Source organism: Bacillus sp. V26 (genome assembly GCF_034296245.1).
Lineage (GTDB): Bacteria > Bacillota > Bacilli > Bacillales > Bacillaceae > Bacillus > Bacillus halotolerans.
This window is the reverse complement of record NZ_JAXKQF010000002.1, coordinates 398882-454366: the sequence shown is the minus strand read 5'-3', so window position 1 is coordinate 454366 and position 55485 is coordinate 398882. Positions and strand designations below refer to the sequence as shown.

The following is a 55485-nucleotide window of genomic DNA, read 5'->3' as shown; positions in this document are numbered from 1 at the left end:
ATATTAGATGAATGTGAACATAAAAAAACACCCTCCTGAAAAGAGAGTGTGGAATGACTAACGAAACAGTAAATGCTGGCTGTGAATACCTGCTTTCTTCAGCAGGAGGATCAGCTGGTCCTGCTCATCAGACGAAAGGCCTGAAAACGCTCTCGCTATACGGAGCGCGTGGATTGGATAAATTTTATCCAAATACTCATTCCCTTTATCCGTGAGATGCGCGTAAACGGAGCGTTTATCTTTCGGGTCCTGCTCCCTGACTAAAAACCCGTTTCTTTCTAGCTTATCAATGACATATGTGACGTTTCCGCTTACAAGCAGAAGCCGCGACCCAATTTGCTGTAATTTTTGCGGGCCTCTCGTATACAAAAGTTCCAGTACGGCAAATTCTGTGGGATTAAAGCCGTGCTCTTTGCTGTCACGGATGCTGTGTTCAGACACACTTTTGAAAGCCCTTGCAAAAACTCTGTACAAATTCATCGCACGCTCAACTTCTTCTTCGTTAAACGATAATCTCATCATATCTACCCCGTATATAGAATTTTTATAAAAAAATAATGAAAACCCTTACATATAATAAGAGTTTAATGCCCTTATTATTTTTATTCGCTATAATTCGAGAAATTCCTTTTCAGGAAACAAAAAAATCCTTATACTCGTTATTTTGTATAAGGATTTTTTTGGTGATATGGGATGCTGCGAAAGAAATATGCGTATTCCTTCCGCAGTTCAGAAAGTGTCATTTTGTTCATTACTTCTTTATTATAAACTCCGATTTGAAAGAGTTTTTCTGAATAATGGCTTCGTTCTTTTTCTAATGCTGTTTTCAATAAATTACTCATAGCGTCCTCCTTCATTTTAAGGTATCCTCTAAATAAGATACTCTTTTTAAATGAATGTGGTGTGAATCTAATGTAAAGAATTTATGTTTACGAAGATTTTCGGTAAAGTCCGTTTTGAACTGATCTTAAAAGCTGAAAAGCATGTTCTCCGGCAAGCTGCATAAACGTTTCAAGCATTTCATCCCGTTTCATATCCAACTCGATTATTTCCTTTGCCAGTGAGACCGCTTTTTCTTCCTCCATGATTATCCTTCCTCCTCATTTAATCGTTACATAAAGGATAAAACGCGCTTATAGGTTACGCATCATTCTTGTTAATTTTTCTGCCGTATTTTTTCAAAAATCTGCTATTTCATGTTAGAAAATATAACAAGCGTCAGGTTTTTTCTCTATGTTTTTTATATACTATTATCAAAAGACATCCAGGGGTGGAAAAATGACCACAGAAGATCATTCTTATAAAGACAAAAAAGTGATTTCAATCGGGATTGTCAGTGAATTGACAGGATTGTCCGTAAGACAGATCAGGTATTATGAGGAGCGTAAGCTGATTTATCCGCAGCGTTCTTCAAGGGGAACGAGAAAATATTCTTTTGCCGACGTCGAGCGGCTGATGGATATCGCCAACAAACGCGAAGACGGCGTGCAGACAGCTGAAATTTTAAAAGATATGCGCAAAAAAGAACAAATGGTAAAAAACGATCCGCAAGTCCGAAAAAAAATGCTGGAGGGGCAGCTTAATGCTCACTTTAGGTACAAAAACCGTTAAACGATAAAAGTCCGCCTCACAATCTGAGACGGACTTTTATCGTTTATAATGAGTGAATGAATGTAGTCGCAATACCAAAGTAAATTAATAATGACAAAATATCATTTAACGTCGTAATGAGCGGGCCTGACGCAATGGCCGGGTCTACATTCAGTCTATGCAGAATAATGGGGATGATTGTTCCTGACATCGTGCCGATAATTAAGGTCAGCAGCAGTGAAGAGCCGACAACAAATCCTAAAAGCACATTCCCCTGCCAAATGATGGCGATCACCGTAATTAAGACAGAACAGACGGCACCGATATAAATACTCGTTCTGAGCTCCCGAAAAATCAGTTTTACAATCGTTGTTTTATTCATTTCTTCTTTAGATAAACCTCTGATGACAACCGCAAGAGACTGTGTTCCTGTATTCCCTGTCATCCCTGACACCATCGGCATAAAGAATGCCAGTGCCACGACCTGCTTCAGCGTATCTTCAAAATAGCTCATGATGCTGCCTGAAATCAGCCCGATGAACAAAAGCAGGATCAGCCATGGAAGGCGGCGGTATGCTGCAACATATGCTTTTGTATCGAAGGTAATGGCTTTACCTGATGCGGCGAATTTTTCGTAGTCCTCATCGGCTTCCCGAATAACGACGTCGATGATATCATCGACCGTCACGATCCCGACAAGCACATTGTTTTCTTCCACAATCGGAATCGCTAAGAAATCGTAACGTTCAATCAGCCGCGCCACTTCTTCCTGATCTTGAAGCGCGTCTGCTGCAATGACACGGGTAAACATCAAGTCTTGTACCTTTTCTTCCGGTTCTCCGAGAATCAAATCGCGATATGACAGAACGCCGACAAGCTGCTTACTGTCATTTATGACATATAAGTAGTTGATAGACTCTGCGATTTCCGCGAAACTTTTTAGTTTGACGACCGCGTCTTTTACCGTGTAATGCTGAGGAATCCACACATAACGGTTGGTCATCATGCGCCCCGCTGAATCAGCCGGGTAATTCATAAGGAGCTGAACAGCTTTTGACTCTGAGGCTTCCATGCTGGATAAAAGCTGCTCCTTCAGTTCTTCATCCATTTCTTCAAGCAATTGAGCGAGGTCATCGTTGTCCATTTTGTTCATAGCGAGTGTTGCTTTTGTTTTTCCGACTTTATTTAAGACGGCTAGCTGAAATTCCCGTTCCAGTTCGCCGATCATATCAGTAATATCATCAACAGTTAAATAAGATAAATAGCGGGCGCGGTGTTTTTCCGGCATTTCTTTAAAAATAAACGCCATATCATAGGGCTGAAGCTCATCAATAACACTTCTGAAATCCCTGATTTTTCCGTCTCGCAATAAGATAATGATGCGTAAAATGAGTTCGTCATAGGTCATGTTTTGAACCATCGGGACTCGTACCTCCTCTACGGAGACGTGCCGGCCTCGCCAGAAGGTGCGGCAGATCGTCTCCTCATCGTGTAATCAATTGTCTTGCTGTCATAGTATATGGGTACTTCTTCAGATTGACTCGAATGGGGAGAATCCATACTCCGCACCTCCTTTTTGTTCAACATTTCGTTTTCTAGACATAAAAAAAGCCTTCTGGATTGAAGGTGAAAGAAGCACGGCAAAAAAAGCGTGCGGGCGCCTTCAATCGTAGAGCTTTAGCACTGTATGGCATAGGAGCAATCATCCAGCTGCATTAAAAATCACCTTATGTCGATGATTTCTGTTGACCCATTGGCGTCTTTGGACATTTTTGGGCAGCAGCGTATCTCCATACAGGAGCCTCACCTAACGAAGTTCGTAATTGAATTGACACACTGAGATTACAGAAAAAAACAAGCTATGTCAACTTAAAAAAGTTATTTATGCGTTTACATCTCATCTGATGAAATAAAATAAGGGCCTTAGCCCTTATTCTGTTGTTTGCGTCTCATCATCTTCTGAAAGCAAATGATAGGTTTCATGAAGAAATAAGGCGTATTCCCCTTCCTTCGTCGGATGTGGAACATACTCAGCCTGATTGATGTATTGTTCTTCTTTCTTTTCCAAGCGCTTCGCCTCCTTTTCTTATTAGATTGTCCAAAAAGCGGCTCGTTATCATGAAAAAAACCCCGCGGGTGCGGGGTTAGTCGTCTAATTCCTGTTTCATAATACGTCCGTCCTTTGCAGAGATGTCAAATTCTGCTTCAGTCCCTTGTTTCGTTTGGACCTCAATTTCGTAGATATAAGCACCGTCGTCTTCATCCAGCTTGCTTTCTGTGACGGTTCCAGCTGCTTGCTTTAGAGCAATCTGTTCTGCTTCTTCTTTTGTCAAAACAACTTGCTCTTTTTTCTCTTTTAACGGGTCATTGAGCGCTTGTTTGGTCTTGATATCCACATAAACATCATAGTCTTCACCGTCTTTTTCGATTTCAACTTCATAAGCTTCTTTGCCGTTATAGATGTCTCTGTCGATGTCATCCACTGTTCCGTCAACAACTGTTTTGGCAATGGACTCCGCTTCTTGTTCAGTAAATCCGCCAGTTTCAGAAACAGACTGTGTATGTTCATTATTTTCTTTCGCAAACGCGTTGTAGCTGAATCCTCCGGCCGCTAAACACCCTGCTAATAAGCCAATCATCCATCTTTTCTTCAGCATATGTGATTCCTCCCTTGTTCGTTATGAGTTCAGTTTACACACTCAACATGAAAGGAACACGAGAGAAAGATGAGAATTTGATGAGAAAACCATTAGTCTTCATAGATAATATTAGAAACTTTTCCGGTATAGGCGTTTATTTTCACCGTAGCTTCCTTGTCATTCGGGAGATCAACATCTACTTCAAACAGGAGAGTGCCTTCGCTTTCTTCCAAATCGGCGTCATCTGCTTTTCCTCCAGCCTCACGCTCTGCAATGGCTTTTGCCTCTTTTTCCGAAATTGTTGTCTTTTGTTTGTCTTTGCTGCTGATTTTATCAGCGGTCACCACCGCTTTTGTCTTCATATCTACCTTCACTTCGTATGTTTCCCCATTATTTTTTTGAATGGTATACGACGCAACTCCGTGTTTTCGCGTATGTTTTTTGACGGTGCCCGGCACCCGCACCAGAGCGAGCTGCTCAGCTTCTTTTTCTGTCATCTCAGATGTGTTCGTCTTTTTCACTCTGTTCATTGACAATATGTCGCCCGATTTAGCATCAGCTTTTAGAAAATAAATTCCTTTTGGATTTTCCAGAGTCATATCATACGTTTTTTTATCATTGGATTGCGTCACTTTTGTGATGTCGCCTTCATAGGAGGTTTCTACTTTTTTTATGACTGCCTCCTTTGACAGCACGTCCTCATGGGTTTGCTGAATGATAAGAACCGCGCAGATGACAATGGCTAAAACGGCTGCCGCCGCAGCAGCTCCTGTTTTCATTCGTTTTGTCATAGCGCTCCCCCATTCCGTTCTTTAAATTGCATCGTGACATTTGTTCCCTGTCCCGGTTTGCTTTTTACAGACAGGTCAATACCATGCTCATCGGCAATATGTTTGGCAATGGATAGACCTAAACCCGTTCCGCCTGTTTTGCGGTTACGCGCCTCATCCGCCCGGTAAAAACGTTCAAACAGGCGCGGGATATGCTCTTCAGGTATGCCGATTCCTTCATCCCTTACGGACAAAAACGGACGTCTGTTATTGGTTCCTGCGGAAATCACAATGGCCTTGTCACTATACTTTATGGCATTATCAAGCAAAATCGTCAGCAGCTGCTTTATGCGTTCTTCATCTGCCGTTACAAGCAAATTCTCCTTGTCCGTCTCGAGAAAGATGTCGCGTTTATAAACCGGCTGGAGTGTTTGTATGACGGCGCGCGACACTTCGATCAGGTCAACCGTTATCAGATCAAGCTCCAATTCTTTATGGGTCTTGGCCAGCGTAAGCAGCTGATTGGTCAGTTTTTTCATATGGACCGCTTCTGAATGAATCGCTTCAATGGATTCCTCAAGCACTTCAGGCTTTTTTGCCCCCCAGCGTTTCATCAGGTTGCTGTAGCTTTCAATAATGGTGAGCGGGGTTTTCAGCTCGTGTGAAGCGTCTTGGACGAATTGCTGCTGTTTGTCGTAGTGATCTTTCAGCATGCTCGCCATCTCATTAAAGGTCAGCCCCATTTGATACAGTTCGTCGTGCGACTGTCCTTCCAGAGAAATTGTTTTGAATGCTTTATCTCTCTGTATGTCTTTCATCGTTGACACCAATTGTCTGATTGGATTGGTGATATGGCGGGCGAGTAAGCTGCCGGCAAAGAAGGAAGCGATACAGACAGCCGCGCTGGCCGCAATTAAGATGATTCTTAGCAGAAGAAGACTCTCTTCTGTATGCTCCAGCCTTTCCACGAGCTGAAGAGATACGACTTGTCCGTCTGTCCAAATGACCGGGACAGCTGCTGCTGCAAACAGTTTGCCTTCATGCTTTGTCACGTCTGTCGTTTCCCCGCTGTGAAAAGAAAGAGGGAAGTCTTTATATGCTTTTTCCTTTGTAATGGTCATGACGGCTTTCCGATCCGCACTCATTACCCGCACCATTCCATTTGCCGGAAGATAGGCCTGCAGCATATCCTGCAAAGCCACTCCTTGTGTTTCGGCGGTATGAAGAGCTTCGGCGATATTGTCCGTTTCATCGGCAAGACGGGCCGCATCCTTTGAGGTGAGTGCCGATGAAAAAATGAGATAGACCGCAGTATGAACCAATACTAATAAAATCAACAGCCAAATGGATGTATAAAGATGAATCTTTGTCTTCAGCTTCATCATTTACCCCTTAATGGTATAGCCGACCCCGCGCACGGTATGAATCAGCTGTTTTTCGTAAGGATAGTCCAATTTTTTTCTGATATATCTTATGTACACGTCGACGACATTTGTATCACCGATGTAATCAAACCCCCATACAGAGCTGAGAATTTGCTCTCTCGTCAGCACTTGCTGCGGATGCTTCAGCATATAGACGAGCAAATCAAATTCCCGGGGCGTTAATTCAACCTCTTTGTCTCCCCGTCTGACTTCACGTGTTTTCTCGTTCACCTGCAAATCGTCATATGTCAAAAATGTGCCGATATCCTCTGTTTTGCTTCCGGTTTGGCGGAGTGCCGCTCTGATTCTGGCAAGCAATTCTTCAATTTCAAACGGCTTGGTGACATAGTCATTCGCACCGATGTCAAGCCCCGTTACCTTATCTGGAACACTGTCGCGGGCTGTTAATAAAATAACCGGTGTCTCTTGATCTGTTTTCCTCAGCCGGCGCAGCACTTCAAGCCCGCTCAAGCCTGGCAGCATGACATCGAGCAGCAATAGGGAATACGAACCTTCCGTGGCCGCGTTAAGTCCTTCAGAGCCATTATGTTTGATGGTGACGCTGTATCCTTCATATTCCAATTCAAGCTGAAGGACCCTCGCGATTTTTTCTTCATCTTCCACAATTAATATGTGCCCTTTTTCCAATTCCGATCATCCTCTCATGTTCCTATATGAAAAAAATGATTTCATTGTTTACAAAATGATTCTTATCATCTATTATGATGTCAAAATAAAAAATTGTATACGGAAAGCACTAGGGGTGCTGTTATGGCTGAGATAAAGCGCGCAAAAACGCGCTTTGATCCCTTATGACCCGATCTGGATAATACCAGCGTGGGGAAGTGCAGGTTGACCGAAAGGTGTATTTTTTCGTGCGCTTACTCGATCTATGACTGCATATTCCCTAAGGATATGCAGTTTTTTATTTTACCAAAAAAACAGGAGGTCAGAAAAATGGACAACTTATGCGGTACAAGCAGAATCGCCGGATTTCGGTTCTCTTTATACCCGATGACAGATGATTTTATCAGTGTGATCAAGTCTGCGCTGAAAAAAACGGATACGTCAAAGGTTTGGACAAAGACCGATCATATCAGTACAGTTTTGCGCGGATCGATCGCTCATGTATTCGACGCCGCTAAAGCCATCTACCTGTATGCAGCAAATAGCGAAAAGCACATTGTCATGAACGGGACGTTTTCCATCGGCTGCCCGGGCGATACACAAGGAGATACATATCTGACAGCAGATGAAAAGCGAGTCAATGAAGAATCTGTTCACGACCTGAAAGCAGAGGCTCCATGCCAATTTGCACTTTATCCGATGAATGAGCCGAATTATATGGACATTATCATGAAAGCTGTTGAAATCGCTAAGGCTGACGGCACCTTCGTACAGGGTGTTCATTACGCAAGTGAGGTAGACGGAGATGCACACGACGTGTTCCGGACACTGGAAACCGCTTTCCACATGGCAAATCAGCAAACAGCCCATGTCACAATGACCGTGAACTTCTCGGCAAACAGTCCATCAAGAAAACAGAAAGCAGGGATAAAATGAAAAGCTGGAAAGTAAAAGAAATTGTCATCATGTCTGTTATCAGTATTGTTTTTGGCATTGTTTATTTAGTATTCACCCATTTCGGAAACGTACTTGCAGGGATGTTCGGGCCCATCGCTTATGAACCGATTTACGGCATTTGGTTTATCGTGTCGGTGATTGCCGCGTACATCATTCGTAAACCGGGCGCGGCCCTTGTTTCAGAAATCATCGCAGCTCTCGTTGAATGTTTGCTGGGAAATCCTTCAGGCCCGATGGTTATCGTTATCGGCATTGTTCAAGGTCTCGGAGCAGAAGCTGTATTTCTTGCGACACGCTGGAAAGCATATTCCCTTCCTGTGCTGCTTCTGGCGGGTATGGGATCTTCGGTGTCCAGCTTTATTTATGATTTCTTTGTTTCCGGTTATGCGGCGTACTCACCGGGCTATCTTCTCATTATGCTTGTGATCCGTCTCGTTTCAGGTGCGGTCCTGGCCGGCCTTCTCGGAAAAGCTGTCAGCGATTCTCTCGCATATACGGGTGTCTTAAACGGAATGGCACTCGGAAAGGAACTGAAAAAGAAACGGAAACGGGTATCAAATCATGCAAGCCTATAACAAGTTGCTTTCGGTTGACCGGCTTAGCTTTTCATATGAAGAAAACGAGAAACCGATTTTTCAGGATATAACGTTTGAGCTTCAAAAAGGAGAGTGCGCTTTATTGTTAGGGCCGAGCGGGTGCGGAAAAAGCTCGCTGGCCCTCTGTTTAAACGGGCTTTACCCTGAAGCTTGCGACGGGATGCTGTCTGGGCATGTATTCTTATTTCAAAAACCGATCACTGACGCTGAAACCTCTGAAACAATCGCTCAGCATGTCGGAGTCGTCTTTCAGGACCCTGAGCAGCAGTTTTGTATGCTGACAGTGGAGGATGAAATCGCCTTTGGATTGGAAAATCTGCAAGTCCCCCAAGAAGAAATGGCGAAAAAAATTGATGCAGTTCTGGAAAAATTACATATCAGTCATGTAAAGGAAAAAACAATTTCTACTCTGTCAGGGGGACTGAAGCAAAAAGTCGCGCTCGCCTGTATTTTGGCAATGGAGCCTGAGCTCATTATTCTGGATGAACCGACTTCCCTTTTAGACCCTTATTCAGCACGGGAATTCGTTCAAATGATCAAAGAGCTTCAGCAGAAAAAAGGCTTCGGCCTTCTCGTGATCGAACATCAGCTTGATGAGTGGGCGCCTTGGGTTGAAAGAACAATCGTACTGGATGGAGCAGGCAAGAAAGCCTTAGACGGTCCAACTAAGGATATGTTTCAGCATCACTCAAACATGTTAAGAACAATGGGAATCGCTGTGCCGAAAATTTGTGGCTTACAAGAAAAGGTGAGCATACCGTTTACATTGTCAAAAGAAACGCTGTTCAAGGAACCCTTCCCTGCTGGGCCTGCTGAAGAAGCGGCGGTTCTTTCTGCTAAACACGCAGTGCAGGTCCAGAACTTATCGTTTTCAAGAGGACAGCAGACCATTTTCAAAGACATCAGTTTTTCATTGCGTGCAGGCTCTTTGACGGCACTTGTCGGGCCAAACGGCACAGGAAAATCTACGCTGTTGTCTGTTCTCGCCCGTTTGCTCAAACCGAAAAGCGGCAAGATTCTTCTGCATGATAAGCCGCTGGAGTCTTACAAAGAAAAAGAGCTTCGCAAACAAATGGGATTGGTTTTCCAAAATCCAGAGCACCAGTTTGTGACTGACACAGTATATGATGAGCTGCTGTTCGGCCATGCGGCAAATGCCGAAACCGAGAAAAAAGCGCAGAATCTGCTGCAGCGTTTCAGCCTTGCACATTTGACGGACCACCATCCGTTTGCGATCAGCCAAGGGCAAAAACGGCGGCTGAGTGTCGCCACCATGCTGATGCACGATGTAAAGGTTTTGCTTTTAGACGAACCGACCTTTGGCCAAGACGCCAAAACAGCCGCTGAATGCATGGAGATGATTCAGCATATCCAGACAGAAGGCACCGCTGTCCTCATGATCACACACGATATGGAGCTTGTATCTTCATATGCCGACAGCGTGCTTGTGCTTCACGGCGCACATTTGGCCTTTGACGGAACACCGGAACAATTATTTTCCAGGGAAGCCGAGCTCGTCCAAAAAGCAAAGCTCACCCTCCCCCTTCGATATGAATGGATGACATACCAGCAGGAGGTGCGTGATGAAGCAGCCGTTACATCTCATTAACCCGGCAGTAAAAGCAGCGGCGGTTTTTTGCTGTGTCGTCATGCTGTCGTTTATTTACAATCCTTACACACCTGCGTGCTTTTATATCATGATTGTTGCGGGTGTCCTGTTTGCGGCCAGAATACCGCTGAAAAAATGGCTTTTGTTCACGATTCCGTTTTTGATTTTAGCATTCGGCTGCGTATGGACAGCCGCTGTTTTCGGCAAGATTCCGACGACCGCAGATAATTTTCTGTTTCAAGCCGGCCCTTTTTCGATCAACAGTGAAAATGTGGCTGTCGGCATCTCGCTCGGGTTTCGGATTTTGTGCTTTTCTGCCTTATCAATGATGTTTGTTTTTACAACCGATCCGATTTTATTTATGCTGAGTCTTGTGCAGCAGTGCAAGCTGTCCCCGAAGCTTGCATACGGCGTCATTGCCGGATTTCGTTTTCTCCCTCTGTTAAAAGAGGAGGTCCAGCTGATCCAGCAGGCACATAAAATCCGAGGCGGAGCGGCGGAAAATGGCTTAAAAGAAAAAATAAGCGCGTTAAAGCGCTATACCATCCCGCTATTAGCAAGCGCGATCAGAAAAGCGGAACGAACAGCTCTTGCGATGGAATCAAAAGGATTTACAGGCAGCCGAAACCGGACGTATTACCGGTCGCTTACCGTCAGCCCGCGCGACTGGCTGTTCTTTTTCCTCATTCTCTTGTTATTCGCAGGATCTTTTCTTTCGTCTTTATGTTTTACCTCATAAAAAAAGCCGCTATGTTAAGGGACTGACCCCATAAGATGAGACAAATAAAAAACACCTTCAAGTTTGAAAACGGATGATTGTTAGCCGAAATTAGACTTGGAGGTGTTTTTTCTATGGGGACAAGAGTGAGTTATCCGGTTGAAGTTAAGCAGAAGGCTGTAGAAATGAGATTGGCAGGCGTGCCTATGAAAGAGATCATGGAGAAATTAAAAATTAAGAATAAGACACAGATTCAGACATGGGTTAGATGGCATAAGGCTGGGGATACACATCGATTTGAACAGCCTGTTGGTAAGCAATACACTTACGGAAAAGGTCCGGAGTATTCTTCCGAATTAGAGAAACTGCAGGCAGAGAACCGTTATCTGAGACAACAAAATGAAGTTTTAAAGAAGTACAACGAATTGGAAAGGAAGTTGATAGCCAAACGTCAGTTGAACTTGTAGAAGTATTGCACGGCACAATGACCGTACAGAATATCTGTGTTCATTTAGGTATCTCACGAGCGTCTTATTATCGTTGGAAGAAGAACCTGATGAAAGATCATCCCAAGTGCCATTTGGAAAAACAAATCGGCACGTTGTGCCGAGAGCACAAGTATCGATATGGATATCGAAAAATTACAGCTATATTAAAAAAGGAAATGCGTGTTACATAGTGACCAAGGATCTGTGTATACATCTTATGAGTATCAGAAAGCTGTTAAAACAAAAGGCATTACCATGAGCATGTCCCGCAAAGGGACGCTCGCTGATAATGCCTCCATCGAATCGTTTCATTCCTCACTAAAGTCTGAAACGTTCTATCTTAACAGCATTAATCGAACCACGACCGCCATCGTAGAACGCACTGTCAAAGAATACATTTATTATTATAACAACATTCGTATTCAAACGAAACTAAACAGCCAATCACCGATAAGCTATCGGCAATTGGCTGTATAAAAGGTGCTTTGATCCCTGTCTCAAAAACGGGGGTCAGTCCCTAAAATAGCGGCTTTTTTATTATTGATGATAGTTCAATGCTTGGGCAAGATTGGTTTTAATATTAATGTTCGTAAAATCAATTCCAAGCTGTACAGCGGTTTGCGCAATTTCTGGTCTGATTCCAGACAATGTGGATCTGACACCGATTAAAGTAAGCGCCTCAATCAATTTAAAGATTTGATGCGCCACCATTGTATCAACAACGACGACACCTGAAAGATCGATCAACAGATGCTCAACGCGTCTTTTCGCACATGCATTAAGCGTGTTCTCAAGAATAAACTTTGCCCGTTCAGTATCAATATCACCGACAAGCGGCAGCAGAGCTGTCGTTTTGCTCAGAGTAATGACAGGCGAGCTTAATTCCAGTATCATTTCTCTCTGGGCATTTAATTGCTGTTTTGCATTCGATTCAGCGTGATCGACGAATGTATAAATGGTAAAATCAAAAACTTTCACAATCAAATCGGCCCATTTTTGTTTCTCTCCCGGTCCAAATGCCGACTCGTTTTCTTCTGCGAACTTCTCATAATACTTCGTATATAATCTTCGGTTTCTCATAAACTCACGGATGACGTATTGCACCGGGGTATCAAGATGTTTTTGATCATTCGTCAGCTCAATAACCCATTGTTGAAATTCATCGAGAAATTGTTTTTCCGGTAAAACATACATGTAATTCAGATGCCGGTAGAACTCTCTGTCCTGCTCTTTCAGCTCCTCAGTTACAGTTGCATTATGTAAGGCATAAATCGAATTCGGATCGCTTTCCTCCATTGTGTCAATCCATTCCTCGGCCATTTGTTCTACATGCTCAGAAAAAAACGCAAATATTTTTTCATTCAGTTTCATCACACTGCTCCTTTCCCAACTTCTATTATAACTTGACTGACAGCTGAATCCCAGCCATACACGCTAGAGACATCCATTATTTTGAAAATTACTAATCCATTGGATTGTATCCTATTTTTTCAAAATGCTTCAAACGACTCTGTCCGAGCGGCTGCTTATTTCATATAATGTGAGATAACACCCTTGTATCCACTTGCAAGCATAAAAAAGGAGGGCTTTTTTATGAATGGTGAAATCCGCTTGATCCCGTATGTGACGAATGAGCAGATCATGGATGTGAACGAGCTTCCTGAGGGTATTAAAGTGATTAAGGCGCCAGAAGTGTGGGCAAAAGGGGTTAAAGGCAAAGACGTAAAAATTGCTGTATTGGACACCGGCTGCGATACGAGCCATCCCGATTTGAAAAACCAAATCATCGGCGGAAAGAATTTCACAGATGATGATGGCGGCAAGGAAGATGCCATTTCCGACTACAACGGACACGGCACACATGTTGCCGGAACGATTGCGGCTAACGATTCAAACGGCGGCATCGCCGGGGTTGCGCCTGAGGCAAGCCTCTTAATTGTAAAGGTGCTTGGCGGTGAAAACGGCAGCGGAAAGTACGAATGGATTATTAACGGCATTAACTATGCTGTTGAGCAAAAGGCTGATATCATCTCAATGTCCCTTGGCGGACCCAGCGATGTGCCTGAACTGGAGGAAGCGGTCAAAAACGCCGTCAAAAACGGAGTGCTAGTCGTTTGTGCTGCGGGAAATGAAGGTGACGGCGACGAACGCACAGAGGAGCTTTCCTATCCTGCTGCGTATAATGATGTAATTGCGGTTGGATCTGTTTCAGTAGCGCGAGAATCGTCAGAATTTTCAAACGCAAACAAAGAGATTGATCTTGTTGCACCTGGTGAAAACATTTTATCCACTCTTCCCAACAAGAAATACGGGAAGCTAACCGGCACTTCAATGGCTGCCCCTCATGTCAGCGGAGCGCTTGCTTTAATTAAAAGCTTTGAAGAAGAATCTTTTCAAAGAGAGCTCTCAGAATCTGAGCTTTATGCACAGCTGATCCGCAGGACACTTCCGCTCGATATCGCAAAAACATTGGCCGGGAATGGATTCCTGTATTTAACCGCTCCTGATGAGCTGTCAGAGAAAGCAGAGCAGTCACATTTACTGACCCTATAATAATATTTTTCTCATATAATATATACCGTAATTTGTAAAAAAAAATTCAAAATCTTTGTTGACAATGAATTTGAATTGCTGTTAAGATTACCAACAAATGATTCAACTTTTCAAAAAATTAATAACATTTTCTCTTATCGAGAGTTGGGCGAGGGATTGGCCTTTTGACCCCAACAGCAACCGACCGTAATTCCATTGTGAAATGGGGCGCACTGATTTTCGCGCCGAGATTTATATCTCTTAAGGCACGGTGCTAATTCCATCAGATTGTTTCTGAGAGATGAGAGAGGCTGTATGTTTTGCAAAAAAGCCTCTTTCTCTCATGGGAAAGAGGCTTTTTAGTTGTGAGAAAACCTCTTAACAGCCTGTATCCGCGGGTCAACAAGAGTGTTTTACATATAAAGGAGGAGAAACAATGACAACAATCAAAACATCAAATTTAGGATTTCCAAGAATCGGACTGAACAGAGAATGGAAAAAATCGCTTGAAGCGTATTGGAAAGGAAACAGCGATAAAGATACGTTTTTGAAGCAAATCGATGAATTATTCTTATCCGCAGTGAAAACGCAAATTGACCAGCAGATTGATGTTGTGCCTGTTTCTGATTTCACACAGTATGATCATGTTCTTGACACTGCGGTCAGTTTCAACTGGATCCCGCAACGCTTCAGACACCTGACTGACAGTACAGATACATACTTCGCCATCGCCCGCGGAATAAAAGATGCCGTATCAAGTGAAATGACAAAATGGTTTAATACAAACTACCATTACATCGTGCCTGAATATGACGAGAGCCTAGAGTTTCGCCTGACAAGAAACAAACAGCTTGAAGATTACCGCCGAATCAAACAGGAGTACGGCGTTGAAACAAAACCTGTTATCGTCGGCCCTTATACGTTCGTCACGCTCGCAAAAGGCTACGAGCCATCTGAAGCAAAAGCAATTCAAAAACGTCTCGTGCCGTTATATGTACAGCTTTTAAAAGAGCTTGAAGAAGAAGGCGTAAAATGGGTTCAAATTGATGAACCTGCGCTTGTCACCGCTTCAGCTGAGGATGTACGCGGCGTAAAAGAGTTATTCGAGAGCATCACAAATGAGCTTTCTTCCTTGAATGTGCTTTTGCAAACGTATTTCGATTCTGTTGATGCTTATGAGGAGCTCATTTCTTATCCTGTACATGGCATCGGGCTTGATTTCGTTCATGATAAAGGCAGAAACCTGGAACAGCTTAAGACCCACGGCTTTCCCAAAGATAAAGTGCTGGCAGCCGGTGTCATAGACGGACGCAACATTTGGAAAGCGGATCTTGAAGAACGCCTGGATACCGTGCTTCATATCCTCAGCATTGCACAGGTTGATGAATTGTGGATTCAGCCTTCCAGCAGCCTGCTTCATGTTCCGGTAGCGAAACACCCAGACGAGCATTTGGAACAGGATCTGCTGAACGGATTGTCCTACGCGAAAGAAAAACTGGCAGAGCTGACAGCTTTAAAAGAAGGCTTAGTATCAGGAAAAGCCGCTATCAGTGAACAAATCCAGCAAGCGAAAGCGGACATCAAAGCGCTCAAACAATTTGCAACAGGAGCCCATTCTGAACAAAAGAAAGAGCTGGAACAATTAAGCGATAAAGATTTCAAGCGCCCGATTCCGTTTGAAGAACGCTTAGCCCTGCAAAATGAATCTCTCGGACTCCCGCTTTTGCCGACAACAACAATCGGAAGCTTCCCGCAGTCTGCTGAAGTACGCAGCGCACGCCAAAAATGGCGGAAAAACGAGTGGTCTGATGAACAATACCAAAACTTTATCAATGCGGAGACGAAAAGATGGATTGATATTCAGGAGGAATTGGATCTTGATGTTCTTGTTCACGGTGAATTTGAACGGACAGACATGGTTGAATACTTTGGTGAAAAGCTGGCCGGCTTCGCCTTTACGAAGTACGCCTGGGTTCAATCATACGGTTCACGCTGTGTACGCCCGCCGGTCATTTATGGAGATGTAGAGTTCATTGAACCGATGACAGTGAAAGATACTGTATACGCTCAATCGTTAACATCCAAGCATGTAAAAGGAATGCTGACAGGTCCTGTTACGATTTTAAATTGGTCTTTCCCTCGGAACGACATCTCGAGAAAAGAAATCGCATTCCAAATCGGACTCGCCCTCCGCAAAGAAGTAAAAGCGCTTGAAGACGCGGGCATTCAAATCATTCAAGTCGATGAGCCAGCTCTGCGTGAAGGCCTTCCGTTAAAAACCCGTGATTGGGATGAGTATTTGACTTGGGCTGCCGAAGCATTCAGATTAACAACCTCTTCCGTGAAAAATGAAACACAAATTCATACACATATGTGCTACAGCAACTTCGAAGACATCGTCGATACGATCAATGATCTTGACGCTGATGTCATTACGATCGAGCACAGCAGAAGCCACGGAGGATTTTTGGATTACTTAAAAGACCATCCGTATTTGAAAGGGCTTGGGCTTGGTGTTTATGACATTCACAGTCCCCGTGTCCCGTCAACTGAGGAAATGTACAACATTATCGTTGATGCGCTTGCCGTATGTCCGACTGACCGTTTCTGGGTAAATCCTGACTGCGGTTTAAAAACAAGACAGCAGGAAGAAACAGTCGCAGCCTTAAAAAATATGGTTGAAGCGGCGAAACAGGCAAGAGCTAAGCAGACACAGCTTGTATAATACGAAAACCATCTGCAAATGCAGATGGTTTTTCTTTTAGAAAACAGAAATCGGTTTTCGATGCTCCCCATCCCCTTCTTTTAGTATTTTGGCTGTTCCGTTTTTATCAAATGCCACAAGGCTCAAAGACGTATCATGTATGTAAGCAGAATTCCATATGTCATGAATGCTTCTTCCCTTTATGATATTTAACAGCATTAATATAAAGACAGAATGGGTAACCAGAAGAATATTCCCGGAAGAATGGCTGTCTAAAATCGATTGGAGAGCCAGCCTTGCCCGGCTTTCGAGGTCAAAAAACGTTTCACATCCCGGCTGGTGATATGCTTCAGGATGATGAAAATAAGCATGAAAAAGATCAGGTTCGTCTCTTTCAATTTCCTCTTGTTTTTTCCCTTCCCATGGCCCCAGCGACATTTCTCTGAATATACGATCTTTCACCAGCGGCAGGCGGCGCGATCCCAATATAGCTTTTGCCGTCTCTTCTGTCCGCTTGCTCGGACTGATGTAAACCTGATTGAATTCAATATCCTTCAGCCGTTCTCCAAGAGCGCGGGCATTGTACAGTCCAAGTTCTGTTACACCAGAATCCAGCCAGCCCTGCATCCTTTTTTCTACGTTCCAATGTGTCTGTCCATGCCTGGCAATATACAAATGCAGCATATGCTCCCCTCCCTTTTTTTCATCTTAGCAAATCCCCCAAATATTTTGTTTATTTTTCATTTTTTTGAGAATGTTTTTTGCACTTCTTTTCGGCTATACTTATATCATTCGATCGACTGGGAGGGTATGGGATGAATCATGAAACGTTTTTAAAGCGGGCTGTCGAGCTTGCTCGTGAAGGAGTGATTGCTGGAATCGGCGGGCCTTTCGGAGCCGTTATCGTGAAGGACGGGGCCATTATAGCCGAAGGACAGAACAACGTCACTACAAGCAATGATCCGACTGCCCATGCGGAAGTAACTGCTATTCGAAACGCCTGTAAAGCGCTTGGGACATACCAGCTTGATGACTGCATGTTGTATACGAGCTGCGAGCCTTGCCCCATGTGCTTAGGCGCCATCTACTGGGCCCGGCCGAAAGCCGTTTACTATGCTGCTGAGCATACAGATGCTGCTGAAGCCGGTTTTGATGATTCATTCATTTATGAAGAAATCGATAAACCTGCTGAAGAAAGAACGATCCCCTTTTATCACGTGACTCTCGCGGAGCATTTATCTCCGTTTCAAGCATGGCGGGATGTTGACCATAAAAAAGAATATTAAAGGATCAGGCATGCACGGCCTGATCCTTTGTTAATTCACTGAGCAGCTGCTGTGCCTGAGTACACCCCGGGTTTGCTTTCAGCGCTTTTTGCAAATATAAAACTGCTGTCATATATTGATGCAATTCAGCGTGACAGACGCCCAGCCAGCAAAGGGATCGAAAATCAGCGGCTCCTTTAACCTGTACGTACTGATGGTGTTCACCTTGCGTTTGCAGACAGGATTCAAATGCTGTACTCGCTTCTCTGACTTTTTTAAGCTGATACTTCATTATCCCTTTGTAGTAGTAAAGGGTGCTGTAATCCGGATAATGCCGCAGTGCTTCATCAATATCCCGCTCAGCTTCTTCATACCGTTCAAAATCAATGAAGAGTTTAAACTTGATATAATATAAAACCGCGGGAGGCATTTGCTTTTTGCTGTTACATTCATTTATGCACTTCATTGCCAGGCGGATGGCTTTGCTTTGTTCACCGCCTCTGTCGTACTCAGCTGCTTTCTGATAAATGAGAAGCGGGTCGTCATATGACGTCAATAATTCTGTATTCAATATGCTTAAATTACGTTTATGCTTACACTTTGCCTCCTGCTCCAGATAGCCGTAATGGTGAATAACACAAGGGAGAGAGAAAGCGCCGCTTGCCTCCTCACCCACGGGCTTTTCGCAAATTCTTCCCTTAAACGCTATCTTCCGCTGATTCCGTATCAGCCTGATCTGCATTTGTTCAAATGCTTCGTTTTCATCCCATTGTTTTCCCGTATAGTTTATAACCTTTACGTAACCAAGGGACTGCCTGCAGTCATTCAGCAGTGAACGCAGCAAGCTTCCCGTATCCACGTCTAACTCTTCATCTGCATCCAAAATCAAAATCCACTCACCCTTGGCATGCTGTAAACTGATGTTTCTTGACTGCGAATAATCCTGTGTCCATTGATGATGATAGACCTGAGCATGAAAACTTCTGCAAATTTCTACTGTTTGATCGTTTGATCCGGTATCAACGACAATGATTTCATCAGCAATATGCTGCACGCTTTCTAAACAGCGGACAATATGACGTTCTTCATTTTTGACAATCATACAAACTGACAGTTTCGGTCTATTCATTCGCTCACCTTTTCTCTAGTCTGAATCCACCTATACTACATGTATTCACACTTCGAAAAGATCATAACCAATCCGTTCATATCAAAAAAACATCCTGAGAACTCTCAGGATGCTGCAAATTATTTTAATTCTAATTTCACATCAACATTTCCTCTTGTTGCTTTTGAATAAGGACAAAATTCATGAGCAGCCTCGACAAGCTCTTGGGCTTTATCCCGATCCAATCCCTTTGTATTGACGACAAGTGTGACTCCGATTTTAAAGCCGCCGTCACTTTCATCCTTCATGAGGCTGACCTGTCCTTCAATTTCTGAATCAATGTCAATATTTTGTTCTTTGGCCACGTGTTCAAGCGCGCCGCCAAAGCATGCTGCATAGCCTGCGGCAAAGAGCTGTTCCGGGTTTGTTCCGGTTTGTCCTTCTTTTTTTGCATTAGGCATGACAATGTCAAAATCGAGTACCCCGTCATCTGATTGAATATGTCCTGCACGTCCGCCGCGAGCGGTGGCTTTTGCTGTAAATAGTGCCATTTGTTTTCAGCCTCCTTATTTGTCTTTAGTTGTTATATTTCCCATACAAATCTTTTTAAACATGTTTTGTTTGCCGAGAATAGGAAAAGTGATGTTTTTCAGCTACAATAGTATGTAATGTCAGAAAGAGTTGGTGAACACAGATGGAAAATGAATTTGACCATATGAAATTGGAGAATCAGCTTTGTTTTTTGCTTTATGCGAGTTCGCGGGAGATGACAAAGCAGTACAAGCCGCTGCTTGAAAAGCTGAATGTGACATACCCTCAATATTTGGCTTTGCTTTTATTGTGGGAACACGAAACACTTTCCGTCAAAAAAATGGGCGAGCTTCTGTATTTGGATTCCGGAACGCTGACACCGATGCTGAAACGGATGGAGCAGCAGGAATTGATTATAAGAAAAAGATCTGAAGAGGATGAGCGGTCGGTGATGATCAGCCTGACAGAGAACGGAAAGCTATTAAAAGAAAAAGCGGCTGATATTCCGGGAACAATTCTGGCACTCTCAGGCCAGTCCGGCGAGGAATTGAAACACTTAAAATCGGCTCTATATACATTGCTTGAAACGCTGCACCATAAAAAATGAGGATGCCCTATGTGAGGCATCCTCATTTTTTATTCAGCGACTTCCAATGTGACATCGATATTTCCGGAGGTTGCTTTTGAATAAGGGCAGACACCGTGCGCTTTTTGGACGAGTGTTTTCAATTCTGGTGCACTAACTCCTGATCCTTTCACCTGCAACGTCACACCCAGTTTAAAGCCCTGATCTGCTTCATCTTTTAAAAGGCTCACTTGGGCTGTAACCTCAGTTTCAATTTTCAGCCGTTCTTTTCTTGCCACCAGCTGAAGCGCGCTGTCAAAACATGCTGCATAGCCTGCCGCAAACAGCTGCTCTGGATTTGTCGCTTTTTCCAGCTTTTTCGCTCTTGGAGTACCCGGCATTGCGACATCCATCTCAAGAACGCGGTCTGAGGAAATAATTTTACCTTCTCTTCCTCCTATCGCTGAAACGGATGCTGTAAATAATGGCTGACTCATATTGTATTCCTCCCCTTTTGTTTTACACAATTAAATTGTACACAATTAAATTTAGCGTGTCAATTTTTTTATTCATAAAAAAAGCTTACCTCCTTGAGAGATAAGCCTTTTAGAGAATACATCGTGCTATTTGCGAATTTGTCCTGTTCCTTTAATGATATATTTTGTAGAAGTTAATGCAGGAAGCCCCATCGGTCCTCTTGCATGAAGCTTTTGTGTACTGATGCCGATTTCTGCTCCGTAGCCAAATTCAAAGCCATCGGTAAAACGGGTCGACGCGTTATGATAGACCGCGGCGGCGTCTACAGCCGTTTGAAAGTAAGCCGCATGCTGATCGTTTTCAGTTAAAATGGCTTCAGAATGATTAGTGCCGTAATTCTGGATATGCTGCACAGCTTCCTGTACACTTTCAACCGTCTTTACACTGATGACAGGCCCTAAGTATTCCGTTCCCCAATCTTCTTCTGACGCCTGTTTGCTTGAAGAATGAAGCCCGCATACGAATTCATCGCCGCGGATTTCAACTCCCGCTTTTTCCAGCTGCGTCAGCAATTCTTTTCCGTGCTGCTCTGCCCACGCTTTGTGGATCAGCAGTGATTCAATCGCGTTGCACACGGAAGGGCGCTGCGTTTTGGCGTTTATGACAATCTTTTCAGCCATTTGCTGATTTGCCGTTTCATCTATGAAAATATGACAGTTGCCAGCTCCGGTTTCTAATACCGGGACTGTTGATTCTCTTACAACGAGATCGATCAGTTTTTTTCCTCCGCGCGGAATCAATACATCCAATCCGTCATTTAACGTAAAGAGTTCTTTTGCTGTCTCTCTGCTCGTATCCTCAATCAGCTGCACAGCGTTGATTGGAAGCGCTGATTGCTCAAGCGCTCTGTGAATAACACTGACGAGTGCTTTGTTGCTGTGAATGGCTGAGGAGCTCCCCCGCAGGACAACCGCATTTCCTGTTTTCAGGCAAAGGGTAGCCGCGTCAACTGTGACGTTTGGCCTCGCCTCGTAAATCATTCCGGCAACACCGAGCGGCACACGGATTTTTTCAATAAACAGGCCGTTCTCTTTTTTAATTGTTTCAAGAGATTCGCCGACTGGGTCAGCCAGATCAATCAATAGCTCTACCGCGTCTGCGATGTCGCGTATGCGTTTCTCATCCAGCGTGAGACGGTCAATGACATCGGGTGTTAACCCATTTGCTTTTCCGTTCTCAATGTCTTTTGCATTTTCCGATAAGAGAAAATCCAATTCTTTACGGAGTCCATTTGCAATGAGACTGAGCGCCTCATTTTTTTCAGCCGTTGTTTTCATCATCATTTCAGCTGCTGCTTCTTTCGCCAGCTTCGCTTTTACAGAAACTTCACTCATTTTTCCGCCCCCTAGTCTTTTAAGTTGACCCAGTCATTCCTGTGAATGACCTCAAACGTTTTGTCAAAATCAAGCTCATTGCTTCGTTTGCCTTTTGCCTCCATAATCTCCTCAGATGAGTAATGGGTCTGGCCTTTGCCGATCACACCGCCCGGTCCCCGGACTTCCACGACAGCCCCTTTTGGAAAGCTCCCGTTCACGCCCACTACGCCAGCCGGTAAAAGACTGCTTCCGTTATGAACCATCGCCTCTTCGGCACCCGCGTCAATGACGATTTCCCCTGATATCGGCGAGTGGAATTGAATCCATTGTCTCGTATTGTTGACTGAGGATAGCTCCTTGTCGCCGATATAAGTCCCATCTCCCCTGCCGTTTAAAATATCCGCCAGCTTTTGTTCGCCGCTGCCTGTTCCGATGAACACTTTGACCCCAAGAGACAGTGCGGTTTGTGCAGCTAACAGCTTTGATTTCATACCGCCCGTGCCGACCTTTGATCCGGCTGAACCCGCGTAACCCAGCAATTCAGGGGTGATCTCCGGCAAATAATCAAATCGTTTCGCATCAGGATTTTCATTTGGATTGGCATCATACAGCCCGTTAATGTCAGTCAGGATCATGAGCTGGTCTGCATGAATTAATCCGCTGACCAAAGCAGAGAGCATATCATTGTCGCCAAAAGTCAATTCTTCAACAGACGTAGAATCATTTTCATTAATAACCGGGATAACACCGCGCTCCAGCAATTCCATAATCGTTGCATACGCGTTTCGATACCGCTCTCTCTTCGAAAAATCATTTCTCGTCAAAAGGATTTGTCCCGGGGTAAGTGAGTATTGTTTAAATTGATTCATGTATTGCTGCATTAACAGTGTTTGTCCGACCGCGGCTGCCGCCTGCTTTCCCTTGAGGGTAACAGGACGGGACGGATAACCGAGACTGGAAAACCCCGCCGCTACTGCTCCCGAGGTAATCAAAATCATTTCATGCCCCGCTTTTTTCAAAAGAGAAATTGCCTGAACGTGTTCTCTGATTTTTACCTCATCAATGCTTCCTTTGCTATTTGTAAGCGAACTGCTTCCTATCTTCACTACTATTCTTTGTTTTTTCATTTATTCTCCTCCGCGGCTCTTCGCCAGCCAACTTACAATAAAAAAACCCATTTCATCCTCATTAATAAGGACGAAATGGGTTTCCGTGGTACCACCTTGTTTGAACGCACTTCAGCACGTTCCGCTTCCCTGTAACGCCAGGTTATGCGCCTAGGTTTTCCCCCTAAGACTCCGAGGCAGGTTCGGCAGGTTTCATGCGGCAAAATGTTTCAGCCACTCATTTTGCTCTCTGTCACAGAAAGGTCTGCTTACTAATCCTCTTCAACGCTCAATGATTTTTTTATATTATGCAAAGAAAAAAGCCTCTTGTCAAGGTTTTTTCTACATCAAAAAACCCGCATTCCGCGGGCGTCTGGCAGTCTAGTTAAAGACAATGGTTTTATTTTCGTGAACGATGACGCGGTCTTCCAGGTGCCATTTCACAGCGCGGGCAAGAACGCTGCGTTCAATCGTTCTGCCGATATTTTTCAGCGCGTCGGCATTGTCGCGGTGGTCAACACGCTCAATGTCCTGTTCAATGATCGGCCCTTCATCAAGGTCATTTGTGACATAGTGAGAAGTTGCGCCAATCAATTTGACCCCCCGCTCATAAGCACGTTTATACGGATTGGCACCGATAAAAGCAGGCAGGAAGGAATGGTGGATATTGATGATTCGATTCGGATGAGCCGACACAAAATCAGGCGTTAAGATCTGCATGTAGCGAGCAAGAACGATCACATCAATATCATATTGCTCCAGCAGTTCAAGCTGCTGTTTCTCAACTTCCGCTCTGATATCTTTGTTCGCTTTTAAATAGTGGAATGGAATGTTCAGCGGTTCAACAAGGTCTCTCGCATCTTCATGGTTGCTGATGACAACCGCGATTTCCGCCATGAGATTGCCTGTTTGCCATTCCCAAATGAGCTCATGCAGACAGTGAAGCTCCTTTGATACAAAAATAGCGACACGCTTCAGTTCGCTGGCCATCGTTAAGCTCCACGTCATGTCGAATGTATCCGCAATAGACGAAAACGCGTCCTGGAGTTTTTCTTTTTTTTCCTGAATGCCCTCACAGTCGAAGTCAATTCTCAGGAAAAAACGCCCGCCTTCAGGATCTGTCGTATATTGATTGGATTCAATAATATTGGCGCCATGTTCTAATAAAAACGCAGAAACCGCAGCAACAATTCCCGGCTGATCGGGACAGCTGACCAAGAGGCGCCCTTTATCTTCATTTCCGTCACGGTATTCATTTAACCGCTGGGTCATATATGATTTCATGAATAATCCCTCTTATCTTTGTAAGTCTAAACTAATTATCCATTATACTGAAGATTTGATAAAAATCAATTTATGACAGAATTTTTAAACCGACGGCTGAGCACAAGATTAATGCGATAAAGAAGATCCGTTTGGCGTCTTTCGGCTCATTGTAAAAGAGAATGCCGATAAGCGCCCCGCCCGCGGTGCCGATTCCTGTCCAAACGGCGTAAGCGGTGCCCATCGGAATGGTTTCCATAGCAAATGATAATAAGGAAAATGAGGCAGCAAAACCGATAATGATCAGCACCACCCATTTCGCACTTTTTTCTTTCGCAAATTGATTCATAAGTGCGACGCCTGCCATTTCCAAAAATCCAGCGCCTACTAAACTGATCCAATGAAGCATTATGCCTCGCCTCCTTTTTCATCAGCCTCATCCTGTGTCACAAGCTTCAATCCGATCACACCGATTAAGAGCACGCCGATTAACAAAAGCTTCGGCAATCCGACCGGTTCGTGAAACAGAAACATTTCACTCATCACCGTTCCTGCCGTGCCAAGGCCTGTAAAGACGGCGTATACGGTACCGACCGGCAGGCTGGCTGTCGCCTTCATTAACAAATAAAAGCTAACTATGATACCGACGGCAGTTCCGCTCCATGTTAAGACTGAGTCAGCATGCTTTAAGCCCACAACCCAAACAACCTCAAACACGGCGGCTAGCACAACCAATCCCCATTTCATATCACATCATTCCTTTCTATTTATGCAATAAAATTCTCCGAAAACAAAAAAACCCCGGACAGTCGACTCATAATGAGCTTGACTCTCCCGGGCTTTTTTCCCTCCGTGTGCATATGCGCTGTTATGATGCGCATATGTGTTTTCTCTCGGACCAGTCCATGTCAATTAACATGCGGAACCCTAGAAAACTTTATCTGGTTTTATGATACTACACCTCGACGCTGTCTTCAATTGTAAGATTTTCTTTCATACACAGCGATCGGTTTATTCCATTTTCTGATCGTCCGGCTGTAAAGCATGCCGATTTTCTCTGCCACCCGTAAAGACGCTTTGTTATCCGGGTCAATCAAAGCCGCAATTTTGCCGTACTGCCGCTCCTTGAAACCATAGTCCAGGCAGGCCTTGGCCGCTTCTTGCGCATAGCCGTTTCCCCAGTGCCGGCGGGCAAACATATAGCCGATTTCCATTGCCGTTTCATTTTCGGTTTGCTGAGGCACGATTCCGCATTGGCCTAAAAAATCCCCCGTCTGTATGTCTTCGGCGATCCAGAGACTGACCCGGTACCCTTTTTCATTTCTTTTGTTCCAAGCGATCCACTCGCGGGTTTGCCGTTTATCTTTTAAACCGGAATAATATTTCATCACCTCAGGGTCGCTGAAAAGCTCAAGTAAAGATTCTTGATCCCGGTCCTCCATACAGCGCAAACGAATCCGTTCGGTCACAAGCTTCGTTTCAGCGCCCATTTTTGATCATATCCTGCTTCCATTCTTTTTTAAGGGCTTCAATATGAGCTTGATGATAGCGATTATGATCCGCCATATGCCATATCCCCCATCTTACTGTTGCCTTGTCACCCTCGTAAGAAAGCGTTTGATGCAAATCGTTCTCGATCAAGGTCTTACATACCGATTTCAGCTCGTTTACGACATGTTGATGTCTTGTCAAAAGTTCTTCTAACCCCGGCTGATTCTTTGGTTCGGGCAATCGTCCGCTTTCATCTGTCATCGGGCCGTAAATGTCTTCAATATGTTCAGGGACCCGATTCTCCTTTATGCGCCACACCCATCTGATATCAACATTTGCAATATGCTGCAGCAGCTGTGCCGTGCTGTTTTTTGTTTGCCAGCCCTTCTTATAATATAGCTCTCTGTGAGTCATGCGGCTAACAATGGATGCCAGACGGAGGCTGTTTTCTTCCACTGCGGAATACAGCAGACTGACTGTCGGCGCCATGTCTTTTCTAATAAATAAGTCCCTCATGTTCCATTCCCTCCTTACTTATGAGTACATTTTGACGTAAGGGGGAACATTTCCTTTGCAGAAGGCACAATCTAATCTATCAAAAAAGCGCCAAAGAATGTCGGCAGCACATTTAATTGTTATTTCCAGGCTTGTACAAATACGGATCATGGTGCGCGTCGTTGGATGTATTCAAATCGAGTGAAATGTCACCGCGGTCATTTAACGTGCCGAGCGTGACCAAAGACAGCTGTTTTGGGCTGTGCCCTTTTTCCTTAAGTTTTTCAAACAGCCAGCTTCGGTCTTTTTGAAGGTACTTCAAATTGTGATCAAGGATCTCGCCGTCCAATATAAGGGGGATCGGGATAAAGTTCCGTTCAGCCTCCATATTCAAATCCCGCACCTGCACTGCTCTCGCTTCTTCTGTCGGGATCACGCTTACTTCTCCCGTTTCTTCAATGATGGCAAGATCAATATCAGCCGGATCAGCATAGCCCTTTTCTCTCAGTTTTCCGAGCAGCTCATTGACGGTCAGCCTCTCTTTTTTGAGTCCACGCTCATCGATATCCCCGTTCCGGATTAACACTGTCGGACTGACCACCAGCAGCCATCTCCACTTATTAGAAAGAGCAAGCTTGCTCATCAGAAGATAAAGCAATAAAAAGGCGCCTGCGTAATAAATAGACATCGGCAGCTTGGATGTGAGGATCGGCTCACTGATGATGGTTCCGATTGCAAAGGTCAAAAGCAAATCAAAATTGTTCATTTGTGACACGGCTTTTTTTCCGGCAAGCCGAAACAAAATATACGCAATCGAAAACACGATAACAGGCTTGAGTAAAAATGCCCATACCATCCATAACACTGATCATTGCCCTCCATCCGCTAGTCATAATGAATATATTGTTCCCTGTAACTGAAACGCTATGCATATCTTACCTCTTCATCCAGCATCCAAATAGGCGAACGTGCAGAATGCAGGCACATAACATAGTAGAAAGTCATGTTATTGGAGGGACAGCATGAAACATCAGCATAAGAGTGCCAACTGGCAATATGAAAGCATACAGTCAAAATCCGCAGCCTATCAGCCATACCATACAGCTGACAGGCTGGCCGGTTTAGAGCTTAAAATGGAGCATTTGATCAGAGCCATCGAGGTGAACAATGAATTGTTGAGAGCGATTCAAGAGCAGCAAAATCGCGTATGCACAAATGGAGGCGGATCAGTCATTGTGCGGATGTAGAAGAAGGCGCTCGTCCGCCTTCTTCTATTTTCCTAAAAAAAGCCCTTCTCATATAAGAGAAGAGCTGTGTGTATTAAGAAATGGACTGTGCGATGCTTAATTGAGGACCGAACAGTTCGTAATGAATAGACTCTGGCGCTGATCCGAGTTCCGATACAAGCTTATGCATTTGAGTGATAAATGACGGTGAACCGCAAATATAATAATCCGCATCTGTATTGGCGATCAGGCTTTTGAGGAACTGCTGGTCAATTTGGCCTTCATGAAATTGAATGTCGCCCGCGCGGTCTTCTTCTGTCGGCTCGCGATAGACAAATGCCGTTTTAACAGAAGAATGCTCTGCTGCCTCTTCTGCTTCATCGCGCAGTGCGTGGTATTCACTATTTTTCGCGGCATGGATAAACAGAATCTGCCGCTCAGGCTGTTTGGAAACAGACGTTTTCAGCATGCTGATCATCGGTGTGATGCCAACTCCGGCACTAAGCAGAACGAGATCTTTGCGGGATGAAGAATCTAAAACAAAATCTCCTGCCGGCGCGCTGATTTCTAATGAATCCCCCTCGTGCAGCCCTTCGTGTAAATAAGAAGACACAGCACCGTCTTTCTTAACTGAAATTCGATAATAGTCTTTTCCCGGCATATCAGACAAGCTGTATTGACGGATATGCGTATATTCAGAATCAGGAATCCGGACTTTGATGCTGATATACTGCCCTGCTTGAAATTCAGGTAACGGCTTGCCGTCTTCCGGTTTCAAATAGAAGGATGTTATTTCTTTGCTTTCACGCACTTTTTTCGCAACGATGAAAGGCTTATACTCCTTCCATCCGCCGGTTTGGTGTTCCGCCTGTTCATACATTTCTTCTTCAATTCCGATAAAAGCGTCAGCTATAACCCCATACGCTTTCTCCCACGCCTGCATAATGTCAGGGGTCGCTGCATCTCCCAAAACATCTTTAATCGCAATCAGCAAATATTTGCCGACAATCGGATAATGTTCAGGCTTAATGCCGATACTGCGGTGTTTATGGCCGATTTGTTTGACGACCGGAATGATATTGCCAAGCTGATCAATATTGGCTGCAGCTGCAATAACGGCATTCGCCAGGGCGGTACGCTGTGTTTTTTTCTTTTGGTTTGTTTGATTAAAAATGTTTAAAAGCTCAGGATGATCTTGGAACATGAGGTCGTAAAAACGTCCTGTAATGGATTCTCCGTGCTGCTGTAATACTGGTACAGTGCTTTTTATGATTTCGATTGTTTTGTTATCTAACATCGTTTAACAACCCTTCCGAAAAGATGTATTTAAAATATATCTTTAAAATACATGATCTTTCCTTTAAAAGATATATTTAAAATGAATCTTTAATAAAGTTGTCACAAAATTATCAATTTAACGTGACAATTGTTGCTTTTTTATAGAATCCCCTAGCAAAAACGGACTAACCTCTGTAATGATCACCATTAACAGCGAAATAATGGAAGGCACAAAAAAACCCAAAACAACGTATGTTTTGGGTTTCATGTTTACCAAGGCTTGTCTGTTCCAAGCGCATTTGCCAGCGCCTGACTGTGTTTTTTTCGGTTTTTCCGTTCACTGGCACGCTGAACCGCTGTGTTATGCAGCATGATTTCCTCTTCTGTTTCCGGTACAACTCTCGGCACAGGCACCGGCTTGCCGTTTGAGTCTAATGCGACAAAGGTCAAAAAAGATGTCGCGGCAAGCTCTCGTTCACCAGTCATCAGATGCTCTTTGATGACTTTCACAAACACCTCCATGGAAGATGTGCCGACCCAAGTCACATATGACTCCAAGCAGACAGACTCCCTTTGCCCGATCGGTTTCAGAAAATCGACAGAGTCCATCGAAGCCGTTACCGTATCACGTCTGCAATGGCGCGCTGCGGAAATAGAGGCAATATCATCGATATAACTCATCAGTTTTCCGCCAAACAGCGTATTATGATTGTTCGTATCGAGAGGGAATACCCTGCTGGTTTTCACAACCTTTGACTCTTTACAAAATTTTGTTTCCTGTGCTTCCATACCTTTCTCCCCTTTGATGTCTGATCGATTAGTAAATGCACTCATATTCTCCTATTAAACAATATTCTCATCCATTTGTCTAAAATTTAAAATGATTTGGCTGTCAGGTTTTCTTTCTTAAATGTTTAATGATTTGACTGACGAGGGAATAATATACGTATTCTTCACACGGTCAGGAGGAGAAACAAATGGATGTATCCGTTCCAAAACATCAGCACAAAACGGTATGCCAAACAGAATATGACACCTTGAAGAAAGTTATTTTATGCAAACCCGAGCATATGACAATTAAAGACGTTATTAATGAAACCCAAAAACATTTTGAAGATGACAATATTCAGGTCAAAACCGCCAAAGAGCAGCACAAACGCTTAGTAGAAGAGCTCAGGTCACACAGCATTGAGGTCATCCTTTTGCCTGTTCAGCACGGACTGCCTGAGCAGGTATTTACCCGGGATATCGGTTTTGTCATCGGGGAAAAAGCCTTTCTTTCCAGCATGACTGAGCCCATTCGCCAAGGGGAAGAAGCTGTGATAAAAGAATTTTTCCACAATCAAGGGATTCCATATACCCGGATGCTGGATACTAGCATTGAAGGCGGGGACGTCGTCATAGATGGCGATACCGTTTATGTCGGAATCAGCCAGCGCACGGACATCTCAGCGGTCGGCCAGCTGCAAGAAGAGCTTCCTGAATATACCATCATCCCAGTTCCGCTCCATGAAAAATTTCTGCATCTGGACTGCGTATTTAATATCATTTCTGAAAGCGAAGCATTAATCTACCCTGAAGCCCTTCCGCAGCAGGAAGTCGATATGCTGGCAGAGCGTTACAATCTCATTGAGGTACCCGAAAACGAACAATTTACACTTGGCACCAACGTCCTGTCTATCGGCAGAAAAACCATCATCAGCCTGCCGGGCAATCGTCATGTGAATCGTGAATTATCCAAAAGAGGCTATCACATCATCGAAATTGACTTGTCAGAAATTATCAAATCAGGCGGTTCCTTCAGATGCTGTACGATGCCGCTCATTCGAGGCGAATGAAGAATATTCCCCTTTTTCATGTTTTGAACAGCGTATTTCTTTAAGATACGTTAATATAGAGATGACATCATTTTTAAGGGGGAAATCGCATGACAAAGTACATAGGATATGTCGGAACATATACAAAAGGCGGAAGTGAAGGCATTTATTCATTCGAGCTGGATACTGAGAAAAAAACACTCAGCGAGCCAAAGCTTGCCGCAAAGCTGGGAAACCCCACATATGTGACGCCGAATAAAGACAACACGATTCTTTATTCAATTGAAAAAGCAGACGGTAAAGGCGGTATTGCTGCCTATAAAATCGATAAAAACAGCGGCGAACTAACATTTCTGAATCATCAGTTAATCGATGGCCCATCGCCATGCCACGTGAGCGTCGATGATCATCAGCAATTCGTATTGACAGCCAACTATCACAGCGGGAAGGTACACGCTTTTCCGGTTCAACAAGACGGAGGTTTGCAATCTCCCGCTTCAGAAGCCGCCCATACAGGAAAGGGTCCGCATGAAAGACAGGAAAAGCCGCATACACACTATGCGGGCTTTACACCTGAACATAATTATGTCGTAGCGGTTGACTTAGGAACAGATAAGCTGTACACCTATAAGCTGAAAGACGGTGAATTAACTGAATCCGGAAGCCATTCCTTCGCTCCTGGTGCAGGCCCTCGTCATATCGCTTTTCACCCGAAAGAAAAATACGCATATGTCATGACAGAATTAAGCAATGAAGTGATTGCGCTTGAATACAATCCGACAGCCGGCGAATTCAGAGAACTTCAAGTCGTCTCTGCCATCCCTGATGATTTCACAGATAACAGCCAGGGAAGCGCCATTCACGTCACTCAGGATGGGCGTTTTGTTTACGTTGCAAACCGCGGCCATGACAGCATCGCTGTGTTTGAAGTGAATCAATATTCAGGCGAGCTGGCATTTGTGGAAAGAGTATCGACTGAAGGAAACTGGCCTCGTGACTTTGTGCTGGATCCAACGGAGACCTTCCTCGTTGCTTCAAATGAAGAAACAGGCAATCTCGTATTGTTTGAAAGAGACACAGAGACAGGCCGGCTGACGCTGCTTCCTTCAACCGTTTCTGTCCCTTATCCGGTGTGCGTGAAATTTTTACAGCAATCATAAAAGAAAGCTGGCTCCCAACAACGGAGCCAGCTTTTTGTTTATCTTACCTTTTCTTTCGTTTCAGCTTTTCGATATAAATGGCAGGCAACGAAACGGCCGGCTTCGATTTCTTGAAGCAAAGGGCGTGATTCCCCGCATTCAGGCATCGCCTCCGGGCAGCGCGTCCGAAACACACAGCCGCTCGGCGGATGTACCGGACTCGGCAGCTCTCCTTTTAAAATGATGCGCTCACGCTTGTCCTCTAATTCGGGGTCCGGAATCGGAATCGAGGACAGCAGCGCCTTCGTATACGGGTGCAGCGGTTCACGATACAATGTGCCGCTATCTGTAATTTCCATCATGTGGCCTAAGTACATAACGCCGATCCTGTCGCTGATATGCTTTACCATCGATAAATCATGGGCAATAAACAGGAATGTGAGCCCTTTTTCTTTTTGAAGCCGCTTCAGCAGGTTGACCACTTGCGCCTGAACCGACACATCAAGCGCAGAAATCGGTTCGTCCGCTACGATAAACTCCGGATTCAATGAAAGCGCTCTGGCAATCCCGATTCTCTGCCTTTGACCGCCGCTGAATTCATGCGGGTAACGGCTGCCGAAATCCGGGTGAAGCCCCACTGCCTCAAGCAGCTCGTCCACAACGAGAAGCCGCGCTTTATGGGTATTGTAAAGATTGTGAATTTCCATCGGCTCTAGAATGATTTCTCGAACGGTCATCCGCGGATTGAGCGATGCATAAGGGTCCTGAAAAATCATCTGCAGTTTGCGGTTATAGGCAAACTGCTCTTTCTCACTGAGGGCGTGAAGATTTGTTCCGCGGTATTTGACGCTTCCTTCTGTGGGATGGTAAAGACGCATCAGCACTCTTCCCAAGGTTGATTTCCCGCAGCCGGATTCTCCGACAAGTCCGAACGTCTCCCCCTCATGAATCTGGAAGGTTACCCCGTCGACCGCTTTGACTGTTCGCTTTTTCCCTGCGTCAAAATGCATTTTCAGCTGACTGACCTCTAGCAGTGGTGTCATGTGTCTCCCTCCTCATTCTGAAAAACAGCGGCGTGCCGCACAAAGCTCTTTTTCATATCCTGTATCTTTCAGCGTAATGATTTCGATCGATTTCCCTGTTTTAGGAGAATGGAGCATTTTTCCGTCTCCTATGGACAGACCTACATGATGAATTGCTCCTTTTCCTTCCTCATATGCAAAAAACAGCAGATCACCGGCACCGATGTCGTGAAGCGGCACCTCCTTCCCTGTTTTCGCCTGGTCTCCCGCATCACGGGGAATCCTGTATCCATTTGCTTTAAATACGCTGTACATAAAACCAGAGCAGTCAAATCCAAACCCGCTTATACCTCCCCATAAATAAGGAAGCCCGAGAAAACTTGCCCCTGTCTGAATGATGTCTTCCGCCGTTCCTTTCTTATTCTGAACAAGCGCTGCATCAGTTTGTCGCAGGAGCCTATCTCCAAAAGGAGTCGCTACCTTGAAAAAGCCACCCTCTTCTTCAATCAGCGGCAGAGCAGTTAAGAAGCTCAGTTCAATTTCCTTATCTCCGGTAGCCCCATACAAAAAAGCTGTTGGTTTGCTGATCGCCACGGTGTGATTCGATTGTGGGAGATTTGTGTTTTTCAGCTGGTTCTTTTTCATCCAGCCCGGATAACCGCGTTTATCCTTGCGGGATGACTGGCCGGGCACAACGACAGACACCCATTCATCCTGTTCTGCCGTGACCAGCACCTCCTCACCAAAGAGAACCTGCGTCTGGATCACATTATCTGTACATAACCCAAGCCGCTGATCATAGGTCATGCTATTGAGCCATTCTCTGATCGACACGGTTGGATCGAGCATTTTGTGATCAAATGGACGAGGAGTATCAGGTGCTGTCCATATGTTGGCAACTGCTGATATAACAGTATGGTTCATGTCTCTATCCCTCCTTTCTGATGCACGACTCCGGTAATGCCAAGACCAGCTTTGTCAGGCATCGTAATCGTGCTGCCGCTGTAAATAATCCCGCCCTTGATCAAATCCGTTTTCAGCATGAGCGGGGCGTCGAAATCAAAGCGGGTAATGTTTTTTTTGCTTGCCGCGAAATGCGCCGCAGCTGTTATGCCAAGCTTTGTTTCGATCATGCTGCCGACCATGCACTCCACCCCGCAAATCTCAGCCATGGCATTGATTTTCTCTGCACCGCTGATTCCTCCTGCCTTCATCAATTTAATATTGATCAGATCGGCGCTGCGGGTTTGAAGGACTTCGAATGCCTGTCGCGGAGTAAATACACTTTCATCAGCCATGATTGGGGTGTCCGTTGCATCCGTAACTTTCTTGAGCCCGGCAAGATCATCCTTATGGACAGGCTGCTCGACAAGCTCAATGTCCAGGCCGGCATCCTCCATTTTCCGAATGGCCGTTACCGCTTCTTTCGGCACCCATCCCTGATTGGCATCCAAACGCAGCTTTACCCCAGGCCCGACACGCTTTCTGATTTCTTGAATACGGGAGATATCTGTCTCAATGTCATCTCTGCCAACCTTTATTTTTAGCGTTTGAAAGCCTTGTTTAAGAAAGCTCTCTGCATCCGCCGCCATCTCTTCAGGCGAGTTCACACTGACGGTGTAGTCCGTTTCAAGTGTGCTTCGATATCCGCCGAGCATTTGGTAAAGCGGCTGTCCGCTCATCTGCGCCCAGCCGTCGTATACAGCCATTTCTACAGCTGCTTTTGCGCTTTGATTCCCTTCCAGAAGATGCTGGATGTCATGCAGCATGGCCTCGCAGCCGGACAGTCTTCTTCCAAGCAGTGCCGGCTTTAAGACGTTGTGAATCGCACTTTCAATACTGTCCATGCTGTCTCCGGTAATCACAATTGTCGGAGGCGCTTCTCCCCATCCGATTGCGCCATTATCATAAGTGATCGTGACGATAACAGATTCGGCCGTATACACTGTGCGAAGCGCCGTTTTAAACGGCTTTGTCAGCGGCACGGCGATCCGTTTCGTGTCTATTTTTGTGATCTTCATACTCAAAGCGCCCCTTCAGAAACGCCCGCCTCAATGACGACCGTTTTTTCGGCTGTATTCATGGCAGCGTGCGCACCGATCGGAACGGCAATACTCGGCGAACAGTGGCCGATCTGAAACCCTTTAAGAGCTGGCCTTCCGGCGGACACAATATAGTCTTCGAGCACCTGCTCAAGTGTCAAAGATTTCTCCCGCTTCACCGGGATGCAGTTATGAAAATCACAAACAAGAATACCGGCTGCGTCCGCCAGCTTCCCTGCCATTTTCAGCTGATTCAGCATCCGGTCAATTTGATACGGCTCTTCATCAATATCTTCAATAAACAGGAGCTTTCCCCTCGTATCAATTTCAAACGGCGTGCCGAGTGTCGATGACAGCAAGGAAAGATTGCCGCCGACAAGCTCTCCTTCCGCTTTTCCCGGAACAAGCACCGTCAGCGGAGAAAGCTTTTCTGTATAGGTGAATACTGTCTCTTGAAACAGCTGCTCATACGACGCTTTTGTCAGGGGATGAACGTCTTCCAGGCCAATATCTGAGCTGAGCATCGGCCCGTGAAAAGTGACGAGGCCTGTGTTTTGATGGATGGCGGTATGTAAAAACGTAATATCACTGTATCCCCAAAAGATTTTGGGATGTTTGCGGAGCAAGCTGTAATCAATGCCTGAAGCGATCCGTCCCGTGCCAAAGCCTCCGCATGCGCACAGCACCGCTTTCACCTCCTGGTCTTTGAACATCTCGTGCAGATCAGCCAGCCGCTCATCATCCTGTCCAGCTAAATAGCCGTGCTGATTTTTCAGCGCCTTGCCCAGCTTTACCTGAAGACCGAGTTCCTCTAAAAACAAAAGCGCCGTTTCAAGCTTTTTCGGATCAGGCGGGCTTGCAGGTGCGATGACACCGACTGTATCGCCTTTTTCCAGTGCGTTCGGCTTGTGATTCAACTCCGATCAGCTCCCTTCATTTGCTCTGCACCCTACGTATACGTGAAAATTAGAGAAAAAATACCGCTCCTTCACATAAAGAGAGCAGTATTTTCTCAATCGCCGCGTTAGTTTTTATCGGCCCATTTTAAATCGATGTAGCCGACAGGGTGCCGGACGATGTCCTTTACATGTTCGTTTTGCAGATTGACCTGATTATAGAAATAAACCGGAATGATCGGCGCTTCATTGATGAGAAGCTTTTCCGCCTTATGCATGAGTGAAAAACGCGTTTTTTCATCCGCTTCATTTTTCGCCTGTTTCATCAGCTGATCATATTCTTTGTTGGTCCAGCCTGTGCGGTTCATTGAATTTCCTGTTTGGAAGGCTTCCAGAAAACTGATAGGGTCCGCATAGTCAGGCAGAAATGAGCTTTGTGAGAATTGGAACTTAAGCGCTTTTTGCTCCTCTAAAAACACGTTCCACTCCATATTGGCCAGCTTCACATCGACGCCAAGGGTGTTTTTCAATTTTTGCTGGATGGCTTCAGCAATCTTTTTATGCTCCGGTTTCGTACTGTAAGTAAGCGTGACCGCAGGCAGCTTGTCATACTTCTCTTCCTTCATTCCTTTTTCCAGCAGCTGCTTCGCTTTGTTTTCATTTGGTGTGATCAGGTCTCCGCCCGCTTCCCGGAAGTCCTTGCCGTCAGGCTGTGTAAACCCGGGCGAAACAAAAGCATGTGCCGGTTTTTCATTGTTTTTCGTGACGTATTTTACGATTTCCTTCTGATCAACAGCCATTGCGAAGGCTTTTCTGATGTTTTCATTTTGGAACGGCTCCATATTGACATTAAAGCGGTAAAAGTATAAACCCGCCTGATCAACGATGTGCACGTTGTCTTGATCCAGCAGCTGGTCACTTAGCTCAGCCGGTACGTATGCGGTGTCCAATTCACCGGACTGGAACATTTGGTAATCCGTATTTCTGTCACTCACCATTGCCCATTTCACTTTGTCAAGCTTCACGGTTTCTTTATCCCAGTACGTATCGCTTTTTTCCATTGTGATGCTGTCATCATGCTTCCATTCCGTCAGTTTAAACGGACCGTTGCCGACAAATGTATCGGCTTCAGCAAACCACTTTGGATTTTCTTTGTCGACTTTTTCGTTAACCGGAAAATACGCCGGGTTTGACACCACGCTCAGGAAATATTTTTGCGGTGCGGCAAGCGTCACTTCAAGGGTGTGATCATCCTTTGCCGTTACCTTCACATCGTCTCTTTTCCCTTTTCCGCTGTTATAGGCTTCACCGCCTTCAATAAAATAACCGAGAAACGCGGAAGAAGCTCCTGTTTTCGGGTCGAGCATCCGTTTCCAAGCGTATTCAAAATCTCCGGCTGTCACAGGGTCTCCGTTCGTCCATTTCGCATTTTCCCGAATCGTAAATGTGTACGTTTTCTTGTCTTTCGACACAGACCACTTCTCTGCCATCGCCGGCTCCGGTTCATTGTCTTTGCCGAGGCGCGTTAACCCTTCCATGATGTTATTTAACGGCTGCCAAGACACGTTATTAAAACCGATCGGCGGATCAAACGAGGTCGGTTCATTTTCATTATTTAAGTACAGTACCTTTTCTCCGCTTGTCTTTGCCTTATCTTCTCCGCTTTCTTTTCCAGCCTGCTCATTTGCTGTACATCCCATCAGCGCAAATGAAAGTCCCAGTGCAAGGCCCATTCCCCATAGCTTCTTCACTCTCTTCATCCTCTTCCCCCTTTTTCGTTATTCATCCTTCGCTCCCGGCAGCACCGCATGCTCAGCCCGTTTATCCTGAAGCCAGCAGTGTACAGCGTGCGTGCCGGATCGAACAGTTTGATCAGGGAATACCCTGTCACACACGATCATTCTGCTCGGACAGCGGGCGGCAAATGGGCAGCCCGGCGGCGGTGAAAATAAATCCGGCGGCGTGCCGTCAATCGGAATCAGCTCCGGGCCATCAAGATCCAGCCGCGGGACAGAATTCAGCAGCCCTTTTGTATAAGGGTGCTGCGGCTTGTAAAATATATCTTTTCTTGTGCCAACTTCCGCTATTTTTCCGGCATACATAACAGCCACCCTGTCAGCAACCTGGGCAACCACGCCTAAATCGTGTGTGATCAAAATGACAGAAACCTTTGTTTTTCGCTGAATCTCTTTAAACAGTTCCAGTATTTGCGCCTGTATGGTGACGTCAAGGGCAGTTGTCGGTTCATCCGCTATTAAAATATCAGGCTCGCAGATCAGCGCCATCGCAATGACAATCCGCTGTCTCATGCCGCCGCTGAATTGATGGGGGTACTGCTTCAGGCGTGCTTCAGGATCCGGAATGCCAACCAATGCAAGCATGGAAAGAACCTCTTTCTCAGCCGCCTTTTTCGTCATCCTTTTGTGACGAAGAAGCGCTTCCGCCAGCTGGTCGCCGACAGTCAGCGTCGGGTTTAGCGCCGTCATCGGGTCTTGAAAAATCATTGAAATGTCCGCGCCCCTTATGCTCCTCATTTCTCTGTCAGAGAGACGGCAAAGGTCTTTGTTTTTAAATAAAATGCTGCCGTCTGTCACCTTCGCTGAATAAGGCGGGAGCAGTCCCATAATGCTTTGAGAGGTGACGCTCTTGCCGCATCCCGATTCACCGACAATGGCAAATGTTTCGCCTTTGTACAAATCGAAGCTCACGCCTCTGACAGCCTGAACCGTCCCGCCGTAAGTCGTAAAAGAAACGTGCAGATCATTGACTGACAGAACTTTCTCCATACAGCTACCTCCTTAGCTTAGGGTCCAGTGCATCCTGCAATCCGTCCCCCAGCACATTAAACGCGTACATCGTTAACGAGATGAAAAAGGCAGGAAAGAACAGGCGCCACCAATGCCCAGACAAAATGGTCGGCAGGCCGTCATTCGCCATCACACCCCAGCTGGCAAACGGCGCTTGAATGCCGAGACCGAGAAAGCTCAAAAATGATTCTGCGAATATGGCGGTAGGTACAGTTAAAGTCATTTGTACGATGATCGCGCCCATTGTATTCGGCAGCAAATTTTTGCGGATGATGCGAAAGGTTTTCGCACCAAAGGTTTTCGAGGCGAGCACATACTCGTAATTTTTTATTTGCAGCACTTGGCCTCTTACAATTCTCGCCATGCCGACCCATCCCGTAACAGTCAGCGCTACGATAATGGTGCCGAGCCCCGGACCCATCAAGACCATCAGCAAAATGACAACAAGAAGATACGGCAGCCCGTACAGCACTTCAATAATCCGCATCATGACACTGTCTGTTCTGCCGCCTTTATAGCCGGCAATGCCTCCGTAAATGACACCGATCAAAAAATCAATCAGTGCAGCCATCACTCCGACAAATAACGAAATCCTCGCTCCGTACCATGTTCGTGTAAACACGTCCCGGCCAAGCTCATCGGTACCGAACCAATGATCTGCAGAAGGCGGAAGATTTTGTTCTGTCAGCGATTGGCGCTCGACACTATGAGGAGATAAAAAAGGGCCGATTGCTGCCATCACAAATAGAAATAAAAGAATAAAAAGCCCGGCCATCGCTAGTTTATTTTTTTTCAGCCTCCTCCAGGCATCCTGCGCATAGGACAAACTTGGCCGTTTGACTGAATCGGTCTCTTGGGTCTTTTCCTGATTCGGAACAAACCATTCGTCCGGCACCTGAGCGTGCTGCTGCGGCTGGCGTTCATCTGTTTGTACAGGGAGATTCATACGCTTCACCCTTTCTTATGCAGTTTAATGCGCGGGTCCAGCAGACCGTAGGCTAAGTCGACCAAGAACAGCATGACGATCAAAATGACGCTGTAAAAAACGGTCGTTCCCATAATCACGGGATAGTCCCGCTGATTAATGCTTTCGACAAAATATTTTCCCATTCCGGGAATGGCAAAGATTTTTTCAATCACAAAACTTCCTGTTAAAATGCTGGCAACGAGAGTTCCCAGTACGGTAATGACGGGCATGAGCGCGTTTCTGAGTGCGTGTTTTACGATAATTTTGAGCGGAGACAGCCCTTTTGCTTTCGCTGTGCGGATATAATCCTGTGTCAGGACTTCGACCATGCTTGATCTTGTCAGCCTGGCGATAATCGCCATCGGTCCAACTGCAAGCGCTGCGGTCGGAAGCACCATATGGATCGGGCTCGTCCACGTAGCGGCGGGAAATAGTTTAAAATTGACGGCAAACTGCTGAATAAGCAACGTCGCCATTATGAAATTCGGGATGGAAATGCCGAGTACCGCGAGGCTCATCGCAGCGTAGTCCAAAAAGCCGTTGCGGCGCAGCGCGGCAGTTACGCCAAGTATCAGCCCTGAGATCACAGCAATGACAATCGCTGCCATCCCAAGTTCGAAGGAAACGGGAAATCCGCGTTCCAGCATATCATTTACGCTGTCTGACGGTTTTTTAATAGAAGGGCCAAAATCGAATGTAATGATGGATTTTAGATAGATGATGTATTGGATAATGAGAGGATCGTCTAAGTGATAGTAGGCTTCGAGATTTCTTTGAACCGCTTCATTTGTGCCCCTCTCCTCATTAAAAGGAGATCCGGGAATGACCTTCATCAGAACGAAAGTCAGGGTGGTAATGACCAAAATCGTAGCTGCCATTGCCCAAAAACGCTTCATTATATATCTTGCCAAAGCCTTAACACCCCTTTAGCAGAATGATGTTCGCATTGCCAGTTCAGTCATGACAAGCATAGCCTGATAGGCTTCAAGCATATCCTTCGCCTGAAATTGAACGGTTGTGGTTCCCGGTTTGATTTCTGTACCCGGCATTAGATGAGCCCACTCAGCTTGGCCGTAATTGGCAAATTCAATGCTTAATACAGGCCTGTCAGGCGGTGTAAGCGGTTTAACTTTATCTTTGTTCTGCAAGGCATATGCGGTTTTTTCTGTCAGCAGCCGGCCGGCTTTCGCAGGCGACAGACATTTGACTGCAGACCTTGAAATCGTTTGTTTAACAGCAGCTGTCGTGACATTCGGGATGAGCTCTTCAGCTTCTTTGGCCGCCCGGTCATCACCGGCTACCATTAATACCGGGACATCGTAATAACCGGCAACGTAAGCATTTAATCCAAGTTCACCGACAGGCTGATCATTTATGTAAAAATGACGGACACCGAAAATCATGCTATGGGACATGACACCGGGAGTTGAGGCTCTTGCGTGATAACCGAGAAACAACGCACCCGTGAAAGTATCATCTAGCCCCTGCACCATTGAAAATGGTTTAACATCGCCGGAGATCAAATCCGCCTCGGGATGAAGCTTTTCAATCATCAGATTATTCATTTTCGAATGGCTGTCATTCACCAGCACCTCCGTACACCCGCTGTTAAACGCTTCGGTAATACAGTAATTTGCTTCTTCGGTCATGATCAGCCGTCCGCGTTCATAATTACGCTTGCCGGAATCAACAAAGGTATCATCCGGAAGACCTGAAATACCCTCCATATCTACTGACATGTACAGTTTCATAACGCTCCTCCTTTTTTACTAAATTATGAATATTCTAACAGATTATATTAAAAAAAGAGGAAAAATGCAATATAGCTGGGAAAAATCACTAACGTTCAGAGATAAAAAAGAATCCTCTTTCAAGGATTCATGTTTCTTTTGCTGCCTGTTCTGTCAGCTGCTCATATTTTTCGAGTGTTTTTTCAAATACTTGATCAAAAACATGCGGCACAGAGGCACGTATCACCGCCGCTCCCTCTCCTGTAATTCCGCCTTTCGTTGCAACACGGTTCAGCGTCTCTTCAAAGGACATCTTCTTTTCGATCATCAGCTTGCCTGTCCCATACAGTGAGTGTATCAGGAAATCAAAGGCTTCTTCTTTTGTCAGACCGCTGTTTCTCACAGCAGACAGCGCTAATTCTTCAAACACTGCAGCGATGAAGCCCGGAGCAGAGCTCGTCAGATTACTGGCGGCATCCAAATTTGATTCTTTTATTTCTCGCACACTGCTAAAAGCCGATAACAGTTCATCCAAACGTTCTTTCTTCTGTGCCGCCAGTGCTTCACTGTGAACAACCAGTGAGATGCCGGCTTCCGCTTCAGATGTAATGGCCGGAATCACCCGTGATATTCCAGCTGCCGTTTCAGCCTCTAAAAGCCGCAGAGGCACACCAGCCGCAATGGATACAATATGAGTATTCCGGTTCACATACGGGTGAAGCCGGCGCACTGTTTCAATGACATGGAGCGGCGGGACACATATAAAGATCAAGGCGCACTTTTCCGCCCATATCTCAAGCGGTTTTGCCGAAACGTTTGGATAATCAGCGAGCAATGCCTGAAGCCGCTCTCCCTTACTTCTCGTCTCAACAAACAACTCATTTTCCTCTATTTGTTTATGTTTCAACAGCTGTCTGGCGATCATATCCGCCATGCTGCCATATCCGATCAATCCGATTGACTCCATCGTTTCAGCCCTTTCATGTACAATATTCCTTATAAAGTGTACCGTTTCTCGCACTTTTTCACAATTTCCCATAATGTTTTCATTTTTATCCCACAGTTTTTGTTTATGATAAAATCAAGTCATAAAACTGCCATAATCAAAATGTAATGAGTTGAAAATAGAGAGAAACGGAGTGAACATGATGGATAACTATCGTGACGAAAATAGAACAGAAGGACAAGAGAATGAGGTTTTTTTAACGAAAGAGAATGATCAAAACCCGTCTTACTCAGCCCGCAATGTGATTCATGATCAAGAGAAGAAAAAACGCGGATTCGGATGGTTCAGGCCGCTGCTTGGCGGAGTCATCGGCGGAAGTCTCGCCCTTGGCATTTATACGTTCACACCGCTTGGCGACCACGATTCTCAGGACGCAGCGAAACAGACGTCCAGCCAGCAGCAAACTCAATCTGTTACAGCTAAAAGCACATCCTCTGAATCAAGCAAAAGCTCGACAAGCTCATCTGCATTTAAGAGTGAGGATTCTTCTAAAATCTCAGATATGGTGGAAGATCTTTCACCGGCGATTGTCGGCATCACAAACCTTCAGGCTCAGTCAAACAGCTCTTTGTTTGGCTCTGGCTCTTCCGGTTCCAGCTCTGATTCAAGCGAAGATACAGAAAGCGGCTCAGGATCAGGTGTCATTTTCAAAAAAGAGAACGGCAAGGCTTATATCATTACGAATAACCACGTTGTAGAAGGCGCAACTTCACTTAAGGTGTCTTTATACGACGGCACTGATGTGACAGCTAAGCTCGTAGGCAGTGACTCTTTAACAGATTTAGCCGTTCTTCAAATCAGTGATGACCACGTAACAAAGGTAGCAAACTTCGGTGATTCATCAGATCTCAGAACAGGCGAAACCGTCATTGCGATTGGAGATCCGCTCGGAAAAGACCTGTCTCGCACAGTAACACAAGGAATTGTAAGCGGTGTGGATAGAACAGTTTCAATGTCAACCTCAGCCGGTCAAACAAGCATTAACGTGATTCAAACTGATGCCGCGATTAACCCGGGTAACAGCGGCGGTCCATTGTTAAATACAGACGGCAAAATTGTCGGCATTAACAGCATGAAAATCAGTGAAGATGATGTTGAGGGCATCGGATTTGCCATTCCAAGCAATGATGTAAAACCGATAGCTGAAGAATTGCTGTCTAAAGGGCAAATTGAACGTCCGTATATCGGTGTCAGCATGCTCGATTTAGAACAGGTGCCGCAAAACTATCAAGAAGGCACACTTGGCTTATTCGGCAGCCAGCTGAATAAAGGCGTATACATCCGTGAAGTCGCTTCAGGCTCCCCTGCTGCAAAGGCCGGGCTGAAAGCTGAAGATATTATTATCAGCTTAAAAGGCAAAGAAATCGACACTGGCAGCGAATTGCGCAATATCCTATATAAAGACGCAAACATCGGCGACACCGTCGAAGTGAAAATTCTCAGAAACGGAAAAGAAATGACGAAAAAAATCAAACTCGATCAAAAAGAAGAAACACCTTCTTAAGAAAAGCGCCTCAGGCCGCAAAAGCGGCCTGAGGCTTTTTATTAGACAAAAAAGATCTATATACTCTATGAAACTTTCTGCCAAGACACCCGCATATGATACAGGCTGACATCATTCTAATCAGATCCTTGAAGCATTGTTTAAAAAGAAGGAATGACATGAAAACCGTGGGATTGAGCATAATTTGCGCAGGATTGGCTTTTCTGATGCTGAGCTTTCTCCTTCCTGCATCAACATTGGCATGGGGAGTTACAATGGGGACCAGTATTCTATTAAACATAACAGGCACGGCTGTGATTATGCGTTTCTTAAAAAATCCTCAATCTAACAGCTGATTTCAGCTCGCGGTGAACCGCAGTGCAAGTTCACAGTCTCTTCTTCCTTCCCTATCAGCATCTTTTACTTTGATCACCATACAGCACATAAAAAACCCCTGTCCGTAATGGACAGGGGTTTCAGGTTAGGACATATGCTGGTCTCTATAGAGTCTTTTATTTTCAATCCCGTACGATTTCTGTACGATGTAAAGCGGCCGGTCTTTGGCTTCATCATAGATTCTGCCGATATATTCACCAATCATGCCCAGTATCAGAAGTACGATGCCGCTGAACAGGAGCTGGATGACGATAAGCGATGACCAGCCGGTAATGGTGCTGTCGGTGAACAGCTTCAAATACAGTACGATAAACATATACAGAAATCCTGCGCCTGACATTAAGACCCCGACATAGCTTGCCAGTTTCAGCGGTTTATGTGAAAATGTCGTAATGCCGTCCATTGAAAGCTTCAGCATTTTCTTAAGCGGGTATTTCGTTTCTCCGGCAAGCCTTTCATCACGTACATACTCAACTGCCGTTTGTTTGAAGCCTACCCAGCTGACGAGCCCTCGGACAAAAGGGTTTTTTTCCTTTAATTTTTTCATTTCATCACAGACTTTTCTGTCCATGAGACGGAAATCCCCGGTATCAATCGGAATATCAATATCTGTCATGCTGCTGAGAAGCCGGTAAAACATGGCCGCTGTCTGTTTTTTGAAAAAGGTTTCCCCTTTTCGTTTTGTCCGTACGGCGTATACGACCTCATAGCCTTCCTTCCACTTTTCAATCATGTCTAAAATTAACTCAGGAGGGTCCTGCAGATCGGCGTCAATGACGGCGATTGCATTCCCCTGTGCATAATCCATTCCCGCTGTAATCGCGATCTGGTGCCCAAAATTCCTGGAAAAATCAATGATTTTCACTCTCGGATCAATCAGACTGTGTTCTCTTAAAATCTCAATACTGCGATCTTTGCTGCCGTCATTTACAAATAGCAGTTCATAGTTTTCCTTCGTTTGATCCATGACCTCTTTTAAGCGCTGATAGGTTTCATGAATGACAAGCTCTTCATTATACACAGGTACCACAATTGAATATTGAATATGTCTGCTCATGTTTTTTCCTCCTATTCATCAGCATTTAGTTCGTATAATGCAGCTGACTGGTTCATTCCGCCAGGCCCGCCGCCCATTTTGCCGGTTTGGCCTGAAGCGTTGCTCTCGCTTGCCGTACCTGATGAATCAGTCTGATCAGATGATGTCTGCTGATCAGCGCTTGACTGCCATTTATCAGAAGAAACTTTCTTGCCGTTTTCTTGAACCCATTCGACAATTTCATTGTTTCCGCCTTTCCCCATTCCTGAAGCCAAGAAGTATTTCACTTTTCCTTCTTTTACGAGCTTTTTAAATTGAGTCAGCGTGATGGCCGGGTCAGAACCGCTGAATCCGCCGATCGTCATGACGGCCTTTTTCGTTTTGATAATATACGGAGCCGCTGTGTTTGAATCAGTTGTGGCGAATAAATATTCCGCTCCGGAGTTGTTTTCTTCTAAATACTCAATTAATTTTTCATTTACACTCGACTCGTTCATTCCCATGCCTTTTCCGCTGCTTGAAGCGAGCTGCGGCCCTGTTTCAGGAAGAGAACTGTTTCCTCCGTACAGGAGAGGTGTGCTTGCCCAATAAATCGGCATCACAAGCAATACGAGAAGACCTGCAAGTGATATATAATATGTGAGCGGTTTTTCACGCTGTTTAAAAATCAAAAGAGCAATGGCAGATAACGCACCGATAACCCCTACGCCGATACTCCATCCAACACCGATTTGATCGTTGTAGTTTCTCAGAATAAACAATTCAAATCCTGTTGCGGCAATCATCGCCGCCGGCAAAAGCCAAGACTTCCAGCCTGTATGGTTTCGGTATAACTGAACGAGCGCAACCCATCCAGCTCCGACAAGTGCAGCAATCGGCGGCGCCAGCATAATGAGATAATAATGATGGAAAAATTCTGCTACGCTGAAGAATCCGGCAATCGGCACAAGCCATGCAACCCAGAACACCGTCTCCTTCTGCTCAACAGATAATCTTCTTCTTTCTCTCGCGCCTGCAATCAGCAAGCCCACAATTCCAAAAACCGCAAATGGCAGCAGCCAGCTGATTTGATCAGATAGTTCTTGTTGGAAGAGCCGAAGCGGGCCAGGTGTTCCCGTTCCGAACATTCCTGTACCTGATTGCATTTTCGATCCGCCTGAACCGCCCTTACCTCCGTCGCCGCCAGGTCCGCCTTTTCCGCCATCTCCTCCGCCGTTTGGAGGGCCTCCTTGACCGCTGCTTGGCATTTCCCCATTGGATGGCGGTGCCGTCATATTGCCATTTGCAGATTTGTCATCGTTTGATGAGCTGCTGCTTGATGACTGATTAGGCGGTGCCTGAGCGTCAGATGAACGGTTCTCCGCAGAAGGCATTTCTTTTGCTGTGTCTCCGCCTGACCCGCCCTGACCGCCGCCGGAATTTTGTCCTGTCAGCCGCTGAATTCCGTTGTATCCGAAAGCCAATTCCAAAACAGAGTTGGTCTGGCTGCTTCCGACATAAGGGCGTTTGCTGGCAGGGATATTGTCAACGATGAGCGGCCATGATAACGAAACTACCGCTAATACAACTAATGCGCTTCCTAATGAAATAATTTTTTTCTTGATTGTGGCATTTGCCGCAATCAGGTAGAACAATAAAAAAGCCGGTAAAATCATATAAGCTTGAAGCATTTTTGTGTTGAAACCTGCACCAACGACGAAAAATGCTGCTAACAGCCAGATCAGCTTTCCTTTTCTGATGGCTTTAAAGAGAAGCCATGTAGCCAGCAATAAGAAAAATACCAGTAATGCATCAACATTGTTTGTCCGGGCCACAGCCACCGCAATCGGTGTACATGCCATGATGAAAGAGGCAATTCTTGCTGCCGTCTTACCGAATGTCGGTTTTATTAACAGATACATTAAAAGGACAGAACCTACACCAGCCAGTGCCTGAGGCAGGATGACGCTCCAGCCATGCATACCGAATATAAGTGCGCTGATGGTTTGTATCTGGAACGTAACAGGCGGTTTATCAACCGTTATAAACCCGGCCGCGTCGAATGAGGCATAGAAAAAATTATGAAAGCTTTGCATCATACTTGTGACTGCAGCGGTGTAATAAGGATTCACCGTATTATCATTCCAGATGTTATAGATATTTAAAAAGGCAGATGCGAGCAAAATGAGAATCAGGAAGATGTCCAGCTCGCGTTTTTTCTTTTCCACGTGTGTCTTCACTCCTTTTCGTCTAACTTTGAAATAGTGTAACAAGCAAATGTGAAAAAACTATTAATAAACAAAGGCAATATTTTTGCCAAAACCAATTCATACGATCAGTCCATAAAAGCAAAATTTTTTGGGTCTTTATCCCGTTCTAAATCTGATATTTTGTACCTAATCATCCACGCTATTTATGTAAGCCGTTTTTGAACAAAAAAAGCCTTCCGGTGACGCCGGAAGGCAAAGAATCACAATATATCGTTATTGAATCGGCTTCAGTCTTGCTTCGATTTCCTCTCTTCTATGCTCAAGATATGGAGGAAGAGCGATGGTTTGGCCAAGCTCATCAATTTCTTCATCAACCATAAAGCCCGGACCGTCTGTAGATAACTCAAACAGAATGCCGTTCGGTTCTCTGAAATACAGCGCCTTGAAATAGTAGCGCTCAACGATGCCTGAGTTGCTAAAGCCCTCCCGGCTGATGATGCGGTGCCATCCGGCAAGCTCTTCTTCGTCTCTTACGCGAAATGCGACATGATGGACACTTCCTTTTCCTTGACGTTCGCGCGGAAGATCATTTCTTTCAATTAAATGGATTTCTGTGGCCGCACCGCCTTCTCCAGATTCTAAAATGACCGCTGTTCCCTGTCCTTCAACCGGCTCTCGGCTGATCTCTGTAAACCCAAGAATATTGGTTAATACATGTAATGTTGGTTCAGCGTACGGCACTGTCAGTTCAACAGGCCCTAACCCGCGAAATGAAAATTCTTCCGGAATGCCGCTTTGTTTAACAGGCAGACCATAACCTTTGCCTTTCTCATCAGCAGTCAGCACAAGGCGCTGTCCTTCATGATCTTCGAACGCCAATATGTCACGTCCGGCTCTTTGGGCGATGCCGCTATGCGCCACCTGATGCTCTTCAAAACGTTCTTTCCAGTAATGCAGCGCTTCTGTGCTTGGAACACGCAATCCAATAGAAGAAATACTGTTTGTTCCCGCATGAAACGGCGCAATGCGGGGAATCTCAAAAAACGTCAGTTCCGTTCCCGGATTTGCCACTTCATCTCCGTAGAATAGATGGTACATCGTCGGTTCATCTTGGTTTACGGATTTTTTGACGAGTTTTAATCCTAATACTTTACTATAGAAATCTAAGTTTTTTTGCGCGTCAGCTGTTAATGCGGACACGTGGTGAATGCCGTTGACTTTCATATGCTGTCCCTCCAGGTCAATTTATCTCGATTTCGAGATATTATATTAAAGATGTATATTTATTTTCCTAATTACAAGGTATTTTATTCACATACGAAAGTCAACATATCAGCTTCATCTAGGTCCGGCATCCTGCTAAGTCCCGCTGTCAGCCGTTTAATGCGTTCATTCTCCGCTTGAACACCTTTCGCAAAACACGAACTTTAGATAAGATTAACCTCAATTTTATTCGTTTCAAGAGATATTAAATAGACGATTTCACAGATTTCACGAATGGAAATAAAGCAAATATCGAAAATCAGAAAATTTATTTTATTTCACTTTTCTAAAATAGGGTTTACAATATGAAAAATAGATTCTTCATCACGAAGCTTCATCATAGGAGGTTAAGGACATGCATACTGAAGAAAACGGTTTAAAAAAAGAGATAGGCCTCTTGTTTGCCCTTACTCTTGTTATTGGAACCATTATCGGTTCCGGCGTTTTTATGAAGCCCGGTGCTGTGCTCGCTTATTCAGGAGACTCAAAAACTGCGCTATTTGCGTGGCTGTTAGGCGGTATATTAACGCTGGCAGGCGGACTGACGATTGCAGAAATCGGTACGCAGATTCCGAAAACAGGCGGACTTTATACGTACCTTGAAGAAGTATACGGCGAGTTTTGGGGATTTTTATGCGGCTGGGTGCAGATCATTATTTACGGCCCGGCGATTATCGGGGCACTCGGTTTATATTTTGGATCTTTAATGGCGAATCTTTTCGGCTGGGGTTCAGGACTATCAAAGGTAATCGGTATTATCGCAGTTATCTTTTTATGTGTAATTAATATTATCGGTACAAAATACGGCGGTTTTGTTCAAACGCTGACTACGGTCGGAAAGCTGATTCCGATTGCTTGTATCATTATATTCGGCCTTTGGAAAGGCGATCAGCATATCTTTACAGCAGTAAACGAAAGCATTTCTGATATGAATTTCGGAGCAGCCATTTTGGCCACATTGTTTGCTTATGACGGATGGATCCTGCTTGCGGCTCTCGGCGGAGAAATGAAAAATCCTGAAAAGCTTCTGCCTCGCGCAATGACTGGCGGACTGTTAATCGTAACAGCCATTTATATCTTCATTAATTTTGCGCTGCTGCATATCCTGTCCGCAAACGAAATTGTGACACTTGGAGAAAATGCGACAAGCACTGCTGCCAGCATGCTGTTCGGTTCAATCGGCGGAAAGCTGGTCAGTATCGGAATTATTGTCAGCATCTTCGGCTGTTTAAACGGAAAGGTTCTTTCTTTCCCGCGTGTGACCTTTGCGATGGCAGAACGAAAACAGCTGCCTTTTGCTGAGAAATTGTCCCGCGTGCACCCGACATTCCGCACACCGTGGATTGCGATTTCTTTCCAAATCGCTGTGGCGATCATCCTGATGCTCATCAGTAATCCTGATAAGCTTTCTGAGATCTCTATTTTTATGATCTATATCTTTTATGTGATGGCCTTTTTTGCAGTATTTATTCTTCGCAAACAAACAAAGGGAAAAACGCGTGCTTACAGTGTTCCGCTTTACCCGTTCATGCCGATATTGGCGATCGCAGGTTCATTCTTTGTATTGGGAAGCACACTCATTACAGACACATTAAGCTGCGGATTATCAATTCTCATCGGTCTGGCCGGACTCCCTGTGTATTATTGGATGCAAAAACGAAAAGCCAGCTAAAAAAACGGTTCCCTTGTTTAGGGAACCGTTTTTTGGTGAATCAGAAGATAAATGTTGACAAAAAAAACACAACTTTTGATATACTTTTTACGTTAACCAGAAAGATTTTGCAAACTTGGTTCGTTTTTTTGAGGTGAAGTAGGCCAAAATAAGGAGACACGTTTTATTAAAAAAGTCAAGCCGCGTTTTTTTCGACTTTTCCTGTTTTTTTTCGACAAAAGGCTATATAATAATTTGATGTGTGCATTGTTCATTCAAACTATGGAGGGTTTTTAATGATAAGAAGAAAAAAAGATAAGTTCTCACTCCTTTTAACAGAAATTGCAAAGAACATAGACGAAACTGCAGAATATTTTTTGAATTTTAAGGTCACTAACCAAACGACGCTTAAAGAGTTTGCAGATACGTTAAAGGAATATGAAACAAAAGGTGACAATCATGTTCATGTCATGATCAAAGAGCTTAACAAAGCATTCATCACTCCTATTGAGCGCGAGGATATCCTTCAGCTGACAAACAGCCTGGATGATGTGCTTGACGGAATCGAACATTTCTCTGCCATGATGGAGATTTTCTCAATTACTTCATCAGACGAGCATATCGATAAATTCAGCGGATACATCAGAGAATGCGCGAAAGAAATTTTGATTACAATTGAGCTGCTGGCAGAAAACCGCTTAAAGGATATTCAGCCTCACGCGATCAAAATTAAAGAGTATGAACACAGCTGTGACAACCTGCACAGAAAATCATTAAAGAATCTTTTCGGAAATGAAACAGATCCAATTAAAGTCATTCAATATCGTGAAATTTACGAAACACTTGAAGAAATTGCCGATTCGTGCCAAAGTGTTGCCAATAATCTTGAAACCATCATTATGAAAAACGCGTAACGAGGGGTAAAAATGGATATTCTATTTATATTAACGATACTAATAGTCATTTTTGCTCTGGCGTTTGATTTCATCAACGGGTTTCATGATACGGCGAACGCAATTGCGACTTCAGTATCAACAAAAGCGTTGAAACCGCGCCATGCCATTATAATGGCGGCAGTGATGAACTTTGTCGGAGCAATGACGTTTACAGGTGTTGCCAAAACCATTACGAAAGATATTGTAGACCCTTATACTTTGGAAAATGGCTCTGTTGTTATTTTGGCTGCTTTAGTCGCAGCAATAGCGTGGAACCTGCTCACTTGGTATTATGGCATCCCAAGCAGCTCATCCCATGCCATCATCGGGGCAATTGCCGGTGCAGCCGTTGCGGCAGCCGGATTTACTGCGTTAAATTATAAGGGCTTCATTAAAATCATTGAGGCACTCATCTTATCACCAATTATTGCCTTTGTCCTTGGTTATATTCTTTACAGCATCGTCAAGCTGATCTTCAAAGACAGCAATTTGGCGAAAACAAACAAGCAATTCCGCAGAGTGCAGATTATAACTGCTGCCCTGCAATCCTATACACACGGAACAAACGATGCGCAAAAAGCAATGGGAATTATCACAATGGCTCTCATCACAGCAAATTTACATACTTCTGCTAATGATATTCCAACCTGGGTGCAATTCGCCTGCGCGACAGCCATGGGTCTCGGAACTTCAATCGGCGGATGGAAAATCATTAAAACCGTTGGCGGAAAAATCATGAAGATTCGTCCGGTAAACGGTGTATCCGCTGACTTAACCGGGGCAGCCATTATTTTCGGCGCCACATTTATTCATTTGCCGGTCAGTACAACCCACGTCATTTCTTCATCAATCCTTGGCGTCGGTGCATCACACCGGGTAAAAGGCGTAAACTGGGGCACAGCAAAGCGGATGCTCATTACATGGGTCATCACGCTTCCGATTTCAGCGACACTTGGTGCCATCGCCTACTTTATCTTAAATATGATTTTTTAATGTTTCACCGCTTCTGTCAAAGGAGCGGTTTTTTTGATGAAACAGGAAAACCAGCCGCATTTCTAGAATACAATAATCAGAACCTATTTCAGATGCGAGGGATTGATGTATGCTTTTATTCTTTCAAATCATGGTCTGGTGCACTATGGCCGCTTTAGGCTTATACGTATACGCCACGTGGCGGTTCGAAGCGAAGGTCAAAGAAAAAATGTCCGCCATCCGAAAAACATGGTATTTGCTATTTGTTTTTGGTGCCATGATATACTGGACATATGATCCCTCTTCCCTGTTCACAAACTGGGAACGGTATGTCATTGTCGCTGTCAGCTTTGCTTTAATTGACGCTTTTATCTTTTTGAGCGCTTATGTGAAAAAACTGGCCGGCAGTGAACTGGAAACAGACACAAGAGAAATTCTCGAAGAAAACAACGAAATGCTCCACATGTATCTCGATCGGCTGAAAACATACCAATATCTATTGAAAAACGAACCGATTCATGTTTATTATGGAAGTATAGAAGCATATGCTGAAGGAATTGATAAACTGCTTAAAACCTATGCTGATAAAATGAATCTGACGGCCAGCCTTTGTCACTATTCGACACAGCCTGATAAAGACCGGTTAACCGAGCACATGGAGGATCCCGCTGACGTGCAAACGAGGCTGGATCGAAAGGATGTCTATTACGACCAGTATGGAAAAGTAGTGCTCATTCCCTTTACAATCGAGACACAGAGCTATGTCATCAAACTGACGTCTGACAGCATTGTAACGGAATTTGATTATTTGCTATTCACATCATTAACGAGCATATATGATTTGGTGCTGCCAATTGAGGAGGAAGGTGAAGGATAATGGAAAACGCGTTTCAAAACGGATGCCATCCGCGGGCAAAGAAACCGTTTAAAATCCTGAAAAAACGTTCAACCACCAGTGTCGCAAGCTATCAAGTCAGTCCGCACACAGCAAGAATCTTCAAAGAAAACGAACGGCTGATTGATGAGTATAAACGAAAAAAAGCATGATCACACTAAAAGGACAAGAGAAACAGCTCTTGTCCTTATTCCTTTTCTTAAGGGGCTACATATAATAAAACAAACAGAGGATAATGTCAGGTGATACAGTGAAAAAATTGGTGCGGCGTGTGAAAGTTATTGATTACGGGAGGTTTGGCTTTTCCGGGTATTCGCTTCGGGTGAGGGAGCGGAGTGCGGGAATTCTAAAAAAATTGAGTAAGAAAAAATAAATCCCGGAGCAACTCCGGGATTTTTATGTTCTTTCATCAGCTTAATTGAGCAGCGATCTTCGCTTTTGTCGCAGGTCCGTAGATACCGTCGGCGGGTAGACCGTTAACAGACTGAAAACGCGCAACCGCGTCTGCTGTTTTCGGCCCGTAAATGCCGTCGATTCCGTTGTTCACAGCTCCTTTATCAGGATAAAAGTAGAGAGCTGCCAGCGCTCGTTGCACTTGAAAGACGTGTTCGCCTGAGGTATATGGTGTTGTCAGCTGAATGATACCGTCAGGGAGCGGATAGAGTTCTGGCTCTGCAGCGGACGATGGAGCACTTACAATTAACACTTGACCAACCTGAATGAGATTCGGATCTTCGATATTGTTCCACTCTTGCAGCTGAGCAACAGTAACACCGAACGCTCTCGCTATGGATGTAAGTGTGTCACCTTTTTTTACGACGTAAGTTTGGCTCCCGCCACCGCCAATTCCCGCTTTAAACGAGTCCCACGTATCCAACAGTTTGCGAGGGCATTCCTTCCCTGACCAATATTTGTGAGGCACGACGTTAGCGAGGCTGATACCGTGTTCAGCCATCAATGTTTTGATCAGCCACTGGGCATTAGCTGTTGCTTGTGCAAAATCGCCATCCGCATTTTCACAAATTTCAATCCCAATAGAAGCCCGGTTGCCGCTTCCATTCCCGTCTCCTGCATGCCAGCCGTTTTCATTTAACGGCAGATGCTGATAAATCTCTGTATCATCAACTGTAAAATGCCAGCTTGTTGACGTATCAGGGTTTTTCAAATAGCGGGCATGCGCTTGGGCATCAGCGCCTGCTGCCGTATTCGCTGTATTGTGTACGGTAATATAAAGAGGTGTCATCGCGTAGCCTGGTCGGTTATTTGCACCGACCGGAATAAAGTCTTGAATAATGTTAACCATTTTCATCTCTCCTTATTTCGTCAGATTATTTTCCTTTAACAAGTCGCGTTGCTTTTTCCCTTTTTCTGTTACATAGTTGTTTTTAAACCAAGCTGCTAGTGTTGTCCCAATTGTGAAGATCACTGATCCTGCTGAATACAGAGCATCTGCAAGCTGATTCACCTGCTCTTCCTGTATGTCCAATGGGGATTTGCCAAACATCAGCATGCTCTGGTTGATGAGCGCAAGCAAAAGAAGCACCGTCCTAGTGACCGTGCCTTTATCATACGTTTTCATGATAATCCCCCTTAATGCTGCAGCAGGTTGTACATAATGGCGATCGCTCCGCCGATGATCCCTGTGCACACTGCTGTAATGATGGCACCAGTAATGGTGCGCTTAATCCATGTTGTATTTTCATCAATTTTGTTTAATTTTTCGTTCAGCGTCATGATTTGCTGATCTTGCCGGTCAGACACGCGTTCTAATGCGGAAACTCTCTGTTCGAGCGCTTTTTGCTCACCTTTTATGTCTGCTAAATCCTGCTGAAACACATTAACATCTATGTCTTGCTGCATCATTCACTCCTCCTTTACATGCGGATCACCTCCTTTCCGAGGCCAATTGCAATGGTTAAGAGACCGCGGTTCCTTTAATTGATAGACTCCCGCCGCTCATGCTGGCAATCTCCATCACGATCTCCTTAAAGCCTTTAATATCAAAGGACCAAGCCTCATCCTTGCCTAAGGTGCTGCAAGCGGAAGAAGCATCATCCGATTTCACGCCTCTGATTGGAAGTTTCTGTCCTGACACAGATTTCCCCCAAAATTTCACCTCTCTCGTTTCCGCTGTGCCGAATACTTCAACGAGTAAATGCGCGGCACCGTCCACGGGTAAAGCAGTACCTTCGCCGGCGGAATCGGCATTTTCGTGAAAAACAAAGTCAAACGTTTTGCCAGCTTCCACTTTCAGCCACCCATCGTTTGTTTGGTTTTCCTTCAAATCAATTTGCAAAGGAAGGTTGTCATTTAAGCGTACGTCCATTTCACCTGCGCCGACTGATTGATATAACACAAACTCCGATTGCTGGAGATTGCCGTTAACATACCGAAATCGGTAATA

The 55485-nt window shown here is 44.9% G+C and carries 62 protein-coding genes, 1 pseudogene and 4 riboswitches (2 of these 67 only partly in view); of the genes and pseudogenes, 21 read left to right on the top strand and 42 right to left on the bottom strand.

Features of this window, described 5'->3' with window-relative positions:
- On the top strand, positions 1 to 39 hold the 3' portion of the coding sequence (locus UJ203_RS09715; RefSeq protein WP_322010300.1) for an MGDG synthase family glycosyltransferase. Its footprint begins 1083 nt before the window's first position; only the last 39 of its 1122 coding nucleotides appear in the window; the start codon falls outside the window, past its left edge; it ends in the stop codon at positions 37 to 39.
- A gap of 18 nt (positions 40 to 57) precedes the next feature.
- Here the strand turns inward: UJ203_RS09715 and UJ203_RS09710 are convergent, their stop codons facing one another.
- The 3 genes from UJ203_RS09710 to UJ203_RS09700 form a co-directional block, all read right to left on the bottom strand.
- Positions 58 to 522 (bottom strand): MarR family winged helix-turn-helix transcriptional regulator, encoded by a 465-nt coding sequence (locus tag UJ203_RS09710; protein ID WP_081638289.1) that lies wholly within the window; start codon positions 520 to 522, stop codon positions 58 to 60.
- A 137-nt stretch (positions 523 to 659) separates the two neighbouring features.
- Positions 660 to 842 (bottom strand): hypothetical protein, encoded by a 183-nt coding sequence (locus UJ203_RS09705; RefSeq protein WP_024121137.1) that lies wholly within the window; start codon positions 840 to 842, stop codon positions 660 to 662.
- An 87-nt stretch (positions 843 to 929) separates the two neighbouring features.
- The gene (locus UJ203_RS09700; RefSeq protein ID WP_010333974.1) at positions 930 to 1085 is read right to left on the bottom strand and encodes a hypothetical protein; all 156 of its coding nucleotides are present in this window, start codon (positions 1083 to 1085) and stop codon (positions 930 to 932) included.
- A 193-nt stretch (positions 1086 to 1278) separates the two neighbouring features.
- On the opposite strand from UJ203_RS09700, the gene tnrA reads away from it, so the two are divergent.
- Positions 1279 to 1611, top strand: a complete 333-nt coding sequence (gene tnrA / locus UJ203_RS09695; protein WP_003239028.1) for a MerR family transcriptional regulator TnrA — start codon at positions 1279 to 1281, stop codon at positions 1609 to 1611.
- Positions 1612 to 1654: 43 nt separating this feature from the next.
- Here the strand turns inward: tnrA and mgtE are convergent, their stop codons facing one another.
- The 7 genes from mgtE to ykoG form a co-directional block, all read right to left on the bottom strand.
- On the bottom strand, positions 1655 to 3010 hold the full coding sequence (gene mgtE, locus UJ203_RS09690; protein ID WP_322010294.1) for a magnesium transporter: 1356 nt from the start codon (positions 3008 to 3010) through the stop codon (positions 1655 to 1657).
- Between the two features lie 17 nt (positions 3011 to 3027).
- Positions 3028 to 3150 (bottom strand): hypothetical protein, encoded by a 123-nt coding sequence (locus tag UJ203_RS09685; RefSeq protein ID WP_010330178.1) that lies wholly within the window; start codon positions 3148 to 3150, stop codon positions 3028 to 3030.
- 95 nt (positions 3151 to 3245) lie between these two features.
- A riboswitch (M-box (ykoK) riboswitch) is annotated at positions 3246 to 3412 on the bottom strand.
- Positions 3413 to 3520: 108 nt separating this feature from the next.
- Positions 3521 to 3658 carry a transcriptional regulator SplA domain-containing protein gene (locus UJ203_RS09680; protein WP_003218541.1) on the bottom strand — a complete coding sequence of 46 codons (138 nt, stop codon included), beginning with the start codon at positions 3656 to 3658 and terminating at the stop codon, positions 3521 to 3523.
- A gap of 76 nt (positions 3659 to 3734) precedes the next feature.
- On the bottom strand, positions 3735 to 4247 hold the full coding sequence (locus tag UJ203_RS09675) for a PepSY domain-containing protein (protein WP_322010290.1): 513 nt from the start codon (positions 4245 to 4247) through the stop codon (positions 3735 to 3737).
- 92 nt (positions 4248 to 4339) lie between these two features.
- Complete coding sequence (locus tag UJ203_RS09670; protein ID WP_322010288.1) at positions 4340 to 5020, bottom strand: PepSY domain-containing protein; 681 nt, start codon at positions 5018 to 5020, stop codon at positions 4340 to 4342.
- Positions 5017 to 6381, bottom strand: coding sequence for a HAMP domain-containing sensor histidine kinase (locus tag UJ203_RS09665; RefSeq protein WP_322010286.1), 1365 nt, complete (start codon positions 6379 to 6381; stop codon positions 5017 to 5019). Before UJ203_RS09665 ends, UJ203_RS09670 begins: the two co-directional genes overlap by 4 nt.
- 3 nt (positions 6382 to 6384) lie before the next feature.
- On the bottom strand, positions 6385 to 7071 hold the full coding sequence (ykoG, locus tag UJ203_RS09660; protein ID WP_024121132.1) for a two-component system response regulator YkoG: 687 nt from the start codon (positions 7069 to 7071) through the stop codon (positions 6385 to 6387).
- Positions 7072 to 7172: 101 nt separating this feature from the next.
- A riboswitch (TPP riboswitch) is annotated at positions 7173 to 7284 on the top strand.
- Positions 7285 to 7380: 96 nt separating this feature from the next.
- Between ykoG and UJ203_RS09655 the strand changes: the two genes are divergently transcribed.
- The 5 genes and pseudogenes from UJ203_RS09655 to UJ203_RS09635 all read left to right on the top strand — a co-directional run bounded on the left by UJ203_RS09655 (position 7381) and on the right by UJ203_RS09635 (position 11895).
- The gene (locus UJ203_RS09655; protein WP_322010282.1) at positions 7381 to 7986 is read left to right on the top strand and encodes a YkoF family thiamine/hydroxymethylpyrimidine-binding protein; all 606 of its coding nucleotides are present in this window, start codon (positions 7381 to 7383) and stop codon (positions 7984 to 7986) included.
- A complete protein-coding gene (locus UJ203_RS09650) occupies positions 7983 to 8582 on the top strand; it encodes an ECF transporter S component (protein WP_101860626.1) in 600 nt (199 codons plus the stop codon). The genes UJ203_RS09655 and UJ203_RS09650 overlap by 4 nt, the downstream gene beginning before the upstream one ends.
- Positions 8569 to 10212: an energy-coupling factor transporter ATPase gene (locus tag UJ203_RS09645; protein ID WP_322010279.1), complete on the top strand. Its 1644-nt coding sequence runs from the start codon at positions 8569 to 8571 to the stop codon at positions 10210 to 10212. Before UJ203_RS09650 ends, UJ203_RS09645 begins: the two co-directional genes overlap by 14 nt.
- A complete protein-coding gene (locus tag UJ203_RS09640; RefSeq protein WP_322010277.1) occupies positions 10187 to 10951 on the top strand; it encodes a CbiQ family ECF transporter T component in 765 nt (254 codons plus the stop codon). Before UJ203_RS09645 ends, UJ203_RS09640 begins: the two co-directional genes overlap by 26 nt.
- Before the next feature lie 113 nt (positions 10952 to 11064).
- A pseudogene (locus UJ203_RS09635) lies at positions 11065 to 11895 on the top strand (IS3 family transposase).
- 60 nt (positions 11896 to 11955) lie between these two features.
- On the opposite strand, the gene rsbRB reads toward UJ203_RS09635, so the two are convergent.
- Positions 11956 to 12789: an RsbT co-antagonist RsbRB gene (rsbRB, locus tag UJ203_RS09630; RefSeq protein ID WP_044156176.1), complete on the bottom strand. Its 834-nt coding sequence runs from the start codon at positions 12787 to 12789 to the stop codon at positions 11956 to 11958.
- A gap of 222 nt (positions 12790 to 13011) precedes the next feature.
- Here rsbRB and isp point away from each other — a divergent pair, with 222 nt between their 5' ends.
- Together isp and metE are read left to right on the top strand one after the other, a co-directional pair.
- Positions 13012 to 13971: a serine protease Isp gene (gene isp / locus UJ203_RS09625; protein ID WP_024121126.1), complete on the top strand. Its 960-nt coding sequence runs from the start codon at positions 13012 to 13014 to the stop codon at positions 13969 to 13971.
- 131 nt (positions 13972 to 14102) lie between these two features.
- A riboswitch (SAM riboswitch) is annotated at positions 14103 to 14258 on the top strand.
- A gap of 128 nt (positions 14259 to 14386) precedes the next feature.
- Positions 14387 to 16675, top strand: a complete 2289-nt coding sequence (gene metE / locus UJ203_RS09620) for a 5-methyltetrahydropteroyltriglutamate--homocysteine S-methyltransferase (protein ID WP_322010273.1) — start codon at positions 14387 to 14389, stop codon at positions 16673 to 16675.
- 36 nt (positions 16676 to 16711) lie between these two features.
- On the opposite strand, the gene UJ203_RS09615 is transcribed toward metE, so the two are convergent.
- Positions 16712 to 17338, bottom strand: a complete 627-nt coding sequence (locus UJ203_RS09615) for a histidine phosphatase family protein (RefSeq protein WP_322010271.1) — start codon at positions 17336 to 17338, stop codon at positions 16712 to 16714.
- A 131-nt stretch (positions 17339 to 17469) separates the two neighbouring features.
- Here UJ203_RS09615 and UJ203_RS09610 point away from each other — a divergent pair, with 131 nt between their 5' ends.
- Complete coding sequence (locus UJ203_RS09610; protein WP_322010269.1) at positions 17470 to 17940, top strand: nucleoside deaminase; 471 nt, start codon at positions 17470 to 17472, stop codon at positions 17938 to 17940.
- A gap of 4 nt (positions 17941 to 17944) precedes the next feature.
- On the opposite strand, the gene UJ203_RS09605 is transcribed toward UJ203_RS09610, so the two are convergent.
- Both UJ203_RS09605 and UJ203_RS09600 read right to left on the bottom strand, forming a co-directional pair.
- On the bottom strand, positions 17945 to 19048 hold the full coding sequence (locus UJ203_RS09605; RefSeq protein ID WP_322010267.1) for a glycosyltransferase: 1104 nt from the start codon (positions 19046 to 19048) through the stop codon (positions 17945 to 17947).
- Positions 19049 to 19167: 119 nt separating this feature from the next.
- Complete coding sequence (locus tag UJ203_RS09600) at positions 19168 to 19578, bottom strand: organic hydroperoxide resistance protein (protein ID WP_024121122.1); 411 nt, start codon at positions 19576 to 19578, stop codon at positions 19168 to 19170.
- A gap of 143 nt (positions 19579 to 19721) precedes the next feature.
- On the opposite strand from UJ203_RS09600, the gene UJ203_RS09595 reads away from it, so the two are divergent.
- Positions 19722 to 20165: a MarR family winged helix-turn-helix transcriptional regulator gene (locus UJ203_RS09595; RefSeq protein WP_105953612.1), complete on the top strand. Its 444-nt coding sequence runs from the start codon at positions 19722 to 19724 to the stop codon at positions 20163 to 20165.
- Between the two features lie 29 nt (positions 20166 to 20194).
- On the opposite strand, the gene UJ203_RS09590 is transcribed toward UJ203_RS09595, so the two are convergent.
- The 9 genes from UJ203_RS09590 to UJ203_RS09550 form a co-directional block, all read right to left on the bottom strand.
- Positions 20195 to 20620 carry an organic hydroperoxide resistance protein gene (locus UJ203_RS09590; protein WP_322010263.1) on the bottom strand — a complete coding sequence of 142 codons (426 nt, stop codon included), beginning with the start codon at positions 20618 to 20620 and terminating at the stop codon, positions 20195 to 20197.
- Between the two features lie 126 nt (positions 20621 to 20746).
- A complete protein-coding gene (proA, locus tag UJ203_RS09585) occupies positions 20747 to 21994 on the bottom strand; it encodes a glutamate-5-semialdehyde dehydrogenase (RefSeq protein WP_322010261.1) in 1248 nt (415 codons plus the stop codon).
- 11 nt (positions 21995 to 22005) lie between these two features.
- On the bottom strand, positions 22006 to 23103 hold the full coding sequence (gene proB / locus UJ203_RS09580; protein ID WP_105953615.1) for a glutamate 5-kinase: 1098 nt from the start codon (positions 23101 to 23103) through the stop codon (positions 22006 to 22008).
- Between the two features lie 360 nt (positions 23104 to 23463).
- A complete protein-coding gene (purU, locus tag UJ203_RS09575; RefSeq protein ID WP_024121117.1) occupies positions 23464 to 24366 on the bottom strand; it encodes a formyltetrahydrofolate deformylase in 903 nt (300 codons plus the stop codon).
- Between the two features lie 70 nt (positions 24367 to 24436).
- Positions 24437 to 24754, bottom strand: a complete 318-nt coding sequence (locus UJ203_RS09570; protein ID WP_322010258.1) for a multidrug efflux SMR transporter — start codon at positions 24752 to 24754, stop codon at positions 24437 to 24439.
- The gene (locus tag UJ203_RS09565; protein WP_024121115.1) at positions 24754 to 25092 is read right to left on the bottom strand and encodes a DMT family transporter; all 339 of its coding nucleotides are present in this window, start codon (positions 25090 to 25092) and stop codon (positions 24754 to 24756) included. The genes UJ203_RS09570 and UJ203_RS09565 overlap by 1 nt, the downstream gene beginning before the upstream one ends.
- An 82-nt stretch (positions 25093 to 25174) precedes the next feature.
- Positions 25175 to 25287, bottom strand: a riboswitch (guanidine-I (ykkC/yxkD leader).
- A gap of 32 nt (positions 25288 to 25319) precedes the next feature.
- Positions 25320 to 25835, bottom strand: coding sequence for a GNAT family N-acetyltransferase (locus UJ203_RS09560; RefSeq protein WP_024121114.1), 516 nt, complete (start codon positions 25833 to 25835; stop codon positions 25320 to 25322).
- A complete protein-coding gene (locus UJ203_RS09555; RefSeq protein WP_322010255.1) occupies positions 25825 to 26352 on the bottom strand; it encodes a DinB family protein in 528 nt (175 codons plus the stop codon). The genes UJ203_RS09560 and UJ203_RS09555 overlap by 11 nt, the downstream gene beginning before the upstream one ends.
- Positions 26353 to 26464: 112 nt before the next feature.
- On the bottom strand, positions 26465 to 27196 hold the full coding sequence (locus tag UJ203_RS09550) for a DUF421 domain-containing protein (RefSeq protein ID WP_105990680.1): 732 nt from the start codon (positions 27194 to 27196) through the stop codon (positions 26465 to 26467).
- 157 nt (positions 27197 to 27353) lie between these two features.
- Here UJ203_RS09550 and UJ203_RS09545 point away from each other — a divergent pair, with 157 nt between their 5' ends.
- Positions 27354 to 27578: a hypothetical protein gene (locus tag UJ203_RS09545; RefSeq protein ID WP_105953620.1), complete on the top strand. Its 225-nt coding sequence runs from the start codon at positions 27354 to 27356 to the stop codon at positions 27576 to 27578.
- 73 nt (positions 27579 to 27651) lie between these two features.
- On the opposite strand, the gene hmpA is transcribed toward UJ203_RS09545, so the two are convergent.
- Together hmpA and UJ203_RS09535 are read right to left on the bottom strand one after the other, a co-directional pair.
- Complete coding sequence (hmpA, locus tag UJ203_RS09540) at positions 27652 to 28854, bottom strand: NO-inducible flavohemoprotein (RefSeq protein WP_199397542.1); 1203 nt, start codon at positions 28852 to 28854, stop codon at positions 27652 to 27654.
- A gap of 251 nt (positions 28855 to 29105) precedes the next feature.
- Positions 29106 to 29624 (bottom strand): acyl-CoA thioesterase, encoded by a 519-nt coding sequence (locus UJ203_RS09535; protein ID WP_010333945.1) that lies wholly within the window; start codon positions 29622 to 29624, stop codon positions 29106 to 29108.
- Positions 29625 to 29812: 188 nt separating this feature from the next.
- Here UJ203_RS09535 and UJ203_RS09530 point away from each other — a divergent pair, with 188 nt between their 5' ends.
- A complete protein-coding gene (locus UJ203_RS09530) occupies positions 29813 to 30673 on the top strand; it encodes a dimethylarginine dimethylaminohydrolase family protein (RefSeq protein WP_095713475.1) in 861 nt (286 codons plus the stop codon).
- 89 nt (positions 30674 to 30762) lie between these two features.
- Positions 30763 to 31812 (top strand): 6-phosphogluconolactonase, encoded by a 1050-nt coding sequence (pgl, locus tag UJ203_RS09525; RefSeq protein ID WP_185848037.1) that lies wholly within the window; start codon positions 30763 to 30765, stop codon positions 31810 to 31812.
- A 38-nt stretch (positions 31813 to 31850) separates the two neighbouring features.
- On the opposite strand, the gene UJ203_RS09520 is transcribed toward pgl, so the two are convergent.
- From UJ203_RS09520 to proG, 10 genes are all read right to left on the bottom strand, one after another.
- Positions 31851 to 32834 (bottom strand): oligopeptide/dipeptide ABC transporter ATP-binding protein, encoded by a 984-nt coding sequence (locus UJ203_RS09520; protein ID WP_322010242.1) that lies wholly within the window; start codon positions 32832 to 32834, stop codon positions 31851 to 31853.
- A 12-nt stretch (positions 32835 to 32846) separates the two neighbouring features.
- Positions 32847 to 33737 (bottom strand): C40 family peptidase, encoded by an 891-nt coding sequence (locus tag UJ203_RS09515; protein ID WP_322010239.1) that lies wholly within the window; start codon positions 33735 to 33737, stop codon positions 32847 to 32849.
- A complete protein-coding gene (gene ykfB, locus UJ203_RS09510) occupies positions 33734 to 34834 on the bottom strand; it encodes an L-Ala-D/L-Glu epimerase (protein WP_322010237.1) in 1101 nt (366 codons plus the stop codon). Before ykfB ends, UJ203_RS09515 begins: the two co-directional genes overlap by 4 nt.
- Before the next feature lie 2 nt (positions 34835 to 34836).
- On the bottom strand, positions 34837 to 35772 hold the full coding sequence (locus UJ203_RS09505) for an LD-carboxypeptidase (protein ID WP_322010235.1): 936 nt from the start codon (positions 35770 to 35772) through the stop codon (positions 34837 to 34839).
- A 107-nt stretch (positions 35773 to 35879) separates the two neighbouring features.
- Entirely contained in the window at positions 35880 to 37511 is a 1632-nt protein-coding gene (dppE, locus tag UJ203_RS09500) for a dipeptide ABC transporter substrate-binding protein DppE (RefSeq protein WP_059336094.1), read from the bottom strand.
- A gap of 18 nt (positions 37512 to 37529) precedes the next feature.
- On the bottom strand, positions 37530 to 38537 hold the full coding sequence (locus UJ203_RS09495; protein ID WP_322010233.1) for an ABC transporter ATP-binding protein: 1008 nt from the start codon (positions 38535 to 38537) through the stop codon (positions 37530 to 37532).
- Between the two features lie 4 nt (positions 38538 to 38541).
- Positions 38542 to 39504, bottom strand: coding sequence for a dipeptide ABC transporter permease DppC (dppC, locus tag UJ203_RS09490; RefSeq protein ID WP_059352794.1), 963 nt, complete (start codon positions 39502 to 39504; stop codon positions 38542 to 38544).
- A 5-nt stretch (positions 39505 to 39509) separates the two neighbouring features.
- The gene (dppB, locus tag UJ203_RS09485) at positions 39510 to 40436 is read right to left on the bottom strand and encodes a dipeptide ABC transporter permease DppB (protein WP_044156207.1); all 927 of its coding nucleotides are present in this window, start codon (positions 40434 to 40436) and stop codon (positions 39510 to 39512) included.
- Between the two features lie 15 nt (positions 40437 to 40451).
- Positions 40452 to 41276: a D-aminopeptidase DppA gene (dppA, locus tag UJ203_RS09480; protein WP_101865263.1), complete on the bottom strand. Its 825-nt coding sequence runs from the start codon at positions 41274 to 41276 to the stop codon at positions 40452 to 40454.
- Between the two features lie 127 nt (positions 41277 to 41403).
- Positions 41404 to 42222, bottom strand: coding sequence for a pyrroline-5-carboxylate reductase ProG (gene proG / locus UJ203_RS09475; RefSeq protein WP_322010229.1), 819 nt, complete (start codon positions 42220 to 42222; stop codon positions 41404 to 41406).
- 181 nt (positions 42223 to 42403) lie between these two features.
- Between proG and htrA the strand changes: the two genes are divergently transcribed.
- Complete coding sequence (gene htrA, locus UJ203_RS09470; protein ID WP_105953632.1) at positions 42404 to 43765, top strand: serine protease HtrA; 1362 nt, start codon at positions 42404 to 42406, stop codon at positions 43763 to 43765.
- 460 nt (positions 43766 to 44225) lie between these two features.
- On the opposite strand, the gene UJ203_RS09465 is transcribed toward htrA, so the two are convergent.
- From UJ203_RS09465 to UJ203_RS09450, 3 genes are all read right to left on the bottom strand, one after another.
- Positions 44226 to 45197, bottom strand: a complete 972-nt coding sequence (locus UJ203_RS09465) for a glycosyltransferase family 2 protein (protein ID WP_105953633.1) — start codon at positions 45195 to 45197, stop codon at positions 44226 to 44228.
- 11 nt (positions 45198 to 45208) lie between these two features.
- On the bottom strand, positions 45209 to 47383 hold the full coding sequence (locus tag UJ203_RS09460; protein ID WP_322010226.1) for a glycosyltransferase family 39 protein: 2175 nt from the start codon (positions 47381 to 47383) through the stop codon (positions 45209 to 45211).
- Between the two features lie 255 nt (positions 47384 to 47638).
- Positions 47639 to 48589: a ring-cleaving dioxygenase gene (locus UJ203_RS09450; protein WP_105990669.1), complete on the bottom strand. Its 951-nt coding sequence runs from the start codon at positions 48587 to 48589 to the stop codon at positions 47639 to 47641.
- A 394-nt stretch (positions 48590 to 48983) separates the two neighbouring features.
- Between UJ203_RS09450 and steT the strand changes: the two genes are divergently transcribed.
- The 6 genes from steT to spoIISC all read left to right on the top strand — a co-directional run bounded on the left by steT (position 48984) and on the right by spoIISC (position 53454).
- Complete coding sequence (gene steT, locus UJ203_RS09445; protein ID WP_099042852.1) at positions 48984 to 50300, top strand: serine/threonine exchanger; 1317 nt, start codon at positions 48984 to 48986, stop codon at positions 50298 to 50300.
- Between the two features lie 275 nt (positions 50301 to 50575).
- On the top strand, positions 50576 to 51193 hold the full coding sequence (locus tag UJ203_RS09440; RefSeq protein ID WP_010333926.1) for a DUF47 domain-containing protein: 618 nt from the start codon (positions 50576 to 50578) through the stop codon (positions 51191 to 51193).
- 12 nt (positions 51194 to 51205) lie between these two features.
- A complete protein-coding gene (locus UJ203_RS09435; RefSeq protein WP_024121092.1) occupies positions 51206 to 52207 on the top strand; it encodes an inorganic phosphate transporter in 1002 nt (333 codons plus the stop codon).
- Positions 52208 to 52316: 109 nt separating this feature from the next.
- On the top strand, positions 52317 to 53063 hold the full coding sequence (locus UJ203_RS09430) for a type II toxin-antitoxin system SpoIISA family toxin (RefSeq protein WP_322010219.1): 747 nt from the start codon (positions 52317 to 52319) through the stop codon (positions 53061 to 53063).
- Positions 53063 to 53233, top strand: a complete 171-nt coding sequence (locus UJ203_RS09425) for a type II toxin-antitoxin system SpoIISB family antitoxin (RefSeq protein WP_024121090.1) — start codon at positions 53063 to 53065, stop codon at positions 53231 to 53233. The genes UJ203_RS09430 and UJ203_RS09425 overlap by 1 nt, the downstream gene beginning before the upstream one ends.
- Positions 53234 to 53316: 83 nt before the next feature.
- On the top strand, positions 53317 to 53454 hold the full coding sequence (spoIISC, locus tag UJ203_RS09420) for a three component toxin-antitoxin-antitoxin system antitoxin SpoIISC (RefSeq protein WP_322010216.1): 138 nt from the start codon (positions 53317 to 53319) through the stop codon (positions 53452 to 53454).
- 36 nt (positions 53455 to 53490) lie between these two features.
- Here spoIISC and UJ203_RS09415 read toward each other — a convergent pair whose 3' ends face one another.
- The 4 genes in view from UJ203_RS09415 to xepA are tightly spaced (at most 55 nt apart) and all read right to left on the bottom strand, a layout consistent with a single transcriptional unit that may run on beyond the window.
- Positions 53491 to 54384 (bottom strand): N-acetylmuramoyl-L-alanine amidase, encoded by an 894-nt coding sequence (locus UJ203_RS09415; RefSeq protein WP_322010214.1) that lies wholly within the window; start codon positions 54382 to 54384, stop codon positions 53491 to 53493.
- Positions 54385 to 54396: 12 nt separating this feature from the next.
- Positions 54397 to 54660 carry a phage holin gene (locus UJ203_RS09410; RefSeq protein ID WP_024121086.1) on the bottom strand — a complete coding sequence of 88 codons (264 nt, stop codon included), beginning with the start codon at positions 54658 to 54660 and terminating at the stop codon, positions 54397 to 54399.
- 11 nt (positions 54661 to 54671) lie between these two features.
- Positions 54672 to 54941: a hemolysin XhlA family protein gene (locus UJ203_RS09405; RefSeq protein WP_059352787.1), complete on the bottom strand. Its 270-nt coding sequence runs from the start codon at positions 54939 to 54941 to the stop codon at positions 54672 to 54674.
- A gap of 55 nt (positions 54942 to 54996) precedes the next feature.
- Positions 54997 to 55485, bottom strand: the 3' portion of a protein-coding gene (gene xepA / locus UJ203_RS09400) for a phage-like element PBSX protein XepA (RefSeq protein WP_322010211.1). Its footprint extends 351 nt past the window's final position; only the last 489 of its 840 coding nucleotides appear in the window; its start codon lies beyond the right edge, outside the window; it ends in the stop codon at positions 54997 to 54999.

Excerpts from the sequence above, each read along its gene's own strand:
- UJ203_RS09710 (WP_081638289.1), bottom strand. The coding sequence starts at position 522 with ATGATGAGATTATCGTTTAACGAAGAAGAAGTTGAGCGTGCGATGAAT.
- UJ203_RS09705 (WP_024121137.1), bottom strand. The coding sequence starts at position 842 with ATGAGTAATTTATTGAAAACAGCATTAGAAAAAGAACGAAGCCATTAT.
- UJ203_RS09700 (WP_010333974.1), bottom strand. The coding sequence starts at position 1,085 with ATGGAGGAAGAAAAAGCGGTCTCACTGGCAAAGGAAATAATCGAGTTG.
- tnrA (WP_003239028.1), top strand. The coding sequence starts at position 1,279 with ATGACCACAGAAGATCATTCTTATAAAGACAAAAAAGTGATTTCAATC.
- mgtE (WP_322010294.1), bottom strand. The coding sequence starts at position 3,010 with ATGGTTCAAAACATGACCTATGACGAACTCATTTTACGCATCATTATC.
- UJ203_RS09685 (WP_010330178.1), bottom strand. The coding sequence starts at position 3,150 with ATGGATTCTCCCCATTCGAGTCAATCTGAAGAAGTACCCATATACTAT.
- UJ203_RS09675 (WP_322010290.1), bottom strand. The coding sequence starts at position 4,247 with ATGCTGAAGAAAAGATGGATGATTGGCTTATTAGCAGGGTGTTTAGCG.
- UJ203_RS09670 (WP_322010288.1), bottom strand. The coding sequence starts at position 5,020 with ATGACAAAACGAATGAAAACAGGAGCTGCTGCGGCGGCAGCCGTTTTA.
- UJ203_RS09665 (WP_322010286.1), bottom strand. The coding sequence starts at position 6,381 with ATGAAGCTGAAGACAAAGATTCATCTTTATACATCCATTTGGCTGTTG.
- UJ203_RS09655 (WP_322010282.1), top strand. The coding sequence starts at position 7,381 with ATGGACAACTTATGCGGTACAAGCAGAATCGCCGGATTTCGGTTCTCT.
- UJ203_RS09650 (WP_101860626.1), top strand. The coding sequence starts at position 7,983 with ATGAAAAGCTGGAAAGTAAAAGAAATTGTCATCATGTCTGTTATCAGT.
- UJ203_RS09645 (WP_322010279.1), top strand. The coding sequence starts at position 8,569 with ATGCAAGCCTATAACAAGTTGCTTTCGGTTGACCGGCTTAGCTTTTCA.
- UJ203_RS09640 (WP_322010277.1), top strand. The coding sequence starts at position 10,187 with ATGAAGCAGCCGTTACATCTCATTAACCCGGCAGTAAAAGCAGCGGCG.
- rsbRB (WP_044156176.1), bottom strand. The coding sequence starts at position 12,789 with ATGAAACTGAATGAAAAAATATTTGCGTTTTTTTCTGAGCATGTAGAA.
- isp (WP_024121126.1), top strand. The coding sequence starts at position 13,012 with ATGAATGGTGAAATCCGCTTGATCCCGTATGTGACGAATGAGCAGATC.
- metE (WP_322010273.1), top strand. The coding sequence starts at position 14,387 with ATGACAACAATCAAAACATCAAATTTAGGATTTCCAAGAATCGGACTG.
- UJ203_RS09615 (WP_322010271.1), bottom strand. The coding sequence starts at position 17,338 with ATGCTGCATTTGTATATTGCCAGGCATGGACAGACACATTGGAACGTA.
- UJ203_RS09610 (WP_322010269.1), top strand. The coding sequence starts at position 17,470 with ATGAATCATGAAACGTTTTTAAAGCGGGCTGTCGAGCTTGCTCGTGAA.
- UJ203_RS09605 (WP_322010267.1), bottom strand. The coding sequence starts at position 19,048 with ATGAATAGACCGAAACTGTCAGTTTGTATGATTGTCAAAAATGAAGAA.
- UJ203_RS09600 (WP_024121122.1), bottom strand. The coding sequence starts at position 19,578 with ATGGCACTATTTACAGCAAAAGCCACCGCTCGCGGCGGACGTGCAGGA.
- UJ203_RS09595 (WP_105953612.1), top strand. The coding sequence starts at position 19,722 with ATGGAAAATGAATTTGACCATATGAAATTGGAGAATCAGCTTTGTTTT.
- UJ203_RS09590 (WP_322010263.1), bottom strand. The coding sequence starts at position 20,620 with ATGAGTCAGCCATTATTTACAGCATCCGTTTCAGCGATAGGAGGAAGA.
- proA (WP_322010261.1), bottom strand. The coding sequence starts at position 21,994 with ATGAGTGAAGTTTCTGTAAAAGCGAAGCTGGCGAAAGAAGCAGCAGCT.
- proB (WP_105953615.1), bottom strand. The coding sequence starts at position 23,103 with ATGAAAAAACAAAGAATAGTAGTGAAGATAGGAAGCAGTTCGCTTACA.
- purU (WP_024121117.1), bottom strand. The coding sequence starts at position 24,366 with ATGAAATCATATATGACCCAGCGGTTAAATGAATACCGTGACGGAAAT.
- UJ203_RS09570 (WP_322010258.1), bottom strand. The coding sequence starts at position 24,754 with ATGCTTCATTGGATCAGTTTAGTAGGCGCTGGATTTTTGGAAATGGCA.
- UJ203_RS09565 (WP_024121115.1), bottom strand. The coding sequence starts at position 25,092 with ATGAAATGGGGATTGGTTGTGCTAGCCGCCGTGTTTGAGGTTGTTTGG.
- UJ203_RS09560 (WP_024121114.1), bottom strand. The coding sequence starts at position 25,835 with ATGGGCGCTGAAACGAAGCTTGTGACCGAACGGATTCGTTTGCGCTGT.
- UJ203_RS09555 (WP_322010255.1), bottom strand. The coding sequence starts at position 26,352 with ATGAGGGACTTATTTATTAGAAAAGACATGGCGCCGACAGTCAGTCTG.
- UJ203_RS09545 (WP_105953620.1), top strand. The coding sequence starts at position 27,354 with ATGAAACATCAGCATAAGAGTGCCAACTGGCAATATGAAAGCATACAG.
- hmpA (WP_199397542.1), bottom strand. The coding sequence starts at position 28,854 with ATGTTAGATAACAAAACAATCGAAATCATAAAAAGCACTGTACCAGTA.
- UJ203_RS09535 (WP_010333945.1), bottom strand. The coding sequence starts at position 29,624 with ATGGAAGCACAGGAAACAAAATTTTGTAAAGAGTCAAAGGTTGTGAAA.
- UJ203_RS09530 (WP_095713475.1), top strand. The coding sequence starts at position 29,813 with ATGGATGTATCCGTTCCAAAACATCAGCACAAAACGGTATGCCAAACA.
- pgl (WP_185848037.1), top strand. The coding sequence starts at position 30,763 with ATGACAAAGTACATAGGATATGTCGGAACATATACAAAAGGCGGAAGT.
- UJ203_RS09520 (WP_322010242.1), bottom strand. The coding sequence starts at position 32,834 with ATGACACCACTGCTAGAGGTCAGTCAGCTGAAAATGCATTTTGACGCA.
- UJ203_RS09515 (WP_322010239.1), bottom strand. The coding sequence starts at position 33,737 with ATGAACCATACTGTTATATCAGCAGTTGCCAACATATGGACAGCACCT.
- ykfB (WP_322010237.1), bottom strand. The coding sequence starts at position 34,834 with ATGAAGATCACAAAAATAGACACGAAACGGATCGCCGTGCCGCTGACA.
- dppE (WP_059336094.1), bottom strand. The coding sequence starts at position 37,511 with ATGAAGAGAGTGAAGAAGCTATGGGGAATGGGCCTTGCACTGGGACTT.
- UJ203_RS09495 (WP_322010233.1), bottom strand. The coding sequence starts at position 38,537 with ATGGAGAAAGTTCTGTCAGTCAATGATCTGCACGTTTCTTTTACGACT.
- dppC (WP_059352794.1), bottom strand. The coding sequence starts at position 39,504 with ATGAATCTCCCTGTACAAACAGATGAACGCCAGCCGCAGCAGCACGCT.
- dppA (WP_101865263.1), bottom strand. The coding sequence starts at position 41,276 with ATGAAACTGTACATGTCAGTAGATATGGAGGGTATTTCAGGTCTTCCG.
- proG (WP_322010229.1), bottom strand. The coding sequence starts at position 42,222 with ATGGAGTCAATCGGATTGATCGGATATGGCAGCATGGCGGATATGATC.
- htrA (WP_105953632.1), top strand. The coding sequence starts at position 42,404 with ATGGATAACTATCGTGACGAAAATAGAACAGAAGGACAAGAGAATGAG.
- UJ203_RS09465 (WP_105953633.1), bottom strand. The coding sequence starts at position 45,197 with ATGAGCAGACATATTCAATATTCAATTGTGGTACCTGTGTATAATGAA.
- UJ203_RS09450 (WP_105990669.1), bottom strand. The coding sequence starts at position 48,589 with ATGAAAGTCAACGGCATTCACCACGTGTCCGCATTAACAGCTGACGCG.
- steT (WP_099042852.1), top strand. The coding sequence starts at position 48,984 with ATGCATACTGAAGAAAACGGTTTAAAAAAAGAGATAGGCCTCTTGTTT.
- UJ203_RS09440 (WP_010333926.1), top strand. The coding sequence starts at position 50,576 with ATGATAAGAAGAAAAAAAGATAAGTTCTCACTCCTTTTAACAGAAATT.
- UJ203_RS09435 (WP_024121092.1), top strand. The coding sequence starts at position 51,206 with ATGGATATTCTATTTATATTAACGATACTAATAGTCATTTTTGCTCTG.
- UJ203_RS09430 (WP_322010219.1), top strand. The coding sequence starts at position 52,317 with ATGCTTTTATTCTTTCAAATCATGGTCTGGTGCACTATGGCCGCTTTA.
- UJ203_RS09425 (WP_024121090.1), top strand. The coding sequence starts at position 53,063 with ATGGAAAACGCGTTTCAAAACGGATGCCATCCGCGGGCAAAGAAACCG.
- spoIISC (WP_322010216.1), top strand. The coding sequence starts at position 53,317 with ATGTCAGGTGATACAGTGAAAAAATTGGTGCGGCGTGTGAAAGTTATT.
- UJ203_RS09415 (WP_322010214.1), bottom strand. The coding sequence starts at position 54,384 with ATGGTTAACATTATTCAAGACTTTATTCCGGTCGGTGCAAATAACCGA.
- UJ203_RS09410 (WP_024121086.1), bottom strand. The coding sequence starts at position 54,660 with ATGAAAACGTATGATAAAGGCACGGTCACTAGGACGGTGCTTCTTTTG.
- UJ203_RS09405 (WP_059352787.1), bottom strand. The coding sequence starts at position 54,941 with ATGCAGCAAGACATAGATGTTAATGTGTTTCAGCAGGATTTAGCAGAC.